Below are 56,979 nucleotides of genomic sequence, written 5' to 3' on the forward strand. Positions count from 1 at the left end.
CTCCCGGTAGACGACCGGGTTGATAGGCCGGAGGTGGAAGCACGGTAACGTGTGGAGCTGACCGGTACTAATAGGCCGAGGACTTGACCACAAAGCATACTTGCTCGCGTCCACTATGTAATTCTGAAACAACAAACACAGGCTGGTTGGTTGGTTGTGTTTGACAGTTTCATAGGGTTACGGCGGTTATGGCGGGAAGGAAACACCCGGTTACATTCCGAACCCGGAAGTTAAGCTTCCCAGCGCCGATGGTACTGCACTCGGGAGGGTGTGGGAGAGTAGGTCACCGCCGGACAATCTTTGAAGACGGAAAAGGGCTCCACGCACACGCGTGGGGCCCTTTTCCGCGTTTCAGAGACCTCACGCGTTGCGGGGCCTTGCGCGTTGTGGGGTTTTGCGCGCTGTGTGTGGGGCCCTTTTCTGCGTTGTTGGGTCTTGCGCCTTGCGCGTTGGGGTCCTTCTTTTGCGTTACGGGTCGGTACGGGTCGTTCCCGGGGGGTCGGGGGCGGAAGGGTTGTGCGGGAGGGTGGTGGCGCGCTGGGCTCGGTCAGGGCTTACGGGCGCCAGAGCGCTCGGCTCGTTCGCGGTGATGGGTCTCACGTCTTGGGCGTGGGGCCCTTTTTCGCGTTATGGGGCGTTGGGCCGTTCCCGGGCCTGGAGGGCTCGGCCCGCACGAGGCGGCCTGCCGGAGAGACGGCGAACGCGGGTAGGGACGGCTTGGCACGGGGCCCACTTTTGCGTTATGGAGTCAGGCGCCGTTCCCGGGCATTGCCGTTCCCGGGCTTTTCTGGGTTTCGGCCCTCGCGCCGCTCTCGGAGCCTCGAGGGCTCGGCCCGCATGAGGCGGCCTGCGGGAGGGACGGCGAAGGCGGGAGGGAGACGGCCTGGCGCGGGGGTCCACTTTTGCGTTTCGGGGTCAGGCCCTGTTCCCAGGCTTTTCTGCGTTCCGGGTCTCGCGCCGTCCTCGGGGCCTGGAGAGCTCGGCCCGCACGAGGCGGCCTGGAGGCGGCTTGCTGGAGCCGCGTCGAAGGAGCTGGAAGGACGGCTTGGCGCGTGGGGACCATTTTTGTGTTCCTGCACCTTTGGAAGCGCTCGTCGGAGACGAGAGGCCTTTGCCGGCGGCAACGGAGCATCCCGCGGATGAGGTCCCACACCACAGGCGACTTCGACGGGGACCTCAAGCGGGTTGGACGAGGATGGCGCGAGCCGGAACCGTGCGGCGTGGTTACTGGACGACCGTCTTCCTGCGTCGGTTCGGCATGGCGAACCTCAGATAGGCCGCCGGGATTTGCGGCTGACGTCTGAGAGCGGTAATCCACGGTCTCGTCATCGTGGTTTCCCTTGTCCTCTGCAGTGTCTTCGAGCGTGCGGAGCGATGTCGTGGAGGAAATGCCCGCGACCCGCCCTCCGGTTCGCGGCACGCAGATTCAGATCGACGGGGAGCTGACGGGGACGGTAATGCCGGAGTACCGCGGGTGGGTGACCATCCGTCAAACGGCCATGGAGTGTCACGGCTGGACGACCGGCCATGGAGTGTCACGGGTGGGCGACCGTCCGGCAGACGGCCGGCATCAACGACGCAAGCCGTCGGCCGTGCGGGTCGCGTACCGCGAGTTGCCAGCCCATTGCCGGCAAAGCCGGGCACCGAAACCGCTGATCATCAGGTGGTGGCGTGGGAGAGCGCTCCGTACGGTCAGTAGGGTTGAGGGGTGGACTTTCGTGCGGTTGAACGCGCGATCATGGAGCGAGGCGTCGAGTGGGACTTCGAGCCGACGCTGGACCGGATCGCGGCCCTCATGGACCTGCTCGGCTCGCCGCAGCAGGCATACCCTGTCGTACACATAGCGGGCACGAACGGTAAGACGAGCACGGCGCGCTTGACCGAGGCGCTGCTCAAGGAGCGCAATCTGCGTGTGGGCCGGTTCACGAGCCCGCATCTCGTCTCGGTGCGCGAGCGCATCACCGTTGACGGCGAGTCGCTGAGCGAGGAGCGGTTCGCCCAGGTATATGAGGAGATCGCCCCTTACGTTGAGCTCGCCGACACGCAGGGGCGGCGGATCCAGTTCTTCGAGTTGCTCACGGCCATGGCCTTCGCCGCCTTCGCCGACACTCCGGTGGACGTGGCGGTCGTCGAGGCCGGCATGGGCGGCTCCTGGGATGCGACGAACGTCGCGGACGGCACCGTCGCCGTCGTCACCCCGATCTCGCTCGACCATACCGACCGGCTCGGGCCCGACATCCCGAGCATCGCCGGGGAGAAGGCGGGCATCATCAAGCCCGGTGCCACGGCCATACTCGCCCAGCAGCAGCTCGAGGCCGCCGAGGTGCTGATGCGCCGGGCCGTCGACGTCGGCGCGGTGGTCGCCCGCGAAGGGCTCGAGTTCGGTGTGCTCGCCCGCGAGGTGGCGATGGGCGGACAACTGCTCACCCTGCGGGGCCTCAAGGGCGTCTACGAGGAGGTCTACCTGCCTCTCTATGGCGAGCACCAGGCGAGCAACGCGGCCTGCGCACTGGCCGCTGTGGAAGCTCTGACGGGGGGCGACGATCCGCTCGATGTGGAGCTCGTACGCCAGGCGTTCGCGGGGGCGTCCTCACCGGGCCGGCTGGAGATCCTGCGCCGCAATCCCACGGTCGTCGTCGACGCGGCGCACAACCCCGGCGGCATGCAGGCGTCGCTCGAGGGCATGCAGGAGGCGTTCGACTTCGCCAAGGTCGTGGGTGTCGTCGCGGTGATGCGCGACAAGGATGTGGCTACCCTGCTCGACCTGCTGGAGCCGATTCTCGACGAGATCGTCGTCACGCGTAACTCCTCGCCTCGGTCGATGTCGCCCGCCGAGCTGGCGGAGGTGGCCATACCGCTGTTCGGAGAGGACAGGGTGCGGGTCGTCGAACGCCTCGACGAGGCCATCGACATGGGCATCGGCATCGCCGACGCCCAGGGTGAGTTCAGCGGCACGGGTGTGCTCATCACCGGCTCGGTCGTGACGGCCGGGGACGCGCGTCACCTGCTCAAGGCGGGGAGTGTGTGATGAACTTCCAGGTCACCCCGGGCATGCGCCGGCTCGGCGCCAGCGTCCTCGGCATGGAGGCCATCGTCGCCGCGCTGATTACGCCGGTGGCGATCAACAGCGGCGTTCAGACGGCGGTGGCGGTCACTGTCGGTATTGGGCTGGCGGTGCTGTGCGTGATCGTCGCCGGGCTGCTCAAGCGGCCCTTCGCGTACGTCGCAGGCACTATCCTGCAGGTCCTGGCCATCGGCACGGGGTTCCTCGTGCCGACGATGTTCTTCCTAGGGGTGATCTTCGCGGCGCTATGGATTACCGCGATATTCGTCGCTCGCCGTGTCGAGGGCGTGACTTCCCGCTAAAGTCGGCGAACATGGCCGTCCCCCCGATCCAGCGGTCCCCGAACGCACACAGCGCGGGACCCACCGCACGCGTCAGGTTCCCATGGTTGCTCGACTCGGTGCTCGGGCTGCTCATCATCGTCGCGTTGCCACTGGCGATGCTCGCGATCCCCAACACCGTGTCCGTGGTCTCGGGTCTGCTGCCCGAGGGCTTCGACAAGCTCGCGCTGATGCGCGCGCACGGGTTGGCGCTCCCGGCGATGATCCTCACGGTGCCGCTCGCCGCGGTGGCGCTGCGTCACGTCAAGGTCCCCCACATGCTGCTCGGCGGGCTCACGGTGCTCGCGCTGGCCGACGTCGCGGGCGGATTCGCGGGCTCGACGTTCCTGGTGGCGACGCTGCGCGTGCTGCACGGGATCGGCGCGGGCCTGCTCATCCCGGCCACGCTGGTCGCGGCCTGGGAGCGTTCCATGGCATTGCGGGCGATCTGGACCGGCATGCTCGCGTTCAGCCTGCTCGCCGCCCAGGCGCTCGCCTTGTGGCCGCTCGATCAGGTGAGCGACTGGAAGATCACGCTCCAGCCGTACCCGCTGCTGACGGGCATCGCGCTCGCGCTGGCAGCGGTCTACTTTGTCGTCTGGCTGCTGCAGGGCCAGCCGTCGATGCCCTCGCCACGGGCCGCCGAACGCAGCCGCTTGCTGCTCGCGAGCGTGCCCGCGGTGGGCATCTCGGTGGTGGCCATCAGCACCGCGAGCGAGGAGTGGGGGCCCGGCCTGGTCATCCTGCTGGCCGTGCTGGCGGTCGTCGCGCTGCTCGTGATGGCCTCCTTCGGCAGCCGTGAGGGCCGCACACTGGCGTACGTCATGGTCGCGGTCGGCATCGTGCTGCTCCCGAGCCTGGCCCAGATCACCTACGTGGAGATGCGTGGCCTCGGCGGTCCGGGCATGACCGGGCTGTGGATCCCGTTCGTGGTGGCGGGTGTGCTGGGGCTGGCCTCCGCCATCGCGGTGCGGCTGTTCGCCGGAGCGCGGTGGCTCGCGCCGATGGGGTTGCTGGCGATGGTGGTCGGTCTGTGCTCGGTGCGCGTCCTGGTGCCGGCCGCCGATGGGCTCGTGTTGGTGATCCCGTTCACTCTGCTGGCGGCGGGCGCGGCGGTGGCGCTCACGTCCGCGCTCAGCCAGTCGGGCATCGGGGCGGCGCTGTTCGGCCTGGCGCTCTGTTTTCCCGGTGTGCTGGCCGGTTATCTGCTGGCTACCGGGGTGCAGTTGATGATGCTGCGCGGGGTCACGGTGGCGCAGCAACTGGTGGACCGGTTTGTGGGCACGTTGCATCTGTGGTCGCTGATCGGCGGGTTCCTGGTGGTCGCGGTCATCGTCCTGGCGGAGCTGCTCTCGCGGCGCGCGGCTCCGGCCGATGAAGCATCTGAGGCAGATGAAGCGGCCGAGCCGACGGGCGGTGATTCGGCGCCTTCGCCGTCTTTGGTGTCTTCGCCGGATGCAGACGGTCATTCGGCGTCTTCGGCCTCTTCGGGGACTTCCACGGGCGCGGACGTGGTCGCGGAGGGGGCGGGGGAAGGCTCAGCCGCTGAGGCGGCGGTCCCTACGGTGAGGAGCCGCCGGTCTGAGCGCCGCGGGCCGACCATGGCGGTGGACGCCCTGGAGGTGCCCGCCCAGCCGGCAGCCGGGGCAGAGGATCGGCCTGCCGGGGCGATACCGCGCATCCCCGTGTCGCCCGACTCCTCCGGCGCGGCTGACCGGAATGTCGCGAGTGTGGAGGGGGTGGGTGAGGTGACCGGTCCTGTCCCACCTGTCCCGCCGCAGGCTCAATCGCCCGAGGACACCACTCCATAGCACCGACCCATCCGTAGCACCGGGTTGTGCTGGCCCGCCGGACCGGCCGGAGGCACGACCCATAGGACCCCGCGAAGGGCCGGCCCGTAGGATCCCGCGTGCGGCTGGCCTGTAGGACCGGTCCGTAGCACCGTTCCGTAAGGGCCTTGCGTGGAGCTGGTGTGTAGGACTGGTCGGTAGCACCGGCCCATAGGACCACAGGGTTGCGCTGGCCCGCCGGACCGGTCCGTAGGGCCCGCGTAGGGCGACCGCCCTGGGGGACCGGCCCGTAGGAGTGGGTTCCATGGACGGCCACCTCCCAGGCCGTTGGTCGATGGTGCGTTGCCGAGCGAGGCCTGTACAGGTGTGGCTGGCGCGAGGCGTGCCGGTGTGTGCGGCGTTGATGGGCTCGGTCGCGGCGAAACGGGGGAGCCGTCGTGGGCGGTAAGCTGAGCCGCAGCCACCTCGACGCGAGGGCCTGCGCCCCCGGGCCGATTCCCCGTGGAGCCAAGCCGGTGCATGTGGCCGCAGCCCCGAACCACACCCTGTTCGAAGGAGAACCTCAAGTGTCCGAGCGCACTCTTGTCCTGATCAAGCCCGACGGAGTGAAGCGTGGCCTCATCGGTGACGTGATCGCCCGCGTGGAGCGCAAGGGCCTGAAGGTCGCTGCGATGGACCTGCGCACTCTCGACGTCGACACCGCCAAGGCCCACTACGCCGAGCACTCCGAGCGCCCGTTCTTCGGCGAGCTCGTCGAGTTCATCACCTCGGGGCCGCTGGTCGCGCTGGTGCTGGAGGGGCCGCGCGCCGTCGAGGCGTTCCGCGCGCTGGCGGGGCTCACGGACCCGGTCAAGTCGGCGCCCGGCACCATCCGCGGCGACCACGCGCTGGAGATCGGCGAGAACATCGTCCACGGCTCCGACTCGCCCGAGTCGGCCGCGCGGGAGATCAAGATCTTCTTCCCCGACCGGTTCTAGTCTCTCCCGCTTCTCCTGCCCTCTGTGACGTCTCTGAGGTGCCGAGCGCCCGCCATGATGGCGGGCGCTTTTTTTGCGCAAATTTTGTCCGGTCCACCCGGCCGTGCGCGGCAGCGCGCGTCGGAGATATGACAGGCTTTTTGCGATCTTGTACGGCAAGCCCGGTGCACCCCACCCGCCGCACGGGGCCGGCGCCTGTCCAGGGGCACGCTCCTCCGGTGGAGGTGGCCGGGCGCCGTGACGTGCGCACTGTGGGCCGTCTTCCGTGGATGGGGCCGGCCACGGTACAGAGGAGTTAGATCCCCAGGTGCCCGATGATCGGCCGCTGACGGTGGGTGGGTCAAAACGGTGCAAGACGGAGGCCCAATGTTGTCCTTCGCCTGCGGCGACATCGGGGCTCCCGGATGGGCTGAAGAATTTGTGGGGCACAGGGGGCTCATTGCGCGCCCTGGTGGGTAACGTCACGTTACGATTCGAATTCGATCCGTAGTCATTCGCGAACGACGTTACGGAAGGCTCCGTTCCCCATGGGCAGCAAGCTCGCGTTTCTCGGCCGTGATATGGCGGTCGACCTCGGCACCGCCAACACGCTGGTCTACGTGCGCGGCCGGGGCATCGTGCTCAATGAGCCGTCGGTCGTCGCGATCAACACTGCCACCGGGAAGATCGTCGCGGTCGGCATCGAGGCCAAACGCATGATCGGCCGAACGCCGGGCAACATCGTGGCCGTCCGGCCGCTCAAGGACGGTGTGATCGCCGATTTCGACGTCACTGAGCGGATGCTGCGCTATTTCATCCAGCGGGTGCACAAGAGGCGGCACTTCGCCAAGCCGCGCATCATCATCGCCGTGCCCAGCGGCATCACCGGGGTGGAGCAGCGGGCGGTGAAGGAGGCCGGATACCAGGCCGGGGCCCGCAAGGTCTACATCGTCGAAGAGCCGATGGCCGCGGCGATCGGCGCGGGGCTGCCGGTGCACGAGCCGACGGGCAACATGGTCGTCGACATCGGCGGCGGCACCACCGAGGTGGCCATCATCTCCATGGGTGGTGTGGTGACCAGCCAGTCCATCAGGGTCGGCGGCGACGAGCTCGACCAGGCGGTGATCACCTTCGCGAAGAAGGAGTTCTCGATCATGCTCGGCGAGCGCACCGCGGAGGAGATCAAGATGGCCATCGGCTCGGCGTGTCCCATTGGTGAGGACCTGCACGCCGAGATCCGCGGCCGTGACCTGGTGAGCGGCCTGCCGAAGACGGTCGTGGTGTCCGGCGATGAGATCCGCAGGGCGACGGAGGAGTCGGTCAACACCATCGTCGACGCCGTCAAGGTCACGCTCGACAAGTGCCCGCCCGAGCTGTCCGGCGACCTGATGGACCGTGGCATCGCGCTCACCGGCGGGGGCGCGCTGCTCAAGGGCATGGACGAACGCATCAAGACCGAGACCGGCATGCCCGTCCACCTCGTCGAGAACCCTCTCGACTCGGTGGCGCTCGGCTCGGGCAAGTGCGTCGAGGAGTTCGAGGCGCTGCACCAGGTGCTCGTACCGGAATCACGTCGCTGATGAGAGACTCCCGCCACGCCCGGCTGATCCTGGGGACGCTGCTCACGGTGGCGCTGGTCATCCTGACCGTCGACCACCGCGCCGGCGCGGCCTCGCCGCTGTGGCCACTGCGCACGGCCGGTTCGTGGTTCTTCGGTACGGTCGAGCAGGTCGGCGGCTCCGTGGTCCGCCCGGTCGGCGGCTTCTTCCACGCCATCGTCAACGCCCCCGCCGCCCAGGCCGAGCTCGACCGGGTCAAGGCGGAGAATGTCAGGCTGCGGGCCGGTCTGGCCGCGGGCCGGCTCGACGCCGCGCGCGCCGCGGAGCTGAAGCGGTTGCTCGGCGTGGCGGGGCTCGGCGGCTACAAGATCGTGACGGCGAACGTGGTCGCCAGGCGCGGCCAGCCCGGCTTCGAGGACGCCATCGAGATCGACGTCGGCACCTCCGACGGCGTACGCCCCGAGATGACCGTGCTCAACGGTGAAGGGCTGGTCGGCCGGGTCATCCAGGCGTCCGCCGACAGCTCGACCGTGGTGCTGATCAGCGACCCGGGCTCGGCCGCCGGTGCCCGGCTCGAAGGCGGCCAGGAGATCGGCGTCGTGCACGGGGTGGGGGAGAACGGGCGGCTTGTGCGGTTCCGGCTGCTGGACTCGACGGCGGCGATCACTCGTGGGAGTCGCATCGTCAGCTTCGGCTCCCAGCGCGGCGCGCCGTACGTCGCCGGGGTGCCGATCGGGGTGATCGAGCGGGTGGAGGCGACGCCGGGCGAGCTGACCCGTATCGCGTACGCCAGGCCATACGCGGATCTGACCGCGCTCGACGTGGTCGGCGTGGTGGTGGGGGCGCCGGCGAAGGATCCGAGAGACGCCGTGCTACCACCCAAGGAGGAGCCGCGATGATCGTTGGGCTGTGCGTGCTGGCGGCGGTGTTGTTGCAGGTCATGCTCATCAACCGGCTGCCGCTGCCGGCCGGGGGAGCGCCCGACGTGGTGCTGCTCGTCGTGGTGGCGATGGCGCTGCTGCGCGGGCCGGCGGCGGGGGCGATCATCGGGTTCTGCGCGGGACTGCTGGTCGACATCGTGCCGCCCACGGCGCATCTGGTGGGCCAGTACGCGTTCGTGTTCGCGCTGGTCGGCTACGTGGCCGGGCGGGGCGTCGGCGGTCCGGCCACCACTGTCGTCCTGTGTGTGCTGATGGCGCCGCTGGTGTCGGCGGCGCTCGGCGGGCTGATCGCCGATCCGCGGGTGACGCTCTCGACGCTGACCGAGCAGGTGCCGGTGACCGTCGTCTACACGTTGATCCTCTCGCCGCTGGCGATCTGGCTGGTCACCCGTGAAAGGCCGCACCCGAGGTTCCCGCAATGATCAGGATGCGGACCCGGCTGGTCGTGCTGCAGGTGATCGTGATGGGCGTGCTGGCGGTGCTCAGCCTGCGGCTCTGGCAGGTGCAGGTGGTGCGGGGGCAGGAGCTGGTCACCAGGGCCACGGAGACCAGGACGCGGTCGGTGATCGTGCCGGCCGTGCGCGGGCAGATACTCGACTCCTCCGGGCGGCCGCTGGTGCGCAACCAGACCTCGCTGGTCGTCTCGGTCGACCGGACCGGGCTGATCAGGATGCCCGAGCAGGGGGTCCCGGTGCTGCGCAAGCTCAGCGAGGTGCTGGGACAGCCGGTCAAGCAGTTGCAGAAGCGCATCACGCCGTGCGGGCCCGGGGTGACCAAGCCCTGCTGGACCGGCTCGCCGTACCAGCCGATCCCGGTGGAGGAACGGGCCGACACCCGTCAGGCGCTGCAGATCCTGGAGCGGCAGGAGGAGTTTCCCGGCATCTCCGCCGAGATCCAGTCCGTCAGGCAGTACCCAGGAGGCAAGGCCGGCGCGCAGATGCTCGGCTACCTGCAGCCGGTCACCGAGGCCGAGCTGGCCAAGCGCGAAGGGCTGAAGGCCGCCTTCTCCGGCGTCGACCTGGTCGGGCGCGACGGCCTCGAGTACATCTACGACGACGAGCTGCGCGGCAAGGCCGGGCTGCGGCGGGTGCAGGTCGACCGGATGGGCAAGGCCATCGGGGTGGAGGAGCAGGTGGCGCCCGTCAGCGGCGACAACCTGGTCACCAGCATCGACGCCCGCGTGCAAGACCTGGCCGAGCAGGCGTTGCAGCACGCGATGAAGAACGCCCCCAAGGCGGACGGCGCCGCGGCGGTCGTGCTCGAACCCGACACCGGCCGGGTGATCGCGCTGGCCAGCATGCCCGGCTACGACCCGGCCGTCTGGGCGGGCGGGATCTCCGACCGCGGCTACCAGCGGCTGCTGTCGGACGCCACGGGCAAGCCGCTGGTGTCGCGGGCGCTGAACGGGATGTTCGCGCCCGGTTCGACGTTCAAGGTGTCGTCGGTGACGTCCATGCTGCGGGCGGGCTATCCGCTGAACGGCACGTACGACTGCCCAGGGGCGGTCATGGTGGGCGACCGGGCCTTCCACAACTTCCACGGCATCGGCCTCGGCTCCATGAACCTGCACACCGCCCTGGTCAAGTCATGCGACACGATCTTCTACCGGGCGGGCTACGACCAGTGGCTGAAGGACGGCGGGCTCAATCCGAAGAAGGCGCCGAAGGAGGTGTTCGCCAACACGGCCAAGGCGTTCGGGTTCGGCAAGCCGACGGGCATCGACCTGCCGGGCGAGTCGGCCGGGCGCATCCCGGACCGCACCTGGAAGAAGAACATGTGGGCCCAGACGAGCGGCACCAGTTGCCGGCGCGCCAAGAGCGGCTATCCGGAGGTGGCCGACAAGTCGCGGGCGGAGTTCCTCAAGCGGCTGGCCAACGAGAACTGCCTCGAAGGCTTCCTGTTGCGGGCGGGTGACTCGGCCAACTTCTCGATCGGCCAGGGCGACGTGCTGGTGACGCCGCTCCAGCTGGCCAGGGCGTACGCGGCGCTGGTGAGCGACGGGAAGCTGCGCAGCCCGCGCATCGGCTGGGCCACGGTCCGGCCCGACGGCGCGCTGGTCAGGCGGATCGACGTACCGGTGGTCGGCAAGCTGCCGCTGTCGAAGAAGGAGCGCCTCTACATCAAGGACGCGCTCAGCGACGTGCCCTCTGACGGCACCGCGGCGGGGGCGTTCGCCGGGTTCCCGATGGACAAGGTGCGGATCGGCGGAAAGACCGGCACCGCGGAGGTGTGGGGCAAGGAGGACACCTCCTGGTTCGCCTCGTTCGCACCGGCGAACGACCCGCACTTCGTCGTGGTCGTCATGGTCTCGCAGGGCGGGATGGGCGCCTCCACTGCCGCGCCCGCCGCACGCGAGATCTACGAGGGCATCTTCGGTTTCGCCAAGAACAAGCCCGCGTTGCCCGCGGGCCGGCCGGTGTCCAAGCTGCCGAAGATCTCGGCCGATGGCACGGTGGCCGACGGCGGGACGGCTGATGGCGCGGTGGCCGACGGGTCCGATGGCGCGGTGGCGGGCGGCGCGGGCACCAGCGGCCTCGGGACAGACGGCCCCGGGACAGACGGCGCGGGGGCGGACGACGCGGGGAAGAGCGGCGCGGGGACAGACAGCGCGGGGACAGACGACGCGGGGAAACGTGGCGCGGGGAAACGCGGCGCGGGGAAACGCGGCGCGAAGACAGGTGACGCGGGGACGGGTGGCACCGTGGCGGGCGGAACAGGGGAGGACGGCAAGAGCAAGGGCACCAAAAAGGAGGGCGGCACGGAGGCGGGAGGATGATGGACCGCACGCTGATGGGCGGGCGGCGCTCGTTCGCCCGGCGGGCGGTGGGCGCGCAGTCGGCCATGTGGCGGCTGGACGGGGTGATGCTGGTCGCGGTGGCCGCGCTCTGCGTGATCGGCACGCTGCTGGTCTGGTCGTCGACCCGCACTTGGGCGCCCGGCTCCACGGGGCTGGTCAAGAAGCACGTACTCAACCTCTCCATCGGGACGCTGCTCTGCGCGGCGGTGACCGTCATCGACCATCGGGCGATGCGGGCGTACGCGCCTCTGGCGTTCCTGCTCTCGCTGGTCGGCCTGGGACTGGTGATCACGCCGCTGGGTGCGACGATCAACGGCTCGCACTCGTGGATCCTGCTGGGCGGCGGCTTCGCCGTGCAGCCGTCGGAGTTCGCCAAGCTCGGCCTGCTGCTCATCATCGCGATGCTGCTGGCCCAGCCCGGCGAGGGCAGCGATCGGCCGCGCGGGCTCGACGTCTGGCTGGCGCTGTTCGCCGCGCTGCTGACGATGGGGTTGGTGATGTTGCAGCCCGACCTCGGCACCACGCTCGTGCTGGCCGTGATCACGGCTGCCGGGCTGGTGATCGCGGGAGTGCGCAAGAGGTGGATCATCCTGCTGACGCTGATCGCCGGGGTCGGGGTGTTCTGCGTGTTCGCGTTCGGGATGCTGGAGCCGTACCAGGTCGCGCGGTTCACCGCGTTTCTCGATCCGCGCGTCGATCCGCGCGGCGTCGGCTACAACAGCACGCAGTCGCTGATCGCCATCGGCTCGGGGCAGTTGTTCGGAAAGGGGCTCTTCGACGGCGGGCAGACGACCGGCCGGTTCGTGCCCGAGCAGCACACCGACTTCATCTTCACGGTCGCGGGGGAGGAGTTCGGGTTTCTCGGCTCGCTCACCGTGGTGCTCCTGCTCGGCGTGGTGCTGGTGCGCGGGCTGAGGATCGCCCGGCTGTGCGAGGACAGGTTCGGCACGCTCGTGGCCGGGACGATCGTGTGCTGGCTGGCGTTCCAGACGTTCGTCAACATCGGCATGACCATCGGCATCATGCCGATCACCGGGCTGCCGCTGCCGTTCGTCTCGTACGGCGGCACGGCCACATTCGCCAATCTCATCTCGATTGGGCTTCTACAGTCGATCCGGATCCGCGAACAGTCGTTTAATTGACAGTATGTTCTTGGCCTACTGCGACGAGTGCGAGGAGCGCTTCCTCCTGCCCGCCAGCCACATCACCGCCGTGCACAACCTCGCCAGCGGGGTCATCGCCATCGAGCTGACCTGCTACGAGGGACACAAACTGATCGTTCTCAGCGGCAACGACATCGACATCCCGGGACCTGCCACGGTCTGAGCGCCGCTAGTCTGGGTGTCATGACTGTCGAGTCGATTTTTCCCCGCCTGGAAGCGCTGCTGCCCAAGGTGCAGAAGCCCATCCAGTATGTCGGGGGTGAGCTCAACTCGACCGTGAAGGACTGGGACTCCACCGACGTGCGGTGGGCGCTGATGTATCCGGACGCCTATGAGGTCGGGCTGCCCAACCAGGGCGTCGCGATCCTCTACGAGATCCTCAACGAGCTGCCCGACACGCTGGCCGAGCGGACCTACGCCGTCTGGCCCGACCTTGAGGCCCTCATGCGCGCGGAGGGCATCCCGCAGTTCACCGTGGACGCCCATCGGCCGGTGCGCGCCTTCGACGTGCTGGGCCTGTCGTTCTCCACTGAGCTCGGCTACACCAACATGCTGACCGCGCTCGACCTGGCCGGCATCCCGCTGCTGGCCGTCGAGCGCGGCGACGACGACCCGATCGTGCTGGCGGGCGGTCACGCGGCCTTCAACCCCGAGCCGATCGCCGACTTCCTCGACGCCGCCGTGCTCGGCGACGGCGAGCAGATCGCGATCGCCATCTCCGAGGTCATCCGCGAGTGGAAGGGCGAGGGCAGCCCCGGCGGGCGCGACGAGCTGCTCATGCGGCTGGCCGAGTCCGGCGGCGTCTACGTGCCGAAGTTCTACGACGTCGACTACCACCCCGATGGCCGCATCACGCGGGTCGCGCCCAACAGGCCCGACGTGCCGTGGCGGGTGCACAAGCACACGGTCATGGACCTGGACGAGTGGCCCTATCCGAAGAAGCCGCTGGTGCCGCTGGCCGAGACCGTGCACGAGCGGTTCAGCGTGGAGATCTTCCGCGGCTGCACGCGCGGCTGCCGTTTCTGCCAGGCGGGGATGATCACCCGCCCGGTCCGCGAGCGGTCGATCACGACGATCGGCGCCATGGTCGAGAACGGCATCAAGGAGTCCGGCTTCAACGAGGTCGGTCTGCTGTCGCTGTCGTCCGCCGACCATTCGGAGATCGGCGAGGTGGCCAAGGGCCTGGCCGACCGCTACGAGGGCACCAACACCTCGCTGTCGCTGCCCTCGACCCGCGTCGACGCGTTCAACATCGACCTGGCCAACGAGTTCTCCCGCAACGGCCGGCGCTCCGGTCTGACCTTCGCCCCGGAGGGCGGGTCCGAGCGGATGCGCAGGGTGATCAACAAGATGGTCACCGAGGAAGACCTGATCCGCACGGTCACCACCGCCTACTCCCAGGGCTGGCGGCAGGTGAAGCTCTACTTCATGTGCGGGCTGCCCACCGAGACCGACGAGGACGTGCTCGGCATCGCCGACCTGGCCAAGAAGGTCATCAAGGCGGGCCGCGAGATCACCGGCTCGCGCGACATCCGCTGTACGGTCTCCATCGGCGGATTCGTGCCCAAGCCGCACACGCCGTTCCAGTGGGCCGGCCAGGCCGACCACGAGACCGTCGACCGGCGGCTCAAGGCGCTGCGTGACTCGCTGCGTGGCGACAAGAATTACGGCCGGGCCATCGGCTTCCGCTACCACGACGGCAAGCCGTCGATCGTGGAGGGCCTGCTGTCGCGCGGTGACCGCCGGGTCGGCGCGGTGATCCGGGCCGTCTGGGAGGACGGCGGGCGCTTCGACGGGTGGAGTGAGCACTTCTCCTACGAGCGCTGGATGGCCGCGGCCGAGAAGGCCGGCGTCGACGTCGACTGGTACACCGTGCGCGAGCGCGAGGAGAACGAGGTCCTGCCCTGGGACCACCTCGACGCCGGGCTCGACCGCGAATGGCTCTGGCAGGACTGGCAGGAGGCCGTGTCCGGGAGCGAGGTCGAGGACTGCCGCTGGACTCCGTGCTACGACTGCGGCGTCTGCCCGACCATGGGGACGGAGATCCAGATCGGCCCGACGGGTAAGAAACTTCTTCCTCTCACGGTGGTCTAGCCGCGCTGAGTGCGCGGCCCGTACCTCGCCGTACATGATCTGGGACGTTGAGTCTCCGGAGCGGCATATCCTGAGACGAAGGAAACACTTACACGGGAAGGACGACCAGCTCTGAAACCTGTTCCCGATGGGCCCCCGCCCGCGCCTACGGTGCAGCGCCTGCGTGTGCGCTACGCCAAGCGCGGACGTCTGCGCTTCACCAGCCACCGCGACATCTCGCGGGCCGTCGAGAGAGCGGTCCGCCGTGCCGGCATTCCGGTGGCCTTCAGTGCGGGCTTCTCACCCCATCCGAAGATCTCCTATGCGGGCGCGGCGCCGACCGGCGTCGCCAGCGAGGCCGAATACCTCGAGATCGGCGTCACGAAACCGTGCGAACCCGGACGGATCCGTGTCGACCTGGACGGCTCTCTGCCGCCTGGTCTCGACGTGCTCGACGTCGTGGAGGCCACCGTTGGTGGGCTGGCCGACCGCTTGGAGGCATCTGAGTGGGATGTGCGGTTGCCCGGCGCCGACTGGGAGCTCGCGGAGACGGCGGTGGCGAAATTCCTCGCCGCCGAGACCGTGGAGGTCGAACGCCTCACCAAGAAGGGCCCCCGACGCTTCGACGCCCGGGAGGCGGTGTTGAGGCTCGAGGTGCCCGAGGGAGCAGACAGAACCGCAGCTCAGGTGCCAGGACAGTCGTGTGTCATACTGCGCATGGTTGTTCGGCACGTGATTCCTGCCGTACGACCCGACGATGTGCTCACAGGGCTGCGCCTTGTGGCCGACTTCGCGCCGCCGGTTCCCCCCGAGGTGACCAGGCTGGCGCAGGGGCCGCTCGACGTCAGCACCGGTGCGCTTGCCGATCCGCTCGGCCTGGACCGCGACACTACGCGCGGCGGCGAGGCGGTTTCGGCGGGTGAGCAGGTCGACGGTTAAGGACGTGCCTTGCGCGAGCGGGGTACGACCGCTGACAGGACTTGGCGCCTGCGCCCCCCTCCGGGGGCGCGGGCGGACAACGAGACACGAGAGCTCCTGCGCGGCGCGGCGACGCGCCCGGGAGCTGACGGGAGAGCGCCCGCATGCTCGAGAACGAGCCCAACGGCGGGGCCGACGGCCCCGGCGGGGAGACAACTGAACAGTCCAAGGTGACAAAGCGTCGCCGTGCCGCGAGCCGGCCGGCGGGACCGCCGCCCGAGCTGCCAGAGGAGCCGTCGCCCACGGTCACGACCACGGTCGCGGCCGCTGCGACCGAGCCCGCGAGCCCGGTCGAGCCGGCGAGCCCGGTTGAGGCCGCCGTGGCGCAGGCCATGGATGACGCTGTGGCGCAGGCCGCCGACATCGTCGCTGAGGAGAAGCCCAAGAGGGCGGCGAGGACGCGGTCGACGGCCACGACGACGCGCCGCCGTACCAGCAAGAAGGCCGCGGACGAGGCGCCGGAGAGCGCGCAGGACACCAGCGGTGGGGTCCCCGAGAGCGTGACCGGCACCGGCGGTGAGGCCGTGAGCACCCTGGAAGCGGCTGAGGGGGGCGAGCAGGCGGTCGAGGCCGCCCCGGCCAAGCGTCGCCGCACTCGCAAGAAGACAGAGCCTGAGGCGGCCGCTGAGAGCGTCGAGACGGCTCCGGGACGCTCCGCCGAGGTCGCGGCGGGCGTCGGTGAGGCGGCCGCCGAGCGGCTCGGCAGCGCCGACGCCGAAGAGGACGTCACCGAGCTCCTGCCCGAGGACGAGCCGCTGGACGACGAGCCCGCCGGCGAGGACCTCGACGAGGTCGACCGGCCGAGCCTGCTCGCCGACCCGTTCGGCCTGTCCGCGCGGGCGCAGAGCCAGCAGGGGACCGCGTTCCAGCGCCCCGCCGCCATCTTCGCGCCGCTGTTCCAGGCCCCGGACCCGACCCAGGCCAAGCCCGCCGCGACCCGGCGCCCAGAGCCGCAGCCGCAACCGCAGCCCGAGCAGGCGGCCCCGGAGCCCGAGGAGGCCGCGGAGACGGTCACCGACGAGGAGGCCGACACCGCCGACGAGACGGAGGAGGAGGGCGGCAGCCGCCGTCGTCGCCGCCGTCGTGGCGGCAGGGGCCGTGGCAAAACACGCGAGCGTGACGACGCCGACGACGAGTCCGACGAGTCCGACGACGAACAGGGCGAGGAGCCTCAGGAAGAAGAGGCGTCCAGTTCCCGCCGGCGTCGCCGCCGCAGGCGCCGTGGTGCCGACGACGGCGCCGAGCCGGCCGGGGACGACCCGCCCAACACCGTCGTACGCATCCGCGCGCCCCGCACGGGCCGCGCCGCCGGCCATGACATCTCCGCCGACGGCGTCACGAGCGTGCGCGGCTCCACCAGGCTTGAGGCCAAGAAGCAGCGCCGTCGTGAGGGCCGCGAGCTGGGCCGCCGGCGTCCGCCGATCATCACTGAGTCGGAGTTCCTGGCTCGGCGCGAGTCGGTCGACCGGATGATGGTGGTGCGCCGCCAGGGCGACCGCACCCAGATCGCGGTGCTGGAGGACGGCGTGCTCGTCGAGCACTACGTCAACCGTGAGGCCAGCCAGTCCTATGTCGGCAACGTCTACCTCGGCAAGGTCCAGAACGTACTGCCGTCGATGGAGGCCGCCTTCGTCGACATCGGCAAGGGCCGCAACGCCGTCCTGTACGCCGGTGAGGTCAACTTCGACACCGCGGGCCTGGAAGGCCAGCCCAAGCGCATCGAGGCGGCGCTGAAGTCCGGTCAGTCGGTGCTGGTGCAGGTCACCAAGGACCCGATCGGTCACAAGGGCGCCCGCCTGACGTCGCAGATCAGTCTGCCGGGCCGCTACCTCGTGTACGTGCCCGACGGCTCGATGACCGGCATCAGCCGCAAGCTGCCCGACAAGGAGCGCACGCGGCTCAAGAGCATCCTGAAGAAGGTCATGCCCGAGAACGCCGGCGTGATCGTGCGCACGGCCGCGGAGGGCGCTTCTGAGGACGAACTCGCCCGCGACGTGGCCCGCCTGTCGGCGCAGTGGGAGAACATCCAGAAGAAGGCCAAGTCGGCCAGCCCGCCCGAGCTGCTCTCGGCCGAGCCGGACCTGACCGTCCGCGTGGTCCGCGACGTCTTCAACGAGGACTTCACCTCGCTGGTCGTGCAGGGCGAGGAGGCGTGGGAGACGGTCGAGGAGTACGTCAAGTATGTCGCGCCGCACCTCGGCGAGCGCCTGTCCAAGTGGGACACCGAGCAGGGCGACGTGTTCGAGTCCTACCGGATCGACGAGCAGCTCGGCAAGGCGATGGAGCGGAAGGTCTGGCTGCCCAGCGGCGGCTCGCTGGTGATCGACCGTACCGAGGCGATGAGCGTCGTCGACGTCAACACCGGCAAGTTCACCGGGCAGGGCGGCAACCTCGAAGAGACCGTCACCCGCAACAACCTGGAGGCGGCCGAGGAGATCGTCCGCCAGCTCAGGCTCCGCGACATCGGCGGCATCATCGTGATCGACTTCATCGACATGGTGCTGGAGTCCAACCGCGACCTGGTGCTGCGGCGGCTGCTCGAATGCCTGGCGCGCGACAGGACCAAGCACCAGGTGGCTGAGGTCACCTCGCTGGGTCTGGTCCAGATGACGCGTAAGCGGGTCGGTCAGGGCCTCCTGGAGGCCTTCTCGACGCCGTGTGACTGCTGCAACGGGCGTGGTCTGATCGTCTCCACGGAGCCGGTCGAGTCCAAGCCGGAGCCGCGCGGCACTCAGGGCAAGATGGCCATCGAGAAGGCGGTCTCGGACAAGGTGTCCGCGGCCAAGGACTCCGGTAGCCGTGATACCGTGACCGATGCGCTTGAAGACGTCCCGGCTGAGGACGACCAGGCGGGCCAGACTTCCGGCAGAGGGCGGCGACGCTCTCGCCGAGCCAAGTCAGCCGAGTAGCCAGGCGCTCCCGCAAGGGAGCGCTCCTCGGCGGACTGCCCCGACGATCCGTCCGGTTCGACCAGGGCACCGTTAATCCGGTACTCTTGAGAATCGGTGCGTCCAGCGGCGCGCCCTGTTCGCGCGCCTACTCGGTTCGTCGGTTCCAGACAGCACCGAATGCCGGGCGCAGCATTCAGAAGTCAGTAGAAGGGTTCCGCGGTGTACGCGATCGTTCGTTGCGGCGGCAGGCAGCAGAAGGTCTCCGTCGGTGACGTCCTCGAGGTGGACAAGGTCGCCGGCGAGGTCGGCACTTCGGTTTCGCTGCCGACGGTCCTCGTCGTCAACGACGGCGATGTGACCACGGAGGCGGGCAAGTTCCTGGTGAGCGCCGAGATCCTCGGTGAGACCAAGGGGCCGAAGATCCGCATCCTGAAGTACAAGAACAAGACCGGTTACAAGAAGCGCCAGGGTCACCGTCAGCGGTACACCCAGGTGAAGATCACCGGTATCGACCAGGCCTGATCGGGGAGTTAGAGAGATGGCACACAAGAAGGGCGCGTCGTCCACCCGGAACGGCCGTGACTCCAACGCCCAGCGCCTGGGCGTCAAGCGCTTCGGCGGCCAGCTGGTCAACGCGGGCGAGATCATCGTCCGGCAGCGTGGCACCCACTTCCACCCCGGCGACAACGTCGGCCGCGGCGGCGACGACACGCTGTTCGCGCTGGCCGCCGGCCACGTGCAGTTCGGTCTCAAGCGCGGTCGCCGCGCGGTGAGCATCGTTCCGGTGGCGGAGTAGATTCTCAGAGTTTCCTGCTCAGGGGCGGATCGGGTTCTCGATCCGTCCCTGAGTGCGTTTGTATGGCTTTTATGGTGTACGGCTCAGCGCGGTGGGCCCCACCCGCCGTGCGGGGCCGGGGCCCGTCCAGGGGCACGCTCCTCCGGTGGACGTGGTCGCGCGCCGTGACGTGCGCATTCTTGGCCCCGGTCCGTGGACTGGGTTATGTGACGGGCCTTGATCGGCCTAGGAGGAGGGGCCGGGATGGCTGACTTTGTGGACCAAGTGGTGCTGCATCTCAAGGCGGGTGACGGCGGCAACGGCTGCGCGTCCGTGCACCGGGAGAAGTTCAAGCCGCTCGGCGGGCCCGACGGCGGCAACGGCGGGCGCGGCGGCGCGGTGATCCTTGAGGTGAGCCCCAACACCGCCACACTGCTCGAATACCACCACCGGCCGCATCGCAAGGCCGACAACGGCAAGCAGGGCCAGGGGTCCAACCGCGACGGGGCCAATGGCGGGGACGTCATCCTTCCGGTGCCCAATGGGACGGTCGTCAAGAACGCCGCCACCGGTGAGGTGCTCATCGACCTGGTGGGCGTCGGCACCCGCTACGTGATCGCCGAAGGCGGTTTCGGCGGGCTCGGCAACGCGGCGCTGGCCAGCACCAAGCGCAAGGCGCCCGGGTTCGCGCTGCTCGGGGAGCCGGGGGACGCGCTCGACGTCATGCTGGAGCTCAAGAGCGTCGCCGACGTGGCGCTCGTCGGCTTCCCCAGCGCCGGGAAGTCGTCGCTGATCGCGGCCCTGTCCGCGGCCCGGCCGAAGATCGCCGACTACCCGTTCACCACCCTGATCCCCAACCTGGGCGTGGTGACCGCGGGCGAGACCGTCTTCACCGTCGCCGACGTGCCGGGGCTGATCCCGGGGGCGTCGCAGGGCAAGGGGCTCGGGCACGAGTTCCTGCGCCACGTCGAGCGGTGCGACATGCTCATCCACGTCATCGACTGCGCCACCATGGAGCCGGGACGCGACCCGATCAGCGACTACGAGGTGATCGAGGCCGAGCTGGAGGCCTACGGCAAGCTCGAGGACCGGCCCCGCATGGTCGTGCTGAACAAGGCCGACGTGCCCGACGCCCGGGAGCTGGCCGATCTGGTCAGGGGCGAGTTCGAGGAGCGGGGGCTGCGGGTCTTCACGATCTCGGCCGCCACCCATGACGGGCTGCGGGAGCTGACGTTCGCGATGGGCGAATGGGTGGCCGCGGCCAGGGCCGCCAAGCCCGTCGAGGAGCCCACGCGGCTGGTGCTCAGGCCCAAGCAGCTCGGCGAGGCCGGGTTCAGCGTCCGCCGGGTCAACGACAACCTCTTCCAGGTCACCGGCGAGAAGCCGGAGCGCTGGATCAGGCAGACCGACTTCAGCAACGACGAGGCCGTCGGTTACCTGGCCGACCGGCTGGAGCGGCTCGGCATCGAGGATCAGCTGGTCAAGGCCGGTGCCACCGCGGGCGCGGAGGTCGTCATCGGGCCGATGGAGGGTGGCTACGTCTTCGACTGGCAGCCCACGCTCAACGCCGAGTCCGTACGGCAGGGGCCGCGCGGCACCGACAACCGGTTCTAGCGGCGCCCGACCCCCGGCTTTCGGTCCTAGGTCGCCCGGCCCTTGGCTTTCGGTCCTAGGTCGCCCGGCCCGCCCTCTGGCGTCCCCGGCTTTCCGTCCCGGGTGGCCTGCCCCGGCGGCATCCCGGTCCTCGGCCGGTTGCCGACGGCGGGAGCATCGGCCGGGAAGGTCGGGTCGCCGGTCTCCGATAGGCTTCGAACGTGCGGGAACAGATCAGCTCAGCGTCGAAGGTCGTCGTCAAGGTCGGCTCTTCGTCGCTCACCACCCCCCAAGGCATGATCGACGTCGACCGGGTCGATGCCCTGGTCGACGTGCTGGCCGCCCGCCGCCGCGCCGGGACCCAGCTGGTCCTGGTCTCCTCGGGAGCGATCGCGGCGGGCCTGGGCCCGCTGGGGCTGACCGCACGCCCCCGCGACCTCGCCACCCAGCAGGCCGCCGCCTCCGTCGGCCAGGGCGTGCTCGTCGCCCGCTACACCTCCTCCTTCGCCCGCTACGGCCTGCGCGTCGGCCAGGTGCTGCTGACCGCCGACGACATGATGCGCCGCGCCCACCACGCCAACGCCCAGCGCACCCTCAACCGGCTGCTGGAGCTCGGCATCGTGCCGATCGTCAACGAGAACGACACCGTCGCCACTGACGAGATCCGCTTCGGCGACAACGACCGGCTGGCGGCCCTGGTCGCCCATCTCATTCACAGCGACGCACTGGTCCTGCTCTCCGACGTCGACGCCCTCTACGACGGGCCGCCGAGCCGCAGCGGGTCCCGGCGGCTGGCCGAGATCCGCGGCCCAGAAGACCTGGTCGGCGTCGAGCTCGGCAAGAACGGCGCGGCGGTCGGCACCGGCGGCATGGTCACCAAGGTGCAGGCCGCCAGGATCGCCACCGGCGCCGGCGTGCCCGTCGTGCTGACCGCCGCCGCGCACGCCGCTCAGGCGCTGGCCGGGGCCGATGTCGGGACCTATTTCCACCCTGGCGGCCGTCATCCCGGCACCCGGCTGCTCTGGCTCGCCCACGCGACCACCGGACGCGGGCGGCTGCTGCTCGACGACGGCGCGGTGGAGGCCATCGTGGCCAGGCGCAAGTCGCTGCTGCCCGCCGGGGTCACCTCGGTGGAGGGCGACTTCGCGGCCGGCGACCCGGTGGACCTGTGCGGGCCGCGTGGCGGGGTGGTGGCGCGCGGGCTGGTCAACTTCGACGCGGTGGAGATCCCCGGACTGCTCGGCCGCTCGACGAGAGACCTGGGCAACGAGCTCGGTCCCGAATACGAGCGCGAGCTGATCCACCGCGACGACATCGTCATACTGGAAGCCCACAACTAGACAGCCGGAAACCGGCAGCCCGCAGCCAGGCCACCGGTCACCGAAAGCAACCAGGCCATCGGTCTCCGGAGGCCCGCAACCAGGCGGCCGGATACCAAAAGCAACGCCGGAAGCCCGCAGCCAGGCGGCCGGATACCGAAGGCCACAACTAGGCAGGCAGCCGGCTCGCCGGCGGTCGGCAGAGGAGCGTGTGATGTCCGAGGAGTTCCTGAAGGTCGCCCGCGCGGCGCGAGAGGCCGCCGCCGAGCTGGCCCCGCTGCCGCGGGCGCCCAAGGACCGGGCGTTGCGCGCCGTCGCCGACGCCCTCGTCGCCCACACCGCCGAGATCGTCGAGGCCAACGCCAAGGACGTCGCGCAGGCGCGGGAGCAGGGCACGCCGGAGGCCATGATCGACCGGCTGCGCCTCGACGGGCCCAGGATCGAGGCCATCGCCGAGGCCGTACGCCAGGTGGCCGACCTGCCCGACCCCGTCGGCGAGGTGATCCGGGGCAGCACGCTGCCCAACGGCCTGGAGCTGCGCCAGCTCAGGGTGCCGCTGGGCGTGATCGGCATCATCTACGAGGGTCGCCCCAACGTCACCGTCGACGCCGCCGCGCTCTGCCTCAAGAGCGGCAACGCGGCCCTGCTCAGGGGCTCGTCCAGCGCCTACTCCTCCAACACCGTGCTGGTGCGGGTGATGCAGGACGCGCTGGAGGGCACCGAGGTGCCTTCCGGGGCGGTGCAGCTGGTGCCGGGCCTGACGCGCGACTCCGTCAAGGAGCTGATGCGGGCCCGCGGCCTGGTCGACGTGCTGATCCCGCGCGGGGGCGCGTCGCTGATCAACTCGGTGGTCGAGGAGTCGACGGTCCCGGTGATCGAGACCGGCGTGGGCAACTGCCACGTCTACATCGACGCCGACGCCGATCTGGACTTGGCCGTCGACATCCTGGTCAACGCCAAGGCGCAGCGGCCGTCGGTGTGCAACGCGGCTGAGACGTTCCTGGTCCACGCCGGGGTGGCCGACGCGTTCGTGCCCCGGGCGCTCCAGGCGCTCAAGGACGCGGGCGTGACCGTGCACGGCGACGCTCGGATCGCCGCCTACGGCGAGGTGGAGCCGGCCACCGAGGACGACTTCCGCACCGAATACCTCTCGCTCGACATCGCCGCCGCCGTCGTCGGTTCGCTGGAGGAGGCCGTCGCCCACATCAGGCGCTACGGCTCGGGCCACACCGACGCCATCGTCACCCGGTCGCAGCAGGCGGCGCGCAGGTTCGTGTCGCTGGTCGACTCGGCGGCCGTCGCGGTCAACGCCTCCACCCGGTTCACCGACGGCGGCGAGTTCGGCTTCGGCGCGGAGATCGGCATCTCCACCCAGAAGCTGCACGCGCGCGGCCCGATGGGACTGCCCGAGCTGACGTCCACCAAATGGGTCTATACCGGCGAAGGGCATCTGCGTACATCAGCAGGCACGGTCATCCCAAGGTCAGGCGCCTGACGGGGTTGGGCAGCGGTGGCGTGTCGGCGTGACCGGTCAGCGGAGGAGCTCGGTTGACTGGTCTACATGGAGATCGTCATCGCCTTGGCCTTCGCGGCCGTGGTGCTGGCCGGCGCGGATCGGCTGCTGCTGTGGATGGAGAGCCGCGGCCACATCCACTGGCGCGGGAAGGGCAGGAAGGATCTGTCGGCGGAGCTTACGACAGAGCTCGACAGCATGCTGTCCGAGCAATCCCGCCGATAAAGCTTCGGCGCGCCGCACGCGCTATCAGGCGTCCCAGCGCTAGGGTGTTGACCCTTATGGGCGCGCCGGGCGGGGAGGGACGGTGACCAAGCTCGGCAAGGTCGGGCCGTACACCCTGCTCGAGAGGCTCGGTCGGGGCGGCATGGGCGAGGTCTATCTCGCCAGCTCCCGCCGGGGCGAGCGGGTCGCCCTCAAGGTCCTGCACGACCTGGCAGAAGACAACTCCATGCGGGTCAGGCTCGAACGCGAGGTCCGGGCGCTGCGCCGGGTCGAGAGCCCGTACGTGGCCAAGGTGCTGGACGCCGATCTCTCGTGCGACCGGCCGTACCTCGTCATGGAGAACATCGAGGGCGCCACGCTGCTCGACATGGTGCGCCACAGCGGCCCGCTCAACATGGCGCAGCTGGTGGAGCTGGCGCAGGGCATCGCCACCGCGCTCGCGATCATCCACGCGGCCGGCGTGGTGCACCGCGATCTCAAGCCCGCGAACATCATCATGGGCGCCGAGGGCCCGGTCCTCATCGACTTCGGCATCGCGCAGGTGCTGGACGCCACCCGGCTCACCCTGACCGGCACCTTTCTCGGCACGCCCGGCTACACCGCGCCCGAGATCTTCGCCGACGAGCACGTCGACTCGCCCGCCGACATCCACGCGTGGGCGGCGACGGTGGCGTTCGCGGCGACCGGGCGGCCGACGTTCGGGCGGGGGACGGCCGAGGCGCAGATGTACGCGGTGCTCAACGGGCAGGCCGACCTCAAGGGCGTGCCGGTGGCGCTGTTGTCGCTGGTGCGGGCCGCGCTGAATCGGGAGCCGGGCAAGCGCCCGACGGCCGCGCTGCTGGCCGATCGCCTGTCACGGCTGGCCAAGGCGACCAGTCCCGCCGAGCCCGATGCCGCCCGTGCCGTGCCCGCGGCAGAGGAGGGCGTCGCGGTGCGTGGCCGGGCCGGTGAGGAGGCCAAGCCGCGCGGCCGTACGGCAGAGGAGGCGAAAGCCCGCAGCCGTACGGCGGAGGAGGCCAAGCCGCGTAGCCGGACCGGTGAGGAGGCCAAGCCACCGCGCGGCCGGATCGCGGACGACGGGAAGGTGCCCGCGCCGCGGACGCGGACGAACCCGGATGGGAAGGTCCCCATGCCGCGCGGCCGTACGAGTGCGGACGGGAAGGTGCCCGCACCCCGCGGCCGCACGAGTACGGACGGAAAGGGCACGGGGCCACGGCTCCGCACAGGCGAGGGCGTCAAGGCCACACCCGTACGGAGCCGCACGAAGGCCGTGACCGGGAAACCCCGGACGCCGGGCACGCGCAACACCGGACTCAGGTCGGAGTCGGGCTCCACCACGCTGCCCGCGGGCAACGCCGCGCTGTTGCTGCTCGCGGTGCTGGCCGTGCCCTGTGTGGTGGCGTCGGTGATCTGGCCGATCGCGACGATCGGGATCACGGCCGCGTTCGTCCTGCTGACCAGGACGCTCTGGATGAGCCACTGGATGGTCAGGAAGCGGGTCTCGCGCCGGGTCAGGGTGACCCTGCGCGTGGTGCTCTTCCCGTTCGCGTTCACCGGTGCGACCGCGACCGCCGTGGTGTGGCCGGGCGTGCCCGTCGCGGTGGCGGCGGGTGGCGCGCTCTGGCTGATCGGCGGCGGCCAGATCGATGCCGACTGGTGGCAGCAGCCCGCGCCGGTCACCGCCGCGGGTGTCGTGTTCGGGATGCTGTGTGGCGGCATCACCGGACGCGAGATCGAGCGGGTCGGCGCTCATCTGCCGGATCTGCGCAGGGAAGGGCTGCGCGCACTGGCCGTGCTGGGCGGGTTCGTCGCCCTGTGCGCGGCGGCGGTGCGCGCTATCGCGCTGCTTCTGTGACCGGCTGTGGGTTAGCCCTGGCCGCCGTCGCGGCGGGAGAAGCGGTTGAAGATGCGCTCGCCCGCGTTGACCGCGCCCTCTGCCACGTCGCGCAGTACGCCGATGAACGGATCCTGCGACTGCGACCACGACGCGCGGTAGGACTCGGCAGCGGCCTTGATCTCCTCGGTGACCCGGGCGCTGGCGTCGTCTTCCCTGCGCGGGTAGTCGCCGCCGAGGATGCGCTCGTACTCGCCGCCGCGGTGCCACTTGTCGAGCTCGGCCACGCGCACCACGGCGAACGGGTGGGTGGTGCCGAGCAGGTTGAGCACCTTGAGGAAGCCGTCGCGCAGGTCGCCAGCGGTGTCGTATTCCTGGTATTGCTCCAGGAACGCCTCGATGTTCATCTCGTGGGTGTAGGCGCCGCCGGCCAGCTTCATCAGCGCGCGCTTGGCCGCGTCCGGGTCCTGGCCGGTGAGCAGGCCGCCGCGGTCGGAGGAGAGCTCCGACTTGCGGTACCACTCCTCCAGGCCCGCGACGATCGCGCGCAGGCCGATGTAGCCGAGCGGGATCCAGGCCACGCGGGTGGCCAGGCGGGTGAGGATGTCGAGCATCGTCCGGTAGACGGCGTGGCCCGACAGGATGTGCGAGGTCTCGTGACCGATGACGAAGCGCTGCTCCTCCTCGTTCATGAGGTTGAGCAGGCCGGTGGTCACCACGATGAACGGGTCGTCGAAACCGATGGCCTTGGCCTGGACCTGCGGGTCCTGCTGGACGTAGATCTCGGGGATCCGGTGCAGGTCGAGGACGTAGGCGGCGTCGCGGCCCATGTCGTAGAGGGAGCGGAACTGAGTCTCGCTCACACGCACGGCCGACGCCAGGTACATCAGGCGCAGGCGGCGCTCGCTGATGAGGCCGGACATCTGCTTGAGAACCGTGTCGAACCCACTCAACTTACGCAGAGCGACCAGCGCGGACCGGTCTGCGGGGTGTTCGTAGGCACGAGACGAGATGCCGGGCAATTGGACGCGGTTGCGGTCCGGGGTGGTCGTCATGCCCGGCATGCTACGTCGGCAGCCGGGACGGCGCGCGTTCATCACCTGGGTTCGTGACGGGGTTGGTGACCGCTTTGGTCAGCGGGGGGTGCCATGTGGGTGTCGGATAGCCGACGCGTAGGGTCCTTTCATGATGAACGCGCCGAGTGTCCAGGGAAAGCGACGCGTGGGAGTGATGGGTGGGACGTTCGACCCGATTCACCACGGTCACCTGGTCGCCGCCAGCGAAGTGGCTCACCACTTCAATCTCGACGAGGTCGTCTTCGTGCCTACGGGCCGGCCGTACCAGAAGTCGGAGCGCGAGGTGTCCGCGCCCGAGGACCGCTATCTGATGACCGTGATCGCGACCGCGTCGAACCCCCGCTTCTCGGTGAGCCGGGTGGACGTCGACCGGCCCGGGCCCACCTTCACCATCGACACGTTGCGTGAGATCTCCGCGATCTACGGACCTGAGGCACAGCTCTACTTCATCACCGGAGCCGACGCCCTCGGTGCGATCCTCAGCTGGCAGGACGCCGAGGAACTGTTCGAACTCGCCCATTTCGTGGGATGTACGCGGCCCGGCCACACGCTGCACGATCCGGGCCTGCCCCCGGGGAAAGTGACCTTGCTGGAGATCCCCGCCCTGGCCATCTCCTCGTCGGAGTGCAGGCAGCGGGTGGAGAAGGGTGAGCCGATCTGGTACCTGGTGCCGGATGGAATCGTGCAGTACATCAACAAACGCGGCCTTTACCACGCAGAGGGGTGAAGGTGCTCGTGCCATACGTGGGGCTGCGGAGCCGTAACGGGTACCCTCAACATAGGGGCATGTTGCCGACACAGGAGGACCGACCCGCATCGTGACCGCATCCGAAAGAGCCGTCCAGCTCGTCCAGATCGCCGCCGAGGCCGCGGCCGACAAGCTGGCCGATGACATTCTCGCCTACGACGTGAGCGAGCAACTCGTCATCACCGACGCGTTCCTGCTCTGCTCCGCCACGAACGACCGCCAGGTCCGCGCCATCGTCGACGAGATCGAAGACAGGCTGCGCATCGAGGCCGACGCCAAGCCGGTACGCCGCGAGGGTGAGCGCGAGGGCCGTTGGGTGCTCCTCGACTACCTCGACATCGTCGTACACGTGCAGCACGAGGAGGACCGCACCTTCTACGCGCTGGAGCGCCTCTGGAAGGACTGCCCGGCCATCCCGCTCCCGGAGAGCGTGGCGCAGGCCAACATCCAGCGGGCTCGCACTTGAGCAAGAGGATCGTCTGCCTCAGGCATGGCCAGACGCTGTGGAACGTCGAGCGTCGCTTCCAAGGCCACTCCGACATCCCGCTCGACGAGACCGGTGTCGCCCAGGCGGCGAGGGCGGCGTCCCTGCTGGCCTCGCTGCGGCCCACCGTCATCGTCTCCTCCGACCTCCAGCGGGCCAACGACACCGCCCTGGCGCTCGGCCGGATCGTCGGCCTCGAGGTCTCCGTCGACAAGGACCTCCGCGAACGCGGCGGAGGTCAGTGGGAGGGCCTGACCCGCGACGAGATCGCCGCCCGCTGGCCGGAGGAGTACGTGGCCTGGGAGGCCCCCGACGGCGAACCGGTCGCCGACGTGGCCGGCCGGGTGGCGGCCGCCATGCGCCGCTGGGCCGACCGGCTCGACGACGACGGCCTGCTGGTCGTGGCCTCACACGGGGCGGCGCTGCGGCTGGGCATCTGTGAGCTGCTGGGGCTGCCTGAGGAGCTCTGGCCGGCGCTGGGCGGGCTCGGCAACTGCTCCTGGTCGGTGTTGCAGGAGGGGCGTAAGGGGTGGCGGTTGCTCGAGCACAACGCGGGTACGCTGCCTGAGCCGGTCAACAGCGACGACCGTCCGGACGCCTAGCCCCGCCTGGCCCTCGGTCTGCCGCGTCGAGCCCGGGTCGCGTCGAGTCCGAGTCGTGTCGCGTGAGCCGGGGCTGCTGCGTGGGCGGATTCTTCCGGCGATAGCGGATTTGTAGCTCTAGTGCGGGTGGCGGAGGGGATGTGGTGTTATTTCGTCTTAGTGCGCTAGGGCGATGAGGAGACTTCGCGGTGGACCGAGGTGAGGTGCCTTACCTCCGGATCGTCGGCGAGCTGCGGCGGCGGATCGCCGCAGGGGAGCTGGCGGCAGGGGACAGGATCCCGTCCACCCGGCAGATCATGCGTGACTGGGGAGTGGCGATGGCCACGGCCAGCAAGGTGATCGGCGCGCTTCGTGACGAAGGGCTGGTACGCCCGGTGCCCGGGATCGGCACCGTGGTGGTCTACCGGGTCGACGCTCTGCCCGAGGCGGCTGACGGCGGTGGGGGGCTGGAGTCCGCCCCCGCGGACCAGACCGAGCAGCGCGTCCTCGGCGTGGCCATCAAGATCGCTGACAGTGAAGGGCTTGCCGCCGCCTCCATGGACCGGCTCGCCACCGAGCTCGGTGCTTCGGTCCTGTCGCTTCATCGGCACGTACAGAGCAAGGACGAGCTCGTACACCTGATGGCGGACGCCGCCTACGGCGAGATTCCGCTGCCCGCACAGCCGCCGCCCGGTTGGCGCGCCCAGCTGGAGGTGTCGCTGAGGCTTCAATGGCGCCTCCACCGCCGCCATCCCTGGCTGTCCCAGGCCATCCCGCTCACCAGGCCAGAGTTCGTCCGCAACGCGATGGCGCACACCGAATGGATCCTGCGCGCCCTCGACGGCCTCGGCCTCACCCCCAACGCCATGCTGCACGCCAGCGTGTCGCTGGCCGGGTTCGTACGAGGGGTCGCGGCGGCCCCGGAGGCCGACCATGAGGGGCTTGCGGCGGTCAGGGAGGGGCAGCTGGCCGAGGCGCTCTCCTCCGGCGGCTTTCCGACCATGGCCAGGGTGATCGTGCAGCCGGGACTCGACCTCGACCTGGACTCGCTCTTCGAGTTCGGGCTGCGGCGCCAGCTGGACGGGCTGGCCGTACTGGTGGCCAGTGCGGCGCATGGACGGCGCGATTAGGCGAATCCCCGCGATGGCTATATGCTCTCGGAGCGCCGTCACGAGCCAGCTCGTCACGGTGACCAGGGGCTATAGCGCAGCTGGTAGCGCACCTCCATGGCATGGAGGGGGTCTGGGGTTCGAATCCCCATAGCTCCACTCGTTGGCGGGGTTGGTATGGTCGCTCGCCCCCTACGGGGGCTTTGCTCCCCTTGGCCACCTCGTTGTTTACCCCGGGGGATAACCCCCGGACCCCCAGCGTCGGGCCAATCGGCCTTCGCTTCGCTCCGGGCTGTTTCTTTTTTGGTTTTCCAATCGGCTTCGCCTCATTGGCGCTTCGCGCTTGGGGGCTTCAGGCGTTTTCTTCCAGTCGGGCCTGGTCCCGACCCCTGTAGGGCCTTCGCTTCGCTCGGGCGTTCTTATTTGGCGCTTCGCCTGCTTGTGGTCATTTGGGTCCTCGGTTGGGAGCATGTGGCGGAGTGTGCTCGTCGTCGGGTAGGGCGCATGAGGACTGCTCGGGACCATCGGTGTGGGCAGGTTGGCCGCAGTTACCCTCCGGTGTTGTTGTCGCCTGTGGGTTCTGCATGTGGATGAGTGGCGCGTGGGCGAGTGTTTCGGTGCCGAGCAGATGCCAGCGGGGCGTGGAGCGCATTTGACCGGTTCGGCGGTCCGGTGTTGTCGTCACCCGTAGGCTCTGCGCCTGGATGAGTGCCGTGTGGACGAGTGTTTCGGTGCTGACCAGATACCTGCGGGTGGTGGGTGTGTCCGCGATGACCTGCGTCAGTACATGTGCGAGTCTGGGTTTCGCGTGGGCTGTGGTGCCGCGGCGGCGTGGGTCACATGGCGCTCCCGGCACAGCAGGCCTGCGGATGACCGGCTCAGAAGGCCAGCGTGATGCCGCCCGCCTCCAGACTGCGGTGAGCTATTGGCCGCTGTCGTACAGGGTCGGCAGCGCCTTCCGCTCCAGCAGCATCCACCACACCTGTCCACGCCGGCCTGCACTTCGGCCCAGATGCGCCGGGGAACTCGGATGTGACGGGGGAACTCGGATTTACCGGGGGAAGTCGCCTCCGCAGGGCGGCATCACGTCTGCGCCCAGAGTGCGTACTAGCGCTTCGTCCTTCGGTTTGGTGTCGGCGATCACGCGCGCGTCATCCCGCTTCCTGTAGAGGCGAAGGGCGAGGGGCGCGGTGATGGCCGCGGTCGCGATGAGCGACCAGGCGAGAGAACCGCCGGTGCCGCCGGTGTCGTTGGCTGCGATCGCGACGTGGCTGAGCGGCTTGATCTCGATGAAGGCTTGGAGCCGGCCGGGCATGGTTCGGGTTGGATGAAGATGTTGCCGGCGAACAAGAGCGGCATCAGCACGACATTGGCGATGCTTATGGTGACGGCCGGGTCGGGCACGAGTAAGGCGGCCGCGGCCCACAGCAATGACAGGTCAGGGCTGGGGCGATCGGCTGCCTCGCCGCTTCCGTTCCTCGGCCCGGGGCGGTTCGCCCGTCACGCCCCAAGTTGCGGTGGCCGCTTCCTGTTTCTTCGCCGTGGTCTATGACGGCCTACTTAGTTTTGAAGGCGTTTCCGTCGTCACAGTACGGACCGGGCGCCAAGCTGCCATCGGCTCTCTTGTATCGGACGCGCCGGTATTGGCCGAGTCTCTTACGCGTATGCGATCAGGGTTTCCCATAGGAGATGGAGGTTGGGGTCGCTGGCTAGCGAAACATGGGGCAGTTGAGATCCCGCCGAGCCGGCCTTCGCTGGAGCTGAAGATGACACCTAAGATCAGCTCATGCTTGACACCGTGATTCCTCTGGGCTTCTTAGGGCTCTTCGCCTGCTTCCTTGTCTTCTGGGTTGTGATGGTCGTTCGGATACTTCGGCAGCGCCGTGTCCTCAAGTACACGGACGCCGTCAGAGCTACCGAACTCACCGGTCGTGTGCGCCAGCTCAAGGTTCGCGGATACGAAGAGCAGGCGGTCCGGCTCGTACAGGAGGAATTGGCGATGCCTCCCAAGGTGGCCCGTTCCTGGGTGAAGTCCATCTAGGAAACAGCGACAGGCTGAGTATTGTGTCCTTCGTGGGCCACCTGCCAGCCGTACGTCTTCCCGACCGTTACGCCAAAGGCGGGCATCCTCCTGGGATGGCGTCTGAAGGCGGATGGCCAGTGGAAAGCACTGGTGGAGAACACGGCCATCGTTCCCGGCTATCGTGGCGGCCTGGCCCCGCACCAGCCATGAATCCCGCCGCGCAGGTAAAAGCGACACGCCGAGAAGAAGAGCGGGACCACCTTTGCTGAGAGAATCGATGGGCGAGTCAGGGCGTATTCGGCTGTTAGTACTCCAGCCGTACTTAGCCGTTGAGGAGGTGTTGTTGTCGCTGGTAGCGGCAGCGGCGGGCGCGGGCTTGGTGGCGGCGTCTCCATCGTGGCCAGCGTAAACAATGCCAGGCTGGGTGCTGGGGTTGGTAGAGACGGGCATGGGGACGACAGATCTCGTAGGCGGTGAGCGGGACCAGATCTTCTGAAAAGTCCAACTGTAGGGGTCGGCGGGCTGGGGCGGTGATTGTCCGGCGGAGGGCCCTGTGTGCTGGACCGGGGCCGGCTGCTGGGCGGCGAGGAAGGCCGGGTGGGCGTGGGCGACCATGACCAAGATGATGAAGTCGTATCAGGAGATTGCGCGGCGGACCCGGTAGTGGTCGAGTCCGAATGATCCCTCCTCGTGGTCAGCGCGACAGGACCCTCTGGAACGCTCGCTCTCGTCGCATGACAGATGCATGCTTGGGAGGCCACGCGACATCGTCGATCGCGAGAAACGGCTGGACCGCGACCGCTGCCGGCGTCATCCCGGCGAAGGCCATGACGTCTCTGTGAAGGTGGGACTGGTCGGCGTAGCCGCTCTCCGCCGCTACCAAGGCGGCGCTATGGCCGGCGGCCAGGCGGTGGGCCGCGTGGTCGAAGCGGATGAGCTGGGCGACGCGCTTGGGGGTGAGGCCGACCTGGGCGCGGAACCGGGACCAAAGGCGTTTGCGGCTCCAGCCGATCTCGGTGACCAGTCGTTCGACGCGTATCCGCCCTCGGCTGGCCACCATCTGCCGCCAGGAGAAGGTGACTTCCGGGTCGAGGGCTCGGCCCGCGTCGGCCCGCCGTGCCAGCGCGGCCTCCGCGATCGCGAATCGGTCCTCCCACGAGGCGGCGGCGCGCAATCGCTCTTGGGTTCGTACGGCGTCTCGTCCCCACAGGTCGTCGAGGGCGACCAGCGTCCCGCCCAGCTCCGAGGAGGCGCCCAAGACCACGTGTGCGACCATCGGCGAGAGCCGCAGCTGGAGGCATTCGGAGCTGCTGGCGAACCCCCGCCCTCGAGCCCTGTGGGGGGCGAGTCCGGCGACGACGCGTTCTCGCTGCCGCGAACCACAGTCGTCTTCGATGACGAATGGCTGGTCGCCGAGGTCGAAGATCACCATGACCGTGGGGTGCGGGACCAGCGCGACGTTGCGCAGCTCATTCGCTTGATCGCTGAACCCTGCCATCGTGACCCCCGGCAGCCGGCCGGGACGCGATGGAACCGTGATCTCCCATCGAGGCGCACCGGCGCGAGCCGACTCGGCTGATCGCACAGCCGACATGGTAGGAGTCACTTCGCGGTGTCGCAATGCCACAACGCGCCTCCGGGGGTCGGCAAGGGTCCTGGATCAGCACCAATAGGCCGGTGGTGGCGAGAAATGGATCGCCACCGCTGAGCCGCACGGTCGACACCGAATGGCAACTCCCAGGCAGCGTCGGCTGGTCCACACGCCCCGCGCTCAGCACCGCCGGTCAGGGCCGGTTGGTCCACACCTCGCGTTCGGCGCCGTCGGGGTCGTCGGCGACGGTGATCCGCTCGTCGATCAGGGCGGTGGACCGGTTGGCCAGGTTGTATCGGGGCCAGCCCGGGTCGCCCTCGGCGACGAAGCGGACCCAGGCGCCGTGAGCCGTGTCGGCGACGACCTGTGGTGGTTCGTCGCCGATGAGAACCTGGCTGGACTTCTCGTCGAGGAGGTTGAACACGTACGGGAGCTCTACCGCGTGGGCGGCGCCGAGGCGGCCGGCGAAGCTCGGCGACTCGTGGTCGAAGCGGTACATCCAGGTGTCGGCCTCGCCGGCCTCAAGGTGTGCCTCGGCGACCCGGATCACCGGAACCCGGATGAAGCAGTCGGTGGTCACGGCGGCGAGCAGGTCCCCGTCGCTCGCTCCCGGCCGGGCTGCCCGATAGAGCTCGATCGTCCCGTCGGGCCCGCCGTAGGCGCCCACGACCGCGGAGAGGATGCGCTCGTCGGCGAGGTCGATCATGCCGGTGGGGACGAGGCCGATCCGGGTGTCGTCGCGGTTCCACCCGGCCAGGAGCCGCACGCCGCTGCCGGCGCCCCTTCTCAGCGCGTCGAGCGGATGGTCGGGGAGGGCGTCGCTGTCGATGACCGGGGCGAAGGGGAGGCTGCCCCACTTGGTCGGATCCGCGACGCTCTGGACCTCCTTGACGAGGGCGGACGCCGCCCGCGTGAGCCGTTCGACTGGCACCTCGCTGAAGGCCTCGCGGGTCGGGGCAACCCCGAGCGACTCAGCCAGCCTTGAGGCGACGCCTGCGGCGCTCTCGGCCGTGAGTGTCTGGGCGGCCGCCCCGCTCTGGGTGATCGCCTGGTGGAACAGGCCTCGGGCACGGGGCATGGCCATGAGGGTGATGATGCTCATGGCCCCGGCGGACTGGCCGGCGACGGTCACCCTCCCCGGATCTCCGCCGAAGGCGGCGATGTTGTCCTGGACCCACTCGAGCGCGGCGATCTGGTCCAGCAGCCCCAGGTTGGCGGTGCCGTCATCCAGGTAGAGAAAGCCCTCGGCACCGAGCCGGTAGTTGATCGTGACGCATACGACCCCGTCGCGGGCGAAGGAGGTGCCGCGGTAGCCGGCGATGGATCCGGACCCCTTCGTGAACATGCCGCCGTGGATCCAGACCAGTACCGGCAATCCGGATGCCTGGCGATCGGGGGTCCACACGTTGAGGTTGAGGCAGTCCTCGCCAGGGATCACGGCCTCCGGGAACAGCGCGGCGCCCTCCGGGTCGTCGTTGTCTTTCGGGCAGGTCGGCCCGTAATCGGTAGCGTCGCGCTCGCCCTCCCACCGCACGGGCGGCTCGGGAGGTCGCATGCGGCGTGGCCCGAAGGGCGGGGCGGCGTACGGGATCCCGAGGAACGCCGCCACTCCCTGGTCATGGCGGCCCCGCAGCCGGCCACTCGACACCTGAACCTCTGGCGCGCTGTCCACGGTCTTCGTCATTACCTCTCCTATCGACGTTCCGGACACGAGGTCGAGCATCACAAGCTCCGGGCCTGGGTGTCTTGGATGAATGTTTCCTTCTGTGGTCCACCAGGGCTCTTGCAGAACATTATCCGCCTGTGTAAATTTATACGCATGGATAAGAAACCGTGGAATCTGGTCCGGTCGCTCTTCGTCGCCGTGCTGGTCATCTCGATCGCGACGCTCGGGGTGGCCGCCGTCATCGGTGGCAACTGGGTGGTCTGGCTGCGCGGCGCCGCCGTGGCCGCCGCCTCCGTCTGGCTCGTGGCTCTGGCGGGGCAGGCCGCACGAGGCAAGCGATCGGCCTACCTGCGCATCCGCTTCATCACCTTCGCCGCGCCCATCGGAATCGTGCTCATCCTCCTCGCGCCGGACAGCGGCTATCCCGACTGGATGAAGGCGGAGCAGGCAGTGGTCGGCGTCCTGGTCGCCGCCGTCGCGGTCATCGTCAACCGTCGTGCCGTACGTGAGGCGTACCCGAAGCGTGGCAAGCTGGGGTGATATGCAGACCTCCGGAACTCGCCGCGAAGCCACCGAGGCCCGCAGAGCCCAGATCGCCTCCGCCACCATCGCCGTGCTCGCCGAGCGCGGCTATGCGGAGACCACGTTCGAGGCCATCTGTGAGCACGCCGGGCTCAGCAGCAAGAGGCTGATCTCCTATCACTTCTCCAACAAGGAGCAGCTTTTCGAGGCCGTTGTGCGTCAGGTCATCACCGACGCGGCCGCCTTCATGCGTCCGACACTGGACGCCGCCTCCGGAGCCGGTGCGCAGTTGGAGGCGTTCATCCGGGCCAACATCGCCTTCATCGCCACCCATCCTGGACACGTGCGCGCGGTGCAGCAGATCGCGCACAACCAGGCGTTCGCGGGTGACCACGAGCGGGACGCCGCGATCGCCAGGCTGGTGGCGCTGTTCACGGACGGGCAGCGTACGGGGGCTTTCCGGGTGTTCGACAGTGTGCTGATGAGTACGGCCCTGCGTGCGTCGATCGACGCGATGGCCGAGCGCATCGTCGACGGCCTTGACCCGGACCACTGCGCGAACGAACTCGTCGAGATCTTCGGCCGGGCGACAAGAGCTGGATTCTAAAAGGTCTTTTCTCCTCGTTCCATTGCTCGCGACAGTGCGGCGAAAGGGCGTGGCGCGACGATGTTCCTCACTCGCACAGGCCGCGGTCTGGGATTGCTCCGCCTATATCGACGTCGCCTACAACACGGCCTCGGCCACGTGTCTCTCAGGGTTCGGGAACTTCCGGGTGCGGGCCGAATGCAATTCCGGGCACTGGCCCTGCACGACCACCATCTGGGGACCATGGATATACCGGCGCAGTGGGCCGGACAGGTTCGTGTCGGAGGTCTCCGGCGACCCGTACGGCTGCAACGTCGCCAGAGCGTGGTACGAGGTCTGATTCGGCCGAGCCCGGCCCTGGCCGCGTTCCTATGGAGGCGCGGGTTACTGGGATTTTCCTCGTTATAAGCGGCGACACGCCCATTTCATAAGAGCTGCTGTCGTATCACCGCTCGCTCCAGGAGTAACCAGTCCGGCCCATAGCATTCCTCACTGAGTCGATGATCTTGACGGCCTGCGTCGCCGTCTTCTGCCCGGCTCTTTTGCGTGGGGTACTGCGACCGGGGGTGGCACATGTCGGAGCGTGAGAAGAAGGCCATGAGGAGGCGTCGGCTGCCCTGCGTCGGGCTGGTCGTCGCCATGGCGGCCGGCTTGGTCTGCGGGGCTGGGGGAGGATCCGGCGCGGAGGCGCGCATGGTCCGTACGGGTACAGCTTTTGCGAGTACAGCTTCTGTGAGTGCGGTATCGGCGGGTACGGGCCGTGCGGAACCGGCGCGGAGCGCGTCGGACTTCGCGGCCCGTGTCGCGGAAGGCACCCGTCGGCAGGCGCGGGAAACCCGCTCGGGAGTGCCGGTCGGCGCTCGGAGGCCCGCTGTCTGCCCGCCGACCTCCGTCATCTGCATAGAGAACAACAAGCCCGGCAACCCCGCCAGCGAATGGGACATCTCGGGGGCGGGCAGCGGCACCATCCAGGGCTATGCGACGCAGATGAGCGTCAATCACGGGGAGACCGTGCTGTTCAAGGTCGACACCGTGGCGACCGACTACCGCCTCGACATCTACCGCATCGGCTATTACGGCGGAATGGGAGCGCGAAAGATAACGACGGTCCAGCCGTCCGCCCCCCTGCCCCAGTCGCAACCCGCATGCGCGGAGGACACGTCGACCGGGCTCATCGACTGCGGGAACTGGGCGGTGTCGGCCTCATGGGCGGTGCCCAGCGACGCCGTCTCGGGGGTCTATATCGCGAAGCTGGTCCGGGAGGACGGAACGACCGGTGCCAGCCACATCATTTTCGTCGTCCGGGACGACACCAGGGGCTCGGACATTCTCGTGCAGACCTCCGACACGACCTGGCAGGCGTACAACAGGTACGGCGGGAACAGCCTCTACTTCGGCAATCCTGTCGGCCGCGCCTACAAGGTGAGTTACAACCGCCCGTTCAAGACGCGCGACCCCTTCTCCATGGACGCCCCGGAGACCTTCTTCTTCAACGCCGAATACCCCATGGTCCGATGGCTTGAGGCCAACGGATATGACGTGAGCTATTTCAGCGGCGTGGACAGCGCCACCCGCGGTCAGGAATTGCTGGAGCACAAGGCGTTCCTCTCCGTCGGGCATGACGAGTACTGGTCGAACCAGATGCGCAACACCGTGGAGACCGCCCGCGACAGCGGCGTGAACGTGGCCTTCTTCTCCGGCAACGAGATCTTCTGGAAGACCAGATGGGAACCGAGCATCACCGGTGCGATGACGCCCTTCCGGACGATCGTCTGCTACAAGGAGACGCACGCCAACGCCAAGATCGACCCCAGCCCGGAATGGACCGGGACGTGGCGCGACCCGCGTTTCTCGCCGCCGTCGGACGGAGGCAGGCCGGAGAACCGCGTGAGCGGAACCTTCTTCAGGATCAACGGTATGGTCAACGACGCGATGACCGTTCCGGCGGAGTACGGGCCGCTGCGGTTCTGGCGCAACACGTCCGTGGCAAGCCTGCAACCAGGGCAGACGGCGACGTTCCCGGCGGGAACGCTCGGGTTCGAATGGGATGAGGCCCCGGACAACGACTTCGAGCCGCCGGGGACGGTGCGGCTCGCCCAGACGACGCTGTTCTCGTCCAACAAATACCTGCTCGACTTCGGTAGCACCTACGGTGCCGGGACCGCGACGCACAATCTGACGTTCTCCAAGGCGCCGAGTGGCGCGCTGGTCTTCGGCGCCGGCACGGTCCAGTGGGCGTGGGGCCTGGACAGCGTCCATGACCGGGCGGGCACTCCCACAGATGTCCGGATGCAACAGGCGACGGTCAACATCCTGGCCGACATGAAAGCCCAGCCGGCCAGTCTCCAACCGGGGCTGGTGGCGGCGACGGCGTCGACCGACACCACCCGTCCGACCTCGGCGATCACGGCTCCGGCCGCCGGCGAGAACGTAACCCCAGGAACCATCCAGGTCCTGGGAACGGCGGCCGACACCGGCGGAGGCGTGGTGGGCGCCGTGGAGGTGTCGGTCGACGGCGGCGCCACCTGGCGCCAGGCGACGGGCCGAACCACCTGGCAGTACGCATGGACGATCCAAGGCACCGGTGCCAAGACGATCATGGTGAGGGCGGTCGACGACAGCGGCAACATCCAGTCGCCCGTCACCACGAGGACGGTCAACTCGACCACGGACTGCCCCTGCAGCCTCTGGACGTCGTCCACGGTGCCCTCCGTGCCCGCGGCCGATGACACGAGCCCGGTCGAAGTCGGGGTGAAGTTCCAGACCTCGACGGCGGGCACCGTCTCGGCGGTCAGGTTCTACAAGGGCGCGGGCAACACCGGCACCCACGTCGGGAGCCTGTGGACCAGCGGCGGCCAGTTGCTGGGGAGGGCGACGTTCACCGGTGAGACGGCGACCGGCTGGCAGCAGGTGAACTTCTCGACCCCGGTCCCGGTGAGCGCCAACACCACCTATGTGGCCTCGTACTTCGCGCCCAACGGCGGATACGCCAGGGACGTCTCGTACTTCTCGAACGCGGTCGTGCGGGGTCCTCTCACCGCCCCGGACAGCGCGAGCAGCGGCGGCAACGGCGTGTACACCTACGCGGGGAGCAGCATCTTCCCCAACAAAACGTACATGGCGACCAACTACTGGGTGGACGTCGTCCTCAACACCTCCGGCCCCACGCCAACACCGACGCCCACGCCCACTCCGACGCCCACTCCGACGCCGACCCCAACGAACAGCCTGTGGCCTGACTCGTCGGTTCCGGCGACGACGTCGGCGGACGATCCGGTGGCCGTCGCGCTGGGCGTGAAGTTCAGGGCGACGACGAGCGGGAGAATCCTGGGGGTCCGGTTCTACAAGGGGGCGCAGAACACTGGGACCCATACCGGGTACTTGTGGACCAGCGCCGGGGCGCTGCTGGCGTCCGGGACGTTCACCAATGAGACGGCGAGTGGCTGGCAGCGGATGAACTTCGCCACGCCTGTCACGATCGCCGCCAACACCACCTACGTGGTCTCGTACTTCACGACCTCGGGGAACTACGCGGTGGACCGGCAGTATTTCGCCACCCAGTACAACAACGATCCGCTCCTCGCGCTGGCGAGCGGGGCGGGAGGAGGTAACGGCGTCTATCGGTACGGCGCGACGAACGGCTTCCCGACGAAGAGCTACCAGGCCAGCAACTACTGGGTGGACGTGGTGTTCACCGCCGGCACGGGGTAGCCGGCGGGGTAAAGCGCAGGCGGACGCGGGCCGGTGGGACGAGCCGGTCCCGTCCGGCCTGTCGTAGCGTTCCTTCCGGGAGTCGAGTACGCGCGGATGGGGCGGCCGGTGGACGCGGATCGCGATGATGTGGTGGTGGCTGCCGCGCGGGCGGGTGACGAGGCGGCGTTCGCGGTGCTGGTGGAGCGTCATCGGGCGGAGTTGCGGGTGCACTGTTACCGGATGCTGGGCTCGTTCGACGAGGCGGAGGATCTGGTGCAGGAGACGTTCCTGCGGGCCTGGAAGAGCCTTCGTGGGTTCGAGGGGCGCTCGACGTTCCGCGCCTGGCTGTACCGGATCGCGACGAATTGGCGTTCCTGGCCGCGATCCAGCACCTTCCGCCCAGGCAGCGCGCGGTGCTGATCTTGCGTGACGTGCTCGGCTGGCCGGCCAGGCAGGTCGCGGCGCTGCTGGCCGAGGATGTGCGGACGGCGATGCCGCCGTACCCCATGTGGTTCCAGGGACGCGACGCGGTCGTGGCGGCGCTGGCGGCGCACCGATGAGTTCTCGGCCGAACCTCCGTCTCATCAAGGGTCAACCGCTTTGATGGAGGTACGCCGTGAGCAAGCTGCTGTATTCGTGCACCATGTCGCTGGACGGGTTCATCGCGGGGGCAGGCGGTGACATGTCCTGGCTGACCGAGCACATCGGGCCCAATCCGCTGGTGGACGACGTCATCGGCAAGATCGGCGCCCTGCTCGTCGGCAACCGCACCTTCCGCGGCGACGATCCGCACAGGGGCACCGACAAGGAGGGTAAGCCGTTCGGCGGGGGATGGGCCGGACCGCAGTTCGTGCTCACCCACCACGCGCCGGACACGCCGGTGCCGGGTGTCACCTTCGTCGGGGACCTGGACGGCGCCGTCGCCGCCGCCAAGGCCGCCGCGGGCGACAAGTACGTCAACGTCCTCGGCGCCGACACCGCCCGGCAGTGCCTCGAGGCCGATGTGCTCGACGAGATCCTCGTGTTCATCGCGCCCGTCCTGCTCGGCGACGGGGTCCGGCTGTTCGACCGGCCGGGCGGGGCCGACGTCAAGCTCGAACGCCTGAGCCTGACCAGCGCGCCGCAGGCGACGAACCTCTGGTTCCGCGTCCTCTGACAGGGGCAACGTTCCACACTTACCGGAGGCGAAAGAAAGTTTCTAGGTCCATGTTGTCGGGGAAAATTTTTTCCTGATACCCCTTGACCTGGCTCTTCATCACTGGGGAGGGTGGGAAGGCAGAGCCCAGGGTGAAAGGACCTCCATGGTCGCTGTCCGCGCGTTCGCCTCGGGGGACGAGGTCTCCCTCATAGACGCCTGGAATCAGAGCATGCCAGGCGACCCCACGACCTCCGGCTGGTTCCGTGACTGCGTGCTGCTCGACCCCAACTTCGACCCCGAGGGTCTGCGGGTCGCCGTGATCGACGGGCGGGTGGCCGGCTGCGCGTATGCCGTGCGCCGGCTGATCCCGCTCGCCCCGGGCACCGACCTGGAGCCGGAGACGGGCTGGATCCCGTTCTTCTTCGTGGCGCCCGAGCACCGGGGGGCCGGGCTCGGGCGGCGGTTGCTCGGCGAGGCGGTCGCCTTCCTCGAAGCCCGGGGCAGGACCAGGATCGACTTCTCCTCCTACACGCCCAACTACGTGCTGCCGGGCGCCGACGCCGCGCTCTACCCCGACGGGTACCGGCTGCTGGAAGGGCTGGGGTTCGAGACGCTCTACTCGCCGGTCGCGATGGACCGCACTCTGGTCGGCTACGTGACGCCCGACGAGGTGCACGCGCTGCGGGCCAAGCGGGAGGGCGAGGGGTACGAGTTCCGCAGCCCGCGTGAAGGGGAGTTACCGGAGCTCATCCGGTTCGCGGCCGACGTCTTCAACCCGGACTGGGGCGAGGCGATCAGGCAGCACCGCGACACCAAACGCATGATCATCGCGAAAAACGCGGAAATAGTCGGGTTCGCGTTATACGGGGCTTACCGGGGGATCCCTGAGAGGTTCGGGCCGTTCGGGGTCGATCCAGGCGAGCGGGGCACCGGGCTCGGCAAGATCCTCCTCCACCTGACCATGACCATGATGCGGGCCGAAGCCCTGCACTCCTCGTGGTTCCTGTGGACGGGCGAGGCGAGCCCGGCCGGTCACCTCTACAGCAGAGCAGGCTACGAGGTGACCAGGCGCTTCCACGTGATGAGGCGGTCGGCGTGACCCATGTGCTCGCCATCGGGGCCCACGCGGGCGACCTGGATCTGACCGCGGGCGCCGTGCTCGCCCAGCACGTCCTGCGCGGCGACCGCGCGACGCTGCTGCACCTCACGCTCGGGGAGCGCGGCCACCCACGCCTGTCCATCCCCGAGCGGCAGGCCGAGGAGACGGCGCTCACGCGGTGAGCTCCCGTCAGGTCGGCTCACGCGGGTCGGCTCACCCGTGGTAGCGGCGGGTCAGCTCCGCGGCCGTGGTGGCGACGCGGTCGCGGAGCTCGGTGGGAGCGAGAACCTCGACGTCCGTGCCGAGCCGCAGGAACTCACCCGCCGCGTGCTCGATCGACTCGATCGGGACCGTCACCTGAGTCCAGCCCTCGCCGTCCGGCGGCTGCGCGCTCTCCTTCGCCGCCGCCGAGACCCCGGGCGTCATGAGGTTGGCCAGCAGCCGCATCCCCTGCGGCGACAGCCGGATCACCGCCTCGCCCCACCGCAGCCGGGCCTCGAACTCGGCCAGGTACGCCTGCCAGTAGGCGGTCAGGTCGAAGTCGTCGGGCCGGGTGAAGCGCTCGGGCAGCGCGTGCAGCCCGAGGATCTGTGACACCCGGTAGGTACGCACCTGCTCACCGGCCCGCGCCACCAGATACCAGCGCCCGGCCTTGACCACCAGCCCGTACGGCTCCAGCCGCCGCTCGACCTCCTGGGGCGCCTGCCAGCGGCGGTATCTGACCTCCAGGACGCGCTCGTTCCACACGGCGTCGGCCACGGCCGGCAGGTGCGTCACCGGCTGCGCGTCGCGGTACCAGGTCGGGGCGTCCAGGTGGAAGCGCTCCTGGATCCGCCCGGCCCGGTCGCGCAGCTCGACGGGCAGCGCGGCCATCAGCTTGAGCTGCGCGGCCGTCACCACGGCGGCCAATCCCAGCTCGGCCGCGGGACCCGGCAGCCCGGCGAGGAACAACGACTCCGCCTCGTCCGTGGTCAGCCCGGTGAGCCGGGTGCGGTAGCCGTCGAGGAGCTGGTAGCCGCCTTTCGGCCCGGCGTCGCCGTACAGCGGGATGCCCGCGGTGTGCAGCGACTCGACGTCGCGGTAGATCGTCCGTACGGAGACCTCGAGCCGCTCGGCCAGCTCCTGGGCGGTCATGCGGCCGCGCGTCTGCAGCAGCAGGAGGAGAGAGACCAGCCGGGAGGCGCGCATTCACTGACACTACCTGTCAGTGACCCTGCTCTACGTTCGTCCGCATGAACGACTTCGACTTCCTCTCCGGCTCCTGGAACGTCATCAACCGCAGGCTCGTCAAGCCGCTGACAGGTAGTGACGAGTGGGATGAGTTCCCCGGCATCAGTGTGGCCAGCCGCCACTTCGACGGCGCGGCGAGTTTCGACGAGATCAAGTGCCCGGCCAGGGGATTCTCCGGGCTGACCATCCGGATCTTCAACCCCGCGACAGAGCAGTGGTCGATCTACTGGGCCAGTACCTCCAGGGGAACGCTCGACACGACGCCCATGGTCGGCGCCTTCGACGGTGACCGGGGCGAGTTCTACGGCGAGGAACAACACGACGGCGCGCCGGTGCGCTGCCGGTTCATCTGGACCGTGCGCGGCCCGGACTCCTGCCGGTGGGAGCAGGCCTTCTCGGCGGACGGCGGGCAGACCTGGGAGACCAACTGGACCATGGACTTCACGCGGGCGTGACGCTGTCGAGTACCCCGTCGAGGGCCTGGCGGGCGGCGTCGCCATCGGGCACCGTGCTGCCGTACACGTAGGAGAGGCCGCCATCGGCGGTGTGCACCGCCACGATGCGGACATAAGCCGGATCCTTGGTGGCGCTCTTGAACACCACCCGGAACGACGCCGTGGCCGCCGGCTGGCCGCCGACCTCCAGCGCCTGGGTGCGCAGGCCGTCCCGGCTGCCCAGGTCGGGCAGGAACCGCCGGGCCGTGTCCAGCGCCACGGCGTCGGCCCTGGCCTGCAACTGCTCGGACGTGGCGGCGCCGCCGATGCCGCCCTGCTGCTGCGGGAAGGCGACCACGACCGCGCCGCCCGCGGCGATGCCCGAGGTGTAGGACGGCCGGTCGGCCTTCGCCCAGCCCTCCGGGATGAGGTAGGACACCTGGGCCTTGGTGTCGGTGATCCGTGCGGGGCCCGATTTGACGGACGACTGCGAGCCCGGTTTGACGGGCGGCTCGACGGTGCTCCGGGCCCACAGGAGGGCGACCACGGCCACGGCGACCACCAGGACCGCCACCCCGCCGACCACGATCACCCACCAACAGCCCGACTTCGGCGGCTTGGCCTCGTACTGGGGGACGTCGGGGAGCATGTCGGGGGTGTAGGGCAGGCGCTGCGTGTAAGGGCTCTGGCCGGGTTCCTGGCGGGGTGGCTCGGGTTGCGGCCAGCGGTGCCTGATGGTCCGGTTGGGGTCGGGGCCGGGCTGATCCGGCTGCTCTGGAGTCATGATCCCCTCGGACGCGGCGCAGAGAGCTTTATCCAGACATTGTCACATTCCTAGGCGATCGGGCGGCTGGTTAGCCCTGCGGGTTCTGCCAGCCGGGCCGCTCCGGGTCCTGCCAGCCCGGCTGCGGGGCCGAGGGCGGCTGCGGCGGGGACTGCGGCTGCCACTCGGGCGGCGACTGGGACTGCCGCTGCCACTCCGGCTGCTGGGGCTGCGGCCAGCCGTGCGGCTGCGGTGGTTGCGGCCAGCCTGGCGTCTGCTGCGGCTGGGCCGGGGCGCGGCGGGCGACCGCGGCCCAGATCAGCAACCCCACGCCGACTGCGGTGATGAGCGTGGCGATCGTCTCTATCGCGACCACCACCATGTTGTACGAGTTGATGCCGACCGCGCGGATCAGGCTCTCCGCCGAGGCGACGCGCACGATGCTGAAGAGCTCGCCGAACAGGAGCACGAAACAGCCGAACATCCCCAAGGTGGCCGCCCGGCCGCGCTCCGCCTTCGCCTTGGCCGTCAGCACGACACCCACGACCAGCAGGCTGATCATCAGCAGCCTGAGGATGTAGTAGAGCAGATTGGCAAATGACATATGTCCCCGTCTTTCGGCTCCGATACGCACGCATTTCACGCGATCTGTGTCGAGACGCGACCTTACGGGGATTGACGCGCGCTTTCCACCGCCCGGGTGATCGAACGGAGATCCAGGTCGCCCTGGTAGCGGACGCCGTTCAGGAACAGTGTGGGCGTCCCGCGGACGCCGCTCGCCCGGCCCGACTCCTCGTCCCGGTCGACCCGCGCGGCCTGCGCGGGCACGTCGGGCCACGGCTCGACGTCCAGTTCGGCGGCGTAGCGGGCCAGGTCGGTGTCGGTCAGGAAGCGCTGGTTGTCGAAGAGGGTGTCGTGCATCTCCCAGAACCGGCCCTCCATCGCCGCGGCCTCGGCGACCACCGCGGCGGGAAAGGCCCGAGGATGTATGGTCCGCAGCGGGAAGTGCCTGAACACCAGGCGCACGTCGGCGGACTTCCGCAGCAGCTCGCTCAGGACCGGATGGAGAGCTCCGCAGTAGGGGCACTCGAAGTCGCCGTACTCCACGATCGTCACCCGCGCGTCCGCCGGCCCCCGTACGTGGTCGTCGGGTCCCACGGGCTCGGTCAGCAGTACGGGTAGTTCCTCCTCCGGCTCGGCGTCAGGAGGCGCGCACACCCCGCCGCGGTCCCAGGCCATCCGGAAGATCGCCCCGCCCATCAGCGCCGCCAGCAGCGACCCGGCCAGGATGCCGATCTTCGCCTGGCTCTGCACCGCCGGGTCGTCGAAGGCCAGGTCCACGATGAACAGCGCCACCGTGAACCCGATGCCGGACACCGCCGCCCCGCCCAGCAACTGTCCCCAGACCAGGTTGCCGGGCAGGATCCCCCAGCCGGACTTCAGCGGCAGCCAGGTGCCCAGCGAGATGCCGACGAATTTCCCCAGCAGCAGCCCGGCCGCCACTCCGATCGTGATGGGCGAGGTCAAGGCCGTGCGCAGCGTCTCGGCGTCGAGCCGGACACCCGCGTTGGCCAGCGCGAAGATCGGCACGATCACATAGCTGCTCCAGGGGTGGAGCAGGAGTTGCAGCCGCTCGTTGACGGACACGGCCCGCCGCAGCGTGCGCGCCGCCACCCTGGCCGCCTCGGGGCTCGGGTCGCTGGTGAACTCGTGTACGGCCTCGTCGGCGCGGAGCAGCTTGCGGTCGCTGGGCGCGTACACGAACACCAGGATGCCCAGAGCGATGCCGATCAGCGTCGGATGCACGCCGCTCTCCAGCGTGGCCACCCACAGCGCGAACCCGAGCACGATGTACGCGGGCGCCCGCCAGATCCTCAGCCACCGCAGCGTCACGATCGCCGCCAGCAGCGCCGCCGCGACCACCAGGGCGATGACGTCCAGGCTCTCGGTGTAGAAGAGCGCGATGATGATGATCGCCAGCACGTCGTCGACGATCGCCAGCGTCAGCAGGAACACCCGCAACGGCTCCGGGCACCGCGCGCCCACGATGGCGAGCATGCCGAGCACGAACGCGGTGTCGGTGGCGATCGGCACCCCCCACCCACCGGCCGCGGGCCCACCCGCGTTCAGCGCGAGATAGACACCGGCGGGCACCATCATCCCGCCCAGCGCCGCGAGCGCCGGCACCGCGATCAGCCGCCGATCCCGCAACTGGCCGAGCCGCGCCTCGTAGGAGATCTCCAGGCCGATGACGAAGAAGAAGATGGTCATGAGGCCGTCGTTGACCCAGTGGCGCAGGTCGAGCTCGAACGTGGCGCTGCCGAACGACAGGCCCATGTTCGTGTGCCAGAAGGATTCGTACGTGCCGCCCCAGGGGGAGTTGGCCCACAGCAGGGCAAGCAGGGTGGCCGCCAGCAGCACGCTGGTGCTGCCGGTCTCGGTCTTGAAGAACGCCCGCAACATGTAGACCCCCGGCGTCCGATGATAGGCGGCGCGCGGGTGAGACCGAAGATGGGCGGCGAGGTCCGCCTCGCATGGGCCGCCCCACCGCGCTTCAGGGGTGGAGCGGCTGGTCGGAGCACTTCCGGGGTGGTGAGGGGGCTGCTCGGGACAGGAGCCGCGCCGCTACCGGATGCTCACGAGTTCGGGGTGGGCGTGGGGGTCGGGGTCGGGGTCTCGGAGGTTGTCGGGGTCGGGTCGATGGTCGGGGTGTCTGTGGGGGTCTCGGGTGGGGTCACGGTTTCGGTGGGTGTGGGGCAGGCGGTCGGGGTACGCCAGGTCGGCGGGTTCATCCACGACTGCTTCGACTGCCACCAGCCGTGGCCGCGCCAGAAGTTCTTGGTGGGCCTCGACAGGTCGAAGACGTAAGCGGCTGTCGCTGTCGCGGTCGCTGTTGGTGCGGTCGTCTCGGTGGGCGCCAATGTCGCCGTGACTGTGGGCGTCACGGTCGGCGTCTCGGCGGGCGTTTCGGTGGGCGTTTGGGTCGGTGTCTCTGTTGGGGTTTCGGTCGGTGTTTCGGTCGGTGTCTCTGTGGGTGTTTCTGGGGGCGGCGTTGTGCCCGTGTCCTCATTGGCGGTGGCGGTCACCGATACCCAGTCGCCCTCCTTGACCTTGCTGGTCCCACGGCGTCCCGCGATCGTGCGGGTGGACTCGCTGATCGCGTACACCTTCTCGAAGCCGTCCTGGCTCTTCACGGTGATCGAGTCCTCGGCGACGGCGGTCGCCTGCCCGGTCTGGGCGAGCAGCGTGACGACGCCGCAACCGTCCTTGGTCGCCACCGCGAACTCGCCGTGCATCGCACCGACGAAGCCCCAAGGGCTGATGGGCGGCAACTCGGTCGCTGTGGGGGTTTCTGTGGGTGTCTCGGTCGGGGTCTCGGTAGGTGTCTCGCTGATTGTCGGCGTGGGAGTCGGCGTCTCCGTCGGCGTTCCCGACGCCGCGGCGGCCACTCCGATCCCGCTCGTCGCCACCATGGCGATGGTCGCGGCAACGATCAGCGGCCGTGGGACGCGCCTGCGCGGCGCGTCCGGTCCGATCGACAGGTCCTCGTTTGGGTGGTCAGAACGCGTTGGCGTCACTATGTCCTCCAGCTGAGTTGCTCCGATTCAATCCCGGCGGGTCTAAACCGGAAGTAAGCCGGACGGCAGTCACATGTGCCCCGTAGTGCCATCGCGTACCACTGGAAACGGAGAACCGCAGGTGACGGCCCGTTTGGCGCAACTAAGCTAATAATTGATGAACAGGGCCACGCGGCCCCGATTGAGTCGCGAAACGATGATCGAGACGGCGCTGCGGCTGCTCGACGGTACGGCCTCCACCCTTCAGGCTTCCGGACAGCAATGAGCCCAGGCCCCGCGCGGCCCGGGCTCATTGGGTCATTTCCCTACCGGGTGATCTTGACGTCGTCCACGCCCGCCTCGACCAGGCTGGCCCCTGACGCGTCGGCGGCCTCGATCACGATGCGGACGCTCTGCCCGGCGAAGGCGGAGACGTCGGCGGTGGCCGTACTCCAGGCGGCGTCGCGGTTGCTCGCGGCCCCCAGCTGCTGGAACACCGTGCTGGAAGTGTTCCCCACCACCCTGACGCGGAAGAAGTCGGCGCTGGAGGCGTTGCTGCCGTGCGCGAGATACCACGAGAGCGACAGCTTGAGCGTCCCGCCGGTCGGCAGGGTGATCGCCGGTGACTGGATCGAGGTGGTGCCGCCGTCCAGATCGTCCTCGCCCGCACTGGCCCCGGCCAGTCTGCCGGTGACCAGGTCGTTCATGCCGCTCACCGTGGTGCCGAGCTGCTTGGTGCCGCTGGAGGTCGTCGCCTCCGGGTCGCCGCGCTCCCACTGGCCGGTGGTCGCGGTGTCGGTGCCGCCGGCGTTGGTGACCCAGCCGTTGGCGGTCTCGAACGTGTCCGACCAGACGGTCACGGGCGGTGTGGCGGTGGCGATCGTCCAGACGGAGTAGGCGATGGCGTCGGCGTTGCGGTCGAGCGCGGTGTCGTTGATGTTGGCGGTCGTGTCGCAGGACCGGTGGTAGCAGGAGTCGAACGCCTGGCCCGCCGTACCGCCCCAGAGCTGCGCCTGCGCGCTCGACTTGATCCCCTCGGCGCCGGTGAACGTGCCGCCCGCCGCGATGCCGACGGCGATGAACGGGCCGTAGTCGGAGCGGCCGTCGAAGTCGGTGCCGCGGGTCGGGACGCCGATGGAGGAGAAGTACGCCGCCAGGGTCTGTTCCAGCTGCGCCGATCCGGCCGGGCCCGGCCCGGAGCCGGTGCCGTCGGAGTTGTCGCCGTCGTAGAGGAAGTAGCCGGGGTTGGGGGAGCCGACCATGTCGAAGTTCAGGTACGCCTTGATCTTGGTACGTTCGGCGGCCGGCAGGTTGTTCACGTAGAACTGCGAGCCGCGCAGCCCCAGCTCCTCGGCGCCCCACCAGGCGAAGCGCAGGTGCTTCGTGGGCTGTAGCGCCTGGCGCGAGACCTCCAGCGCGACCTCCAGGATCGACGCCGAGCCCGAGCCGTTGTCGTTGATGCCGGGTCCGGCGGTGACGCTGTCGAGGTGGGAGCCGATCATGAGGATGTCGTTGGGGTCGCCGCCCGGCCAGTCGGCGATCACGTTGTAGCCGGTGGCGCCGTTGTAGGTGAACGACTGCAGCGTCGTGGTGTATCCGGCGGCGTCGAGCTGGCCCTTCACGTAGTTGGCCGAGGCCAGGTAGCCGGGCCGGCCGTGCGCGCGGGTGCCGCCGTTGTTGGTGGCGATCGTCTGCAGCTGCGTCAGGTGGGCCTTGACGTTGGTGAGGGAGATGTTCGGTGGTGCCGCCGCGACGGCCGCTGGTGTGGGCGCGCTGAGCGCCAGGGGTAAGGCCAGCGCGAGAGTGCCTAATGCCGCGAGGAGCTTCATCGGGGGTCCTCCGTGGGGGGTGGACAGAGGTCAGGTCGCTAGATCCCGTTCTGGGATGTTTGGCAGGCGCGGACAGCCCCGTAAACAGCCGCGCTGCCTGAACGTAACTAGCGGACTTGATCCTGAGAAGACCCATTTGTCACAGAAGTTCACATGGGGACGGCCAGAGGGCGAGTGTCAGGCCCGTACGGAAACGACCGTGCGGGCCTGGCCGCCGTTCCGGCAGTAGACGATCACCGGGTACGTACCTGCTCGGGCGGCCCTGAACGACGGCGTCCAGGCGGCGGCCGACGCCGGAGCGAACGCCTGGCGCGGGCTGAAGGCGCCGGAGGCCACGCCGCGTACCTTGGACCCACCGCACACCGCCGTGACCGTTACCTGCCCGCCCACCCTGACCGAGGCGGGGCTGACCCCGGCACCCGCGTTGATCGCCGACAGGGCGATGCCGCCGGGCTGCTGGGCCGGCGGAGCGCTGGTCGGCTGCGTGGTGGGCTTGCTGGTCGGGGCAGAGGTGGGGGCGGTGGTCGGGGTGGTCGTGCCGCCGCCGAAGGTCACGTCCGAGCAGGAGTAGAACGCCTCGGGGCTGTCGCTGCGCTGCCAGATGGAGTAGATCAGGTGGCGGCCCTGCTTGGCGGGCAGCTTGCCCTGGAGGTTGTAGGCGCCGTCCGTCAGCGCGGGATCGCGCTGGGTGAGGAACGGCTTCGACTCCAGGTCCGACCACTTGAGCGGCTTCGACGGGTCATAGCCGTCCTTGGTGACGTACAGCTCGAAGGAGCCCTTGTGCGGAGCGGTCGACCGGTAGCGGAAGGTGAACGAGGCGCCGCTCGACATGCTGGTGGCGGGCCAGTCGGCGCGTGCCTGGTCGAAGCCGCGGTACTTGTCGCGGCCCGCGCTGCACAGCTTGCCGTCCGGGATGAGCTCGCGGTGCCTGCCCGCGGCGTTCGCCAGGTTGACCTCGTTCCAGTCGTAGAGCGGCTGGGTGCCGCCGAGTTCCACGGCCTTCTTGCAGGCGGCGGACTTGGGGCTCTCCGGGTTCTCGTTGTAGCAGACCAGGGTCCGGCTGGGCGGGTTGTTCATGGTGCCGTGGGCGTTGGCGACACCGGGCGCGACGGTCAGGACGAGCAGCGTGGGAACGGTGAGGGTGGCGGCGGCGAGCGCCTTGCGCTTGATCTGCATGTAGATCACGTTGAAGCATGAAAAGGGCGAAAAATGCTCTTTAAACCGCTCTTAAGGTTGACTTAGGTGCCTTTTCAGTGCGGCGGATCCAGACCTGGACCTGCGCCCCGCCCAGCGACGAGCGGTCCAGCCGGAGTGACCCGCCGGACGACTCCGCCAGGCGGCGGGCGATGTCCAGGCCGAGCCCGGTCGAGCCGGCGCCGCTGGTGCCCCGCTCCAGCGCCGCCTCCGGGTCCGCGATGCCGGGACCGGCGTCGGAGATCAGGATGCCGACCGTGTCCTTGCCCTCGTGCAAGGACACGCTGAACGCGGTGCCCTCGGCCGTGTGCCGGAACACGTTGCCCAGCAGCGCGTCGACCGCCGCGGTCAGCTCGGTCGCGGGCACCGGCACGCGTACCGGCAGCGTCGCGCCGATGAGCTGCCACGGCCGCTGCTGGTCCTCCGCCAGCGCCGACCAGAACGTCAGCCGGTCGCGCAGCACCTCCGCCGCGTCGCAGACCCGGTCGGCGCGTGACGGCCGCCTGGCTGCGGAGATGATCGTGTCCACCTCGCTCTCCAGCCGGGCCAGCGCCTGCCTGCTCGGCTCGGCCTGCGTGCCGAGCTGGTCGAGGCTGAGCCGGAGCGCCGTGAGCGGCGTACGCAGGCGGTGTGACAGGTCGGCGGCCAGCTCGCGTTCGGCGGCGAGCAGGTGGGTGACCCGGTTGGCCATCGCGTTGAACGCCGTGGCCGCCGCGACCAGCTCCGGCGGCCCCTCGGGGTAGATGCGCTCGCTCAGATCGCCCGCGCCCAGCGCGGTGGCCGCAGAACCGAGCCGGCGGGCCGAGCGGACCACGCGCGCGCCCAGCCGGTCGCCGACGAGCACCGAGCCGAGCACGAGCACCACGGCCACACCCGTCAGCACCGCCCACGACGTGCCGACACCCCGGTTCAGGTCGTCGGCGGGCACGAAGACCTCGATCACCGCGCCCCGGTCACCGTCCAGCGCGACCGGCCGGAGCAGCACCTGGCCCGCAGGCAGCTCGACGGTGTCGGCCCTGGTCTGGGCCGCCGCCCGCGCCACGTCGGCGGCCGGGGCGCGGGACGTGCCCGTGGTCGGGCCGCCGTTGACGTGGATGGCCAGCAGGCCGCGCCGGCCCGCCTCGGTACGCGCCATCGCGTGCGCGAGGTCGTCTGTCTTGGTGGTCAGGACCAGCACCGGGACCAGCGCCGACGCCTGGCGTTCGGCGGCGGAGACCGCCCGGCTCTGCGCCGTCTCCTTGACGATCAGGGCGAGCGGTACCAGGAAGGCCAGCGCCACCATCGAGGTGACGGCGACCATCAGCACGGCCAGCGCGCGTCTCATCGGGGCGCTGACAGCATGAAGCCGACACCCCGGACGGTATGCAGGTAGCGGGGGTTCGAGGCGCTTTCGCCGAGCTTGCGGCGTAACCAGGACAGGTGCACGTCGATGGTCTGGTCGTCCCCGTACGCCTGGTGCCAGACCTCGGTCAGCAACTCCTTGCGGGTGACGACCCGGTCGGCCCGCGTGGCGAGGTAGGCGAGCAGGTCGAACTCGCGCCTGGTCAGCGTGAGCGGCCCGCCGTCCAGCGCGGCCGTCCGCCGGTTGACGTCGACCACCAGCCCGCCGACGCGCAGCACCTGTGGCGGCGGCGCGGACCTGGCCCGGCGCAGTACGGCGTCCAGCCGGGCACCCAGGTGGTCGCCGGAGAACGGCTTGACCAGGTAGTCGTCGGCTCCCGCCTCCAGCAGCCTGACGATCTCGGCCTCGTCGTCGCGGGCCGTGGCCACGATGACCGGTACGTCGGAGATGCCGCGCACCATCTTCAGCGCCTCCGAGCCGTCGAGGTCGGGCAGGCCGAGGTCGAGGATGACGGCGTCCGGCGGGTTCTGCGAGATCTCCCGGAGCGCGTCCAGGGCGCAGCCCGCGCTGCGCACCGCGTGCTGCCGGCCGGCCAGCTCGCGGATGATCGCCGATCGGACGAATTCATCGTCTTCGACTACAAGAACCGTCGCCATGCGCACCAACCGTCCATAATTCGTCCCATGCGTCGAGCCCTCGGATACATCGTGGTCTGGTGTGGAGCCACCGTGATCGCGGTCTCAGTGTCGTGGTTCGGCGTGCGCGGTGTCTTGCGTACCGAGTTCGTGGACGATGTCCAGGTTGAGCCGTTCCTGGCGCAGGCGGTCGCGGACGGCGACCGTACGCCCGGCCAGGCGCCCGCTCCCGCCAAGACGTCCGCTCCCACCAGGACGCCCACTCCCACGAAGACGCCTGCCCCCACGAAGACGCCCACACCTACCAGGACGGCGGCTCCCACCAAGCCCGCGGCGCGGAAGACGCAGGCGCCCGCACCCACCAGCACCCCGAAGAACCTGCGGGTGGTGTCGGTGAAGGGCGGCGAGGTGGCGTTCACGCTGGGCCCCGACGGCTGCCGCCTGGTGTCGGCCACTCCCAGGAGCGGCTACTCCACCAAGGTCGCCAGGAACACCGGCTGGATCAGGGTGGACCTGGTCAAGGGCGAGCACGGCTCGGGGGTCTGGTGCATCAGTGGCGAGCAGCGCACCGACACCTGGGAGTACTGATGGCGCTCACTACTACGGACGGAGTAGCCGAGCCATAGCCGTACAGCCGATTCCCAGCGCTGCCCCAGGTGCGAACGTGACCGCATGGACGCACTGCGGAAAGCGCTGGGAGCCCTCTCAGCGGCCTACGCGCTGATCTTCTTCTGCGCGGCGCTGCTGCACACCGGGCTTCCGCTCGGCCCGCTGCGCGAGCCCGTGATCGTGCCGGCGACGATCGTGGAGACGCTCTGCGGCCTGGCCATGCTCGTCGGCGCCCGCGGCGCGCTGAGCCGCCGGCCGTGGGCGTGGGACGGCTTGTTCCACACCCACGCGGGCGCGCTGGCCGGGGTGCTGATGGGGATACTCGCGATGGCGTTCGGCGCGGGCGAGACGACCGCACTGAACACCTGGTATCACCGCACGATGGCGGCACTGTTGATCGCGGGCCTGGCCGCCGCCGGTTACGTGTCGAGGGTACGCAGATAGGCATCGGCTTCGGCGATGTGGTCCTCGGTGAAGACGCGGATCCCGTTGAGCTCCAGCAGCGCCGTGGTGACGCCCTGGCCGGGTGTCCGGCGGCCCCGGAACGTGCCGTCGTAGACGGTCAGCGAGCCGCACGAGGGGCTGCCCTCTTTAAGCAGCGCCACCCGGACGCCGAAGGAGCGGGCGACGGCGAGCGCCGACTGCGCGCCCGCCAGGAACTCGGCCGTGACGTCGGACCCGTCGGCGGTGAGCACGCGGGCGGCTCCCGACAGCACGGCCGCGCCGCTGACCCCGCCCTCGATCTCGGCGGCCGGGCGCGGGGTCGGCAGCCCGCCCTCCACCTCGGGGCAGAACGGCACCAGGCGGCCCTCCTCGCGCCAGGCGGCGAGCCGGGCGTCGGCGCTGGTCTTGGCGCCGCCGTCGTAGCGCACCCGCCGGCCCATCAGGCAGGCGCTGACGAGGACTCTCTCCATACCGACGATTTTAGGAGCGCGATCGGCACCAGCGAGACGGCGGCCAGCGCGATCGCGCAGCCGAACGCGTAGGTGAACGGCTCGGCGACGCCCGCCCTGGTGAAGACCTGCAGGAGTACGGCCAGCAGCGCCACGCCGAACGACGACGCCAGCCGTACCGAGATGTTGCTCAGCGTGGAGGCGGCGGGCATGGCGGCCCGGTCGAGCGTCTTGAACGCGGCGGCGGCCACGGAGGGCGCGACCAGCCCGTGCCCGAGGCCCAGCACGAACATCGGGACGACCCCGCCGAACAGCACGAACCCCAGCACGCCGAGCGTCGCCAGCGCCACGCCCGCCGCACCGACCCCGCGCGGCCCGCTCCGGTCGGTGAGCTTGCCGGCGATCGGCATGGTCAGGGCCGCGCCGACTCCCATCGGCGCCAGCAGCAGTCCCGCGTCCAGCGCGTCGCCGCCCTGGGCGAGCTGGCTGTAGAGGGGGACGAGCACGGTCACGCCGAACAGCGCCGCCGAGTAGCAGATCAGCGCGACCACCGCGGCCGCGAACGTACGGTCGCCGAACAGCCGCAGGTCGAGCAGCCCGCCCGGCGTCCGTACCGCCCGCACCGCGAACACCGCCACCAGCGCGAGCCCGCCCCACAGCGCCGGATGGGCGAGCGAGGCGCCGTTGCCCACCTCCGACAGGCCGTACACCAGCGCGGCCAGGCCGGGGGAGAGCAGCGCCAGGCCGAGCACGTCGAGGCGGCTCCCGCCGGTCGGCTGCCCGCCGGGCAGCAGCTTGATCGCGGCCACCAGGGCGATGACGCAGACGGGCAGGTTGATCAGGAAGAGCCAGTGCCAGTCGAGGTCGCGCACGATCACGCCGCCGAGCACGGGCCCGAGCACCGGGGCCAGCATCGCGGGCACCGAGATCATGGCCATCGCCCGGCCCATCCGGTCCTGGCCCGCTACCTGGGCCATCATCGCCTGGCCGACCGGCATGAGCAGGCCGCCGCCCAGCCCCTGGACCGCGCGGAAGGCGATCAGGGCGCCCACCGACCAGGCCGTGGCGCTCAGGGCGGAGCCGCCGGCGAACAGCACCAGCGAGGTCAGCCAGACCGCCTTCGTGCCGAACCGGCCGACCGCCCAGCCGGTGATCGGGATGGTCATGGACAGGGCCAGCAGGTAGCCGGTGATCACCCACTGCATGGTGGCGAGCGTCGTGTGGAAGTCGCGGGCCAGGACGTTGACGGCCACATTCATGATCGTCGTGTCGAGAATCGTCATGATCACGCCCAGCAGGACCACCAGGCCGGTCGTTTTGAGGGGATCTCGTACGCTGTATCGCATGACGTACACCGTAACACTTCTCGTACGGCGTATCGCCCCGCTTAGACTGGGCTCGTGAGTTCCGTCTGGTCGCGGCCCGCGCCGCAGCGACGCCCCGCGCTGACCCGGGAGGCGATCGTGGCCGCCGCGATCGCGATCGCCGACGCCGAAGGGCTGGGGGCCGTCTCGATCCGGCGTGTGGCCACCGAGCTGGGCGCCCGCGCGATGACCCTTTACTCCTACATCGAGCGCAAGGAAGACCTCCTCGACCTGATGGCCGACGAGATCGCCGCGGAGGTGCTGGTCGACGAGCCGCTGCCGGAGGACTGGCGCGAGGCGATCCTGACCATCGCCCGGCGTGAGCGGGAGATGGTGCTCCGGCACCCGTGGCGGGTCGACCTGGTCTCCCAGCGCGTCTCCGTCGGCCCCAACGGCCTGCGTCATGTCGAGCAGTCGCTGGCCGCGCTCGACGGGCTGGCGGTCGACCAGCTGGCCAAGTGGCGGATCCTGGCCGCGATCGACGACTACTCGCTGGGCTTCATCGTCCGCGAGTCGCTGGAACGCGCCGCGCCCCGCCGGATGGGGGTCAGCGACGCCGAGCGGACCGCCCTCGCCGAGCCCTACATGCGGGAGCTGGTCGCCAGCGGCGCGTTCCCCCGGCTCGCGCCGCTGATCGAGGGCGGAGTGGCGGGCGCCGACGACACCTACGAGCGAGGTCTCAACTGGCTGCTGGACGGAATCGAGGGCGACCTACCCGGGCGATAGCCTTTTCCCGATGAACACCACCGTCGCCACGATCGTGATCGTCGGCTCGCTGCTGCTCGCCCTGGCGAGCCTGATCGCCGCGATCCGCAACCGGTCCATGGGCATGATCCTGCTGGTCGGGTTCGCCGTGCTGGAGGTGGCGGTGCTGGTCCAGGCGGGCATCGTGATCGCCGCAGTGGTCGGCGGCCAGGGCCCCGCCGAGAAGGGCACGCTCTACGGCTATCTCGCCGGCCAGGCGGTCATCCCGCCGGCGGGCGTCTTCCTCGCGCTGGCCGAGCGGAGCCGGTGGGGGCCGG

Annotated in this window: 51 protein-coding genes, 1 tRNA gene, 2 rRNA genes and 1 pseudogene (1 of these 55 only partly in view); 40 read left to right on the top strand and 15 right to left on the bottom strand. The window is 69.5% G+C overall.

Annotation, left to right across the window (positions count from 1 at the left end):
• The 22 genes from AB0C30_RS05055 to AB0C30_RS05160 form a co-directional block, all read left to right on the top strand.
• A 23S ribosomal RNA gene (locus AB0C30_RS05055) occupies positions 1-91 on the top strand; the annotation flags it as partial.
• A gap of 87 nt (positions 92-178) precedes the next feature.
• Positions 179-295 (top strand): 5S ribosomal RNA (gene rrf, locus AB0C30_RS05060).
• 1,443 nt (positions 296-1,738) lie between these two features.
• Positions 1,739-3,028 carry a folylpolyglutamate synthase/dihydrofolate synthase family protein gene (locus AB0C30_RS05065; RefSeq protein ID WP_357941452.1) on the top strand — a complete coding sequence of 430 codons (1,290 nt, stop codon included), beginning with the start codon at positions 1,739-1,741 and terminating at the stop codon, positions 3,026-3,028.
• On the top strand, positions 3,028-3,366 hold the full coding sequence (locus AB0C30_RS05070; protein WP_357648052.1) for a DUF4233 domain-containing protein: 339 nt from the start codon (positions 3,028-3,030) through the stop codon (positions 3,364-3,366). The genes AB0C30_RS05065 and AB0C30_RS05070 overlap by 1 nt, the downstream gene beginning before the upstream one ends.
• A gap of 11 nt (positions 3,367-3,377) precedes the next feature.
• The gene (locus AB0C30_RS05075; protein WP_357939774.1) at positions 3,378-5,195 is read left to right on the top strand and encodes a hypothetical protein; all 1,818 of its coding nucleotides are present in this window, start codon (positions 3,378-3,380) and stop codon (positions 5,193-5,195) included.
• 545 nt (positions 5,196-5,740) lie between these two features.
• On the top strand, positions 5,741-6,151 hold the full coding sequence (gene ndk / locus AB0C30_RS05080) for a nucleoside-diphosphate kinase (RefSeq protein ID WP_214642928.1): 411 nt from the start codon (positions 5,741-5,743) through the stop codon (positions 6,149-6,151).
• Between the two features lie 527 nt (positions 6,152-6,678).
• Complete coding sequence (locus tag AB0C30_RS05085) at positions 6,679-7,710, top strand: rod shape-determining protein (RefSeq protein WP_357939777.1); 1,032 nt, start codon at positions 6,679-6,681, stop codon at positions 7,708-7,710.
• Positions 7,710-8,588: a rod shape-determining protein MreC gene (gene mreC, locus AB0C30_RS05090; protein WP_357939779.1), complete on the top strand. Its 879-nt coding sequence runs from the start codon at positions 7,710-7,712 to the stop codon at positions 8,586-8,588. Before AB0C30_RS05085 ends, mreC begins: the two co-directional genes overlap by 1 nt.
• A complete protein-coding gene (mreD, locus tag AB0C30_RS05095; RefSeq protein WP_357939781.1) occupies positions 8,585-9,052 on the top strand; it encodes a rod shape-determining protein MreD in 468 nt (155 codons plus the stop codon). Before mreC ends, mreD begins: the two co-directional genes overlap by 4 nt.
• Complete coding sequence (gene mrdA, locus AB0C30_RS05100) at positions 9,049-11,406, top strand: penicillin-binding protein 2 (RefSeq protein ID WP_357939784.1); 2,358 nt, start codon at positions 9,049-9,051, stop codon at positions 11,404-11,406. Before mreD ends, mrdA begins: the two co-directional genes overlap by 4 nt.
• Positions 11,403-12,569, top strand: coding sequence for a rod shape-determining protein RodA (gene rodA / locus AB0C30_RS05105; RefSeq protein WP_357939786.1), 1,167 nt, complete (start codon positions 11,403-11,405; stop codon positions 12,567-12,569). The genes mrdA and rodA overlap by 4 nt, the downstream gene beginning before the upstream one ends.
• Positions 12,570-12,573: 4 nt before the next feature.
• Positions 12,574-12,753, top strand: a complete 180-nt coding sequence (locus tag AB0C30_RS05110) for a hypothetical protein (protein WP_357648066.1) — start codon at positions 12,574-12,576, stop codon at positions 12,751-12,753.
• Between the two features lie 20 nt (positions 12,754-12,773).
• Positions 12,774-14,684, top strand: a complete 1,911-nt coding sequence (locus AB0C30_RS05115) for a TIGR03960 family B12-binding radical SAM protein (protein WP_357939788.1) — start codon at positions 12,774-12,776, stop codon at positions 14,682-14,684.
• 165 nt (positions 14,685-14,849) lie between these two features.
• Complete coding sequence (locus AB0C30_RS05120; RefSeq protein WP_357939790.1) at positions 14,850-15,602, top strand: TIGR03936 family radical SAM-associated protein; 753 nt, start codon at positions 14,850-14,852, stop codon at positions 15,600-15,602.
• 143 nt (positions 15,603-15,745) lie between these two features.
• Positions 15,746-18,550, top strand: a complete 2,805-nt coding sequence (locus tag AB0C30_RS05125) for an Rne/Rng family ribonuclease (protein ID WP_357939792.1) — start codon at positions 15,746-15,748, stop codon at positions 18,548-18,550.
• Between the two features lie 201 nt (positions 18,551-18,751).
• On the top strand, positions 18,752-19,054 hold the full coding sequence (gene rplU / locus AB0C30_RS05130; RefSeq protein ID WP_357939795.1) for a 50S ribosomal protein L21: 303 nt from the start codon (positions 18,752-18,754) through the stop codon (positions 19,052-19,054).
• Positions 19,055-19,070: 16 nt separating this feature from the next.
• Positions 19,071-19,328: a 50S ribosomal protein L27 gene (gene rpmA, locus AB0C30_RS05135; protein WP_090773491.1), complete on the top strand. Its 258-nt coding sequence runs from the start codon at positions 19,071-19,073 to the stop codon at positions 19,326-19,328.
• Between the two features lie 243 nt (positions 19,329-19,571).
• The gene (gene obgE / locus AB0C30_RS05140; protein WP_357939797.1) at positions 19,572-20,921 is read left to right on the top strand and encodes a GTPase ObgE; all 1,350 of its coding nucleotides are present in this window, start codon (positions 19,572-19,574) and stop codon (positions 20,919-20,921) included.
• A gap of 200 nt (positions 20,922-21,121) precedes the next feature.
• Positions 21,122-22,240, top strand: a complete 1,119-nt coding sequence (proB, locus tag AB0C30_RS05145; protein ID WP_357939799.1) for a glutamate 5-kinase — start codon at positions 21,122-21,124, stop codon at positions 22,238-22,240.
• Positions 22,241-22,433: 193 nt separating this feature from the next.
• Positions 22,434-23,714 carry a glutamate-5-semialdehyde dehydrogenase gene (locus tag AB0C30_RS05150; protein WP_357939801.1) on the top strand — a complete coding sequence of 427 codons (1,281 nt, stop codon included), beginning with the start codon at positions 22,434-22,436 and terminating at the stop codon, positions 23,712-23,714.
• 66 nt (positions 23,715-23,780) lie between these two features.
• Positions 23,781-23,957: a hypothetical protein gene (locus AB0C30_RS05155; protein ID WP_357939803.1), complete on the top strand. Its 177-nt coding sequence runs from the start codon at positions 23,781-23,783 to the stop codon at positions 23,955-23,957.
• Between the two features lie 82 nt (positions 23,958-24,039).
• Positions 24,040-25,812, top strand: coding sequence for a protein kinase (locus AB0C30_RS05160; protein WP_357939805.1), 1,773 nt, complete (start codon positions 24,040-24,042; stop codon positions 25,810-25,812).
• Positions 25,813-25,823: 11 nt separating this feature from the next.
• Here the strand turns inward: AB0C30_RS05160 and AB0C30_RS05165 are convergent, their stop codons facing one another.
• Entirely contained in the window at positions 25,824-26,855 is a 1,032-nt protein-coding gene (locus AB0C30_RS05165; protein ID WP_357939807.1) for a M48 family metallopeptidase, read from the bottom strand.
• Positions 26,856-26,976: 121 nt separating this feature from the next.
• Here AB0C30_RS05165 and nadD point away from each other — a divergent pair, with 121 nt between their 5' ends.
• The 5 genes from nadD (at position 26,977) to AB0C30_RS05190 (ending at position 29,948) form a co-directional block, all read left to right on the top strand.
• On the top strand, positions 26,977-27,594 hold the full coding sequence (gene nadD, locus AB0C30_RS05170; RefSeq protein WP_357648087.1) for a nicotinate-nucleotide adenylyltransferase: 618 nt from the start codon (positions 26,977-26,979) through the stop codon (positions 27,592-27,594).
• Positions 27,595-27,685: 91 nt separating this feature from the next.
• Entirely contained in the window at positions 27,686-28,081 is a 396-nt protein-coding gene (gene rsfS / locus AB0C30_RS05175) for a ribosome silencing factor (protein WP_357648089.1), read from the top strand.
• Complete coding sequence (locus tag AB0C30_RS05180) at positions 28,078-28,701, top strand: histidine phosphatase family protein (protein WP_357939809.1); 624 nt, start codon at positions 28,078-28,080, stop codon at positions 28,699-28,701. Before rsfS ends, AB0C30_RS05180 begins: the two co-directional genes overlap by 4 nt.
• A gap of 188 nt (positions 28,702-28,889) precedes the next feature.
• Positions 28,890-29,810, top strand: a complete 921-nt coding sequence (locus AB0C30_RS05185) for a TetR/AcrR family transcriptional regulator C-terminal domain-containing protein (RefSeq protein WP_357939811.1) — start codon at positions 28,890-28,892, stop codon at positions 29,808-29,810.
• A gap of 65 nt (positions 29,811-29,875) precedes the next feature.
• A tRNA-Ala gene (locus AB0C30_RS05190) sits at positions 29,876-29,948 on the top strand.
• Between the two features lie 892 nt (positions 29,949-30,840).
• Here AB0C30_RS05190 and AB0C30_RS05195 read toward each other — a convergent pair.
• Positions 30,841-31,104 (bottom strand): hypothetical protein, encoded by a 264-nt coding sequence (locus tag AB0C30_RS05195; protein ID WP_357939813.1) that lies wholly within the window; start codon positions 31,102-31,104, stop codon positions 30,841-30,843.
• A gap of 471 nt (positions 31,105-31,575) precedes the next feature.
• Here AB0C30_RS05195 and AB0C30_RS05200 point away from each other — a divergent pair, with 471 nt between their 5' ends.
• A complete protein-coding gene (locus AB0C30_RS05200) occupies positions 31,576-31,830 on the top strand; it encodes a hypothetical protein (RefSeq protein WP_357939815.1) in 255 nt (84 codons plus the stop codon).
• A 676-nt stretch (positions 31,831-32,506) separates the two neighbouring features.
• Here AB0C30_RS05200 and AB0C30_RS05205 read toward each other — a convergent pair.
• On the bottom strand, positions 32,507-33,310 hold the full coding sequence (locus tag AB0C30_RS05205; protein WP_357939817.1) for a helix-turn-helix domain-containing protein: 804 nt from the start codon (positions 33,308-33,310) through the stop codon (positions 32,507-32,509).
• Between the two features lie 286 nt (positions 33,311-33,596).
• Positions 33,597-35,087, bottom strand: a complete 1,491-nt coding sequence (locus tag AB0C30_RS05210) for a carboxylesterase/lipase family protein (protein WP_357939819.1) — start codon at positions 35,085-35,087, stop codon at positions 33,597-33,599.
• Positions 35,088-35,222: 135 nt separating this feature from the next.
• On the opposite strand from AB0C30_RS05210, the gene AB0C30_RS05215 reads away from it, so the two are divergent.
• The 7 genes and pseudogenes from AB0C30_RS05215 to AB0C30_RS05245 all read left to right on the top strand — a co-directional run bounded on the left by AB0C30_RS05215 (position 35,223) and on the right by AB0C30_RS05245 (position 42,289).
• A complete protein-coding gene (locus AB0C30_RS05215) occupies positions 35,223-35,609 on the top strand; it encodes a hypothetical protein (protein ID WP_357939821.1) in 387 nt (128 codons plus the stop codon).
• A gap of 1 nt (position 35,610) precedes the next feature.
• Positions 35,611-36,198, top strand: coding sequence for a TetR/AcrR family transcriptional regulator (locus tag AB0C30_RS05220; RefSeq protein WP_357939823.1), 588 nt, complete (start codon positions 35,611-35,613; stop codon positions 36,196-36,198).
• A 711-nt stretch (positions 36,199-36,909) separates the two neighbouring features.
• Positions 36,910-39,888, top strand: coding sequence for a DUF4082 domain-containing protein (locus AB0C30_RS05225; RefSeq protein WP_357939825.1), 2,979 nt, complete (start codon positions 36,910-36,912; stop codon positions 39,886-39,888).
• Between the two features lie 222 nt (positions 39,889-40,110).
• Positions 40,111-40,340, top strand: a pseudogene (locus tag AB0C30_RS05230) (sigma factor); the annotation flags it as partial.
• 146 nt (positions 40,341-40,486) lie between these two features.
• On the top strand, positions 40,487-41,026 hold the full coding sequence (locus AB0C30_RS05235) for a dihydrofolate reductase family protein (protein WP_357939827.1): 540 nt from the start codon (positions 40,487-40,489) through the stop codon (positions 41,024-41,026).
• A gap of 145 nt (positions 41,027-41,171) precedes the next feature.
• Positions 41,172-42,107, top strand: a complete 936-nt coding sequence (locus tag AB0C30_RS05240) for a GNAT family N-acetyltransferase (RefSeq protein ID WP_357939829.1) — start codon at positions 41,172-41,174, stop codon at positions 42,105-42,107.
• A complete protein-coding gene (locus tag AB0C30_RS05245; protein ID WP_357939831.1) occupies positions 42,104-42,289 on the top strand; it encodes a hypothetical protein in 186 nt (61 codons plus the stop codon). Before AB0C30_RS05240 ends, AB0C30_RS05245 begins: the two co-directional genes overlap by 4 nt.
• A gap of 31 nt (positions 42,290-42,320) precedes the next feature.
• Here AB0C30_RS05245 and AB0C30_RS05250 read toward each other — a convergent pair whose 3' ends face one another.
• The gene (locus AB0C30_RS05250) at positions 42,321-43,295 is read right to left on the bottom strand and encodes a YafY family protein (RefSeq protein WP_357939833.1); all 975 of its coding nucleotides are present in this window, start codon (positions 43,293-43,295) and stop codon (positions 42,321-42,323) included.
• A gap of 44 nt (positions 43,296-43,339) precedes the next feature.
• Between AB0C30_RS05250 and AB0C30_RS05255 the strand changes: the two genes are divergently transcribed.
• Positions 43,340-43,792, top strand: a complete 453-nt coding sequence (locus AB0C30_RS05255) for a hypothetical protein (RefSeq protein WP_357939835.1) — start codon at positions 43,340-43,342, stop codon at positions 43,790-43,792.
• Here AB0C30_RS05255 and AB0C30_RS05260 read toward each other — a convergent pair.
• The 8 genes from AB0C30_RS05260 to AB0C30_RS05295 form a co-directional block, all read right to left on the bottom strand.
• Positions 43,779-44,555 carry a hypothetical protein gene (locus AB0C30_RS05260; RefSeq protein WP_357939837.1) on the bottom strand — a complete coding sequence of 259 codons (777 nt, stop codon included), beginning with the start codon at positions 44,553-44,555 and terminating at the stop codon, positions 43,779-43,781. The two genes, AB0C30_RS05255 and AB0C30_RS05260, sit on opposite strands and share 14 nt — an antisense overlap.
• Positions 44,556-44,625: 70 nt before the next feature.
• Positions 44,626-45,138, bottom strand: a complete 513-nt coding sequence (locus AB0C30_RS05265; protein WP_357939839.1) for a hypothetical protein — start codon at positions 45,136-45,138, stop codon at positions 44,626-44,628.
• A 62-nt stretch (positions 45,139-45,200) separates the two neighbouring features.
• A complete protein-coding gene (nhaA, locus tag AB0C30_RS05270; RefSeq protein ID WP_357939841.1) occupies positions 45,201-46,997 on the bottom strand; it encodes a Na+/H+ antiporter NhaA in 1,797 nt (598 codons plus the stop codon).
• A gap of 173 nt (positions 46,998-47,170) precedes the next feature.
• Complete coding sequence (locus AB0C30_RS05275) at positions 47,171-48,112, bottom strand: hypothetical protein (protein ID WP_357939843.1); 942 nt, start codon at positions 48,110-48,112, stop codon at positions 47,171-47,173.
• A 305-nt stretch (positions 48,113-48,417) separates the two neighbouring features.
• A complete protein-coding gene (locus AB0C30_RS05280; RefSeq protein WP_357939845.1) occupies positions 48,418-49,920 on the bottom strand; it encodes a M28 family metallopeptidase in 1,503 nt (500 codons plus the stop codon).
• Between the two features lie 177 nt (positions 49,921-50,097).
• Positions 50,098-51,096 carry a lytic polysaccharide monooxygenase gene (locus AB0C30_RS05285; protein ID WP_357941454.1) on the bottom strand — a complete coding sequence of 333 codons (999 nt, stop codon included), beginning with the start codon at positions 51,094-51,096 and terminating at the stop codon, positions 50,098-50,100.
• 40 nt (positions 51,097-51,136) lie between these two features.
• Entirely contained in the window at positions 51,137-52,438 is a 1,302-nt protein-coding gene (locus AB0C30_RS05290; RefSeq protein WP_357939847.1) for a HAMP domain-containing sensor histidine kinase, read from the bottom strand.
• Positions 52,435-53,112, bottom strand: a complete 678-nt coding sequence (locus AB0C30_RS05295) for a response regulator transcription factor (protein WP_357939849.1) — start codon at positions 53,110-53,112, stop codon at positions 52,435-52,437. The genes AB0C30_RS05290 and AB0C30_RS05295 overlap by 4 nt, the downstream gene beginning before the upstream one ends.
• 27 nt (positions 53,113-53,139) lie before the next feature.
• Between AB0C30_RS05295 and AB0C30_RS05300 the strand changes: the two genes are divergently transcribed.
• Positions 53,140-53,679, top strand: a complete 540-nt coding sequence (locus AB0C30_RS05300; protein WP_357939851.1) for a hypothetical protein — start codon at positions 53,140-53,142, stop codon at positions 53,677-53,679.
• 84 nt (positions 53,680-53,763) lie between these two features.
• Positions 53,764-54,144: a hypothetical protein gene (locus AB0C30_RS05305; RefSeq protein WP_357939853.1), complete on the top strand. Its 381-nt coding sequence runs from the start codon at positions 53,764-53,766 to the stop codon at positions 54,142-54,144.
• On the opposite strand, the gene AB0C30_RS05310 is transcribed toward AB0C30_RS05305, so the two are convergent.
• Both AB0C30_RS05310 and AB0C30_RS05315 read right to left on the bottom strand, forming a co-directional pair.
• A complete protein-coding gene (locus AB0C30_RS05310) occupies positions 54,120-54,614 on the bottom strand; it encodes a DUF523 domain-containing protein (RefSeq protein ID WP_357939855.1) in 495 nt (164 codons plus the stop codon). The two genes, AB0C30_RS05305 and AB0C30_RS05310, sit on opposite strands and share 25 nt — an antisense overlap.
• Positions 54,584-55,939 (bottom strand): MDR family MFS transporter, encoded by a 1,356-nt coding sequence (locus AB0C30_RS05315; protein WP_357939857.1) that lies wholly within the window; start codon positions 55,937-55,939, stop codon positions 54,584-54,586. The genes AB0C30_RS05310 and AB0C30_RS05315 overlap by 31 nt, the downstream gene beginning before the upstream one ends.
• 54 nt (positions 55,940-55,993) lie before the next feature.
• Between AB0C30_RS05315 and AB0C30_RS05320 the strand changes: the two genes are divergently transcribed.
• Both AB0C30_RS05320 and AB0C30_RS05325 read left to right on the top strand, forming a co-directional pair.
• On the top strand, positions 55,994-56,683 hold the full coding sequence (locus AB0C30_RS05320; protein WP_357939859.1) for a TetR/AcrR family transcriptional regulator: 690 nt from the start codon (positions 55,994-55,996) through the stop codon (positions 56,681-56,683).
• A gap of 10 nt (positions 56,684-56,693) precedes the next feature.
• Positions 56,694-56,979: the 5' portion of a hypothetical protein gene (locus AB0C30_RS05325; RefSeq protein ID WP_357939861.1), read on the top strand. 77 nt of this gene lie beyond the right edge of the window; only the first 286 of its 363 coding nucleotides appear in the window; its start codon is at positions 56,694-56,696; its stop codon lies beyond the right edge, outside the window.

Origin of the sequence: Nonomuraea sp. NPDC048901 (genome assembly GCF_040649695.1) — a bacterium.
GTDB lineage: Bacteria > Actinomycetota > Actinomycetes > Streptosporangiales > Streptosporangiaceae > Nonomuraea.

Bases quoted from the DNA above. Each gene is read 5' to 3' on its own strand.
- AB0C30_RS05065 (WP_357941452.1), top strand. From the start codon at position 1,739: ATGGAGCGAGGCGTCGAGTGGGACTTCGAGCCGACGCTGGACCGGATC.
- AB0C30_RS05070 (WP_357648052.1), top strand. From the start codon at position 3,028: ATGAACTTCCAGGTCACCCCGGGCATGCGCCGGCTCGGCGCCAGCGTC.
- AB0C30_RS05075 (WP_357939774.1), top strand. From the start codon at position 3,378: ATGGCCGTCCCCCCGATCCAGCGGTCCCCGAACGCACACAGCGCGGGA.
- AB0C30_RS05085 (WP_357939777.1), top strand. From the start codon at position 6,679: ATGGGCAGCAAGCTCGCGTTTCTCGGCCGTGATATGGCGGTCGACCTC.
- mreC (WP_357939779.1), top strand. From the start codon at position 7,710: ATGAGAGACTCCCGCCACGCCCGGCTGATCCTGGGGACGCTGCTCACG.
- mreD (WP_357939781.1), top strand. From the start codon at position 8,585: ATGATCGTTGGGCTGTGCGTGCTGGCGGCGGTGTTGTTGCAGGTCATG.
- mrdA (WP_357939784.1), top strand. From the start codon at position 9,049: ATGATCAGGATGCGGACCCGGCTGGTCGTGCTGCAGGTGATCGTGATG.
- rodA (WP_357939786.1), top strand. From the start codon at position 11,403: ATGATGGACCGCACGCTGATGGGCGGGCGGCGCTCGTTCGCCCGGCGG.
- AB0C30_RS05110 (WP_357648066.1), top strand. From the start codon at position 12,574: ATGTTCTTGGCCTACTGCGACGAGTGCGAGGAGCGCTTCCTCCTGCCC.
- AB0C30_RS05115 (WP_357939788.1), top strand. From the start codon at position 12,774: ATGACTGTCGAGTCGATTTTTCCCCGCCTGGAAGCGCTGCTGCCCAAG.
- AB0C30_RS05125 (WP_357939792.1), top strand. From the start codon at position 15,746: ATGCTCGAGAACGAGCCCAACGGCGGGGCCGACGGCCCCGGCGGGGAG.
- rpmA (WP_090773491.1), top strand. From the start codon at position 19,071: ATGGCACACAAGAAGGGCGCGTCGTCCACCCGGAACGGCCGTGACTCC.
- obgE (WP_357939797.1), top strand. From the start codon at position 19,572: ATGGCTGACTTTGTGGACCAAGTGGTGCTGCATCTCAAGGCGGGTGAC.
- AB0C30_RS05150 (WP_357939801.1), top strand. From the start codon at position 22,434: ATGTCCGAGGAGTTCCTGAAGGTCGCCCGCGCGGCGCGAGAGGCCGCC.
- AB0C30_RS05155 (WP_357939803.1), top strand. From the start codon at position 23,781: ATGGAGATCGTCATCGCCTTGGCCTTCGCGGCCGTGGTGCTGGCCGGC.
- AB0C30_RS05165 (WP_357939807.1), bottom strand. From the start codon at position 26,855: ATGCCGGGCATGACGACCACCCCGGACCGCAACCGCGTCCAATTGCCC.
- nadD (WP_357648087.1), top strand. From the start codon at position 26,977: ATGATGAACGCGCCGAGTGTCCAGGGAAAGCGACGCGTGGGAGTGATG.
- AB0C30_RS05195 (WP_357939813.1), bottom strand. From the start codon at position 31,104: ATGCCCGGCCGGCTCCAAGCCTTCATCGAGATCAAGCCGCTCAGCCAC.
- AB0C30_RS05200 (WP_357939815.1), top strand. From the start codon at position 31,576: ATGCTTGACACCGTGATTCCTCTGGGCTTCTTAGGGCTCTTCGCCTGC.
- AB0C30_RS05205 (WP_357939817.1), bottom strand. From the start codon at position 33,310: ATGGCAGGGTTCAGCGATCAAGCGAATGAGCTGCGCAACGTCGCGCTG.
- AB0C30_RS05210 (WP_357939819.1), bottom strand. From the start codon at position 35,087: ATGACGAAGACCGTGGACAGCGCGCCAGAGGTTCAGGTGTCGAGTGGC.
- AB0C30_RS05215 (WP_357939821.1), top strand. From the start codon at position 35,223: ATGGATAAGAAACCGTGGAATCTGGTCCGGTCGCTCTTCGTCGCCGTG.
- AB0C30_RS05220 (WP_357939823.1), top strand. From the start codon at position 35,611: ATGCAGACCTCCGGAACTCGCCGCGAAGCCACCGAGGCCCGCAGAGCC.
- AB0C30_RS05240 (WP_357939829.1), top strand. From the start codon at position 41,172: ATGGTCGCTGTCCGCGCGTTCGCCTCGGGGGACGAGGTCTCCCTCATA.
- AB0C30_RS05250 (WP_357939833.1), bottom strand. From the start codon at position 43,295: ATGCGCGCCTCCCGGCTGGTCTCTCTCCTCCTGCTGCTGCAGACGCGC.
- AB0C30_RS05255 (WP_357939835.1), top strand. From the start codon at position 43,340: ATGAACGACTTCGACTTCCTCTCCGGCTCCTGGAACGTCATCAACCGC.
- AB0C30_RS05260 (WP_357939837.1), bottom strand. From the start codon at position 44,555: ATGACTCCAGAGCAGCCGGATCAGCCCGGCCCCGACCCCAACCGGACC.
- AB0C30_RS05265 (WP_357939839.1), bottom strand. From the start codon at position 45,138: ATGTCATTTGCCAATCTGCTCTACTACATCCTCAGGCTGCTGATGATC.
- nhaA (WP_357939841.1), bottom strand. From the start codon at position 46,997: ATGTTGCGGGCGTTCTTCAAGACCGAGACCGGCAGCACCAGCGTGCTG.
- AB0C30_RS05280 (WP_357939845.1), bottom strand. From the start codon at position 49,920: ATGAAGCTCCTCGCGGCATTAGGCACTCTCGCGCTGGCCTTACCCCTG.
- AB0C30_RS05285 (WP_357941454.1), bottom strand. From the start codon at position 51,096: ATGCAGATCAAGCGCAAGGCGCTCGCCGCCGCCACCCTCACCGTTCCC.
- AB0C30_RS05290 (WP_357939847.1), bottom strand. From the start codon at position 52,438: ATGAGACGCGCGCTGGCCGTGCTGATGGTCGCCGTCACCTCGATGGTG.
- AB0C30_RS05295 (WP_357939849.1), bottom strand. From the start codon at position 53,112: ATGGCGACGGTTCTTGTAGTCGAAGACGATGAATTCGTCCGATCGGCG.
- AB0C30_RS05300 (WP_357939851.1), top strand. From the start codon at position 53,140: ATGCGTCGAGCCCTCGGATACATCGTGGTCTGGTGTGGAGCCACCGTG.
- AB0C30_RS05305 (WP_357939853.1), top strand. From the start codon at position 53,764: ATGGACGCACTGCGGAAAGCGCTGGGAGCCCTCTCAGCGGCCTACGCG.
- AB0C30_RS05310 (WP_357939855.1), bottom strand. From the start codon at position 54,614: ATGGAGAGAGTCCTCGTCAGCGCCTGCCTGATGGGCCGGCGGGTGCGC.
- AB0C30_RS05315 (WP_357939857.1), bottom strand. From the start codon at position 55,939: ATGCGATACAGCGTACGAGATCCCCTCAAAACGACCGGCCTGGTGGTC.